The 56224-nt window shown below is 44.5% G+C and carries 64 protein-coding genes and 4 pseudogenes (2 of these 68 only partly in view); 56 read left to right on the top strand and 12 right to left on the bottom strand.

The annotated features are described in order from the left end of the window. Both G9U52_RS39330 and G9U52_RS23035 read right to left on the bottom strand, forming a co-directional pair. Window positions 1-51: the beginning of a hypothetical protein gene (locus G9U52_RS39330; protein ID WP_207953153.1), read on the bottom strand. 252 nt of this gene lie to the left of the window's left edge; 51 of the gene's 303 nt are visible here — the first part of the coding sequence; its start codon is at window positions 49-51; its stop codon lies beyond the left edge, outside the window. 176 nt (window positions 52-227) lie between these two features. Continuing rightward, window positions 228-371 carry a hypothetical protein gene (locus G9U52_RS23035; RefSeq protein ID WP_166152990.1) on the bottom strand — a complete coding sequence of 48 codons (144 nt, stop codon included), beginning with the start codon at window positions 369-371 and terminating at the stop codon, window positions 228-230. A 95-nt stretch (window positions 372-466) separates the two neighbouring features. Between G9U52_RS23035 and G9U52_RS23030 the strand changes: the two genes are divergently transcribed. Genes G9U52_RS23030 through G9U52_RS23020 form a run of 3 tightly spaced genes read left to right on the top strand, consistent with a single transcriptional unit; the run spans window position 467 to window position 1664 of the window. Beyond that, window positions 467-1156, top strand: coding sequence for an amidohydrolase family protein (locus tag G9U52_RS23030; protein ID WP_166152989.1), 690 nt, complete (start codon window positions 467-469; stop codon window positions 1154-1156). Beyond that, on the top strand, window positions 1110-1289 hold the full coding sequence (locus tag G9U52_RS40970) for an amidohydrolase family protein (RefSeq protein ID WP_166152988.1): 180 nt from the start codon (window positions 1110-1112) through the stop codon (window positions 1287-1289). Before G9U52_RS23030 ends, G9U52_RS40970 begins: the two co-directional genes overlap by 47 nt. A 24-nt stretch (window positions 1290-1313) precedes the next feature. Then, entirely contained in the window at window positions 1314-1664 is a 351-nt protein-coding gene (locus G9U52_RS23020) for a Rieske (2Fe-2S) protein (protein WP_243767507.1), read from the top strand. 208 nt (window positions 1665-1872) lie between these two features. On the opposite strand, the gene G9U52_RS41770 is transcribed toward G9U52_RS23020, so the two are convergent. Beyond that, complete coding sequence (locus G9U52_RS41770) at window positions 1873-2046, bottom strand: helix-turn-helix domain-containing protein (RefSeq protein WP_375790278.1); 174 nt, start codon at window positions 2044-2046, stop codon at window positions 1873-1875. Window positions 2047-2085: 39 nt separating this feature from the next. On the opposite strand from G9U52_RS41770, the gene G9U52_RS23010 reads away from it, so the two are divergent. Beyond that, window positions 2086-2583, top strand: coding sequence for an MDR/zinc-dependent alcohol dehydrogenase-like family protein (locus G9U52_RS23010; protein ID WP_207953173.1), 498 nt, complete (start codon window positions 2086-2088; stop codon window positions 2581-2583). 113 nt (window positions 2584-2696) lie between these two features. Continuing rightward, window positions 2697-4667 (top strand): FAD-dependent oxidoreductase, encoded by a 1971-nt coding sequence (locus tag G9U52_RS23005; protein WP_166152984.1) that lies wholly within the window; start codon window positions 2697-2699, stop codon window positions 4665-4667. A gap of 175 nt (window positions 4668-4842) precedes the next feature. On the opposite strand, the gene G9U52_RS23000 is transcribed toward G9U52_RS23005, so the two are convergent. The 3 genes and pseudogenes from G9U52_RS23000 to G9U52_RS41765 form a co-directional block, all read right to left on the bottom strand. Then, window positions 4843-5094, bottom strand: a complete 252-nt coding sequence (locus G9U52_RS23000) for a helix-turn-helix domain-containing protein (protein ID WP_166152983.1) — start codon at window positions 5092-5094, stop codon at window positions 4843-4845. Continuing rightward, window positions 5082-5504 carry a hypothetical protein gene (locus G9U52_RS22995; RefSeq protein ID WP_375790280.1) on the bottom strand — a complete coding sequence of 141 codons (423 nt, stop codon included), beginning with the start codon at window positions 5502-5504 and terminating at the stop codon, window positions 5082-5084. The genes G9U52_RS23000 and G9U52_RS22995 overlap by 13 nt, the downstream gene beginning before the upstream one ends. 25 nt (window positions 5505-5529) lie before the next feature. Beyond that, a pseudogene (locus G9U52_RS41765) lies at window positions 5530-5721 on the bottom strand (MerR family transcriptional regulator); the annotation flags it as partial. A 125-nt stretch (window positions 5722-5846) separates the two neighbouring features. Between G9U52_RS41765 and G9U52_RS22985 the strand changes: the two are divergent. After that, window positions 5847-6605, top strand: coding sequence for an SDR family NAD(P)-dependent oxidoreductase (locus G9U52_RS22985; protein WP_166153171.1), 759 nt, complete (start codon window positions 5847-5849; stop codon window positions 6603-6605). Between the two features lie 194 nt (window positions 6606-6799). Here the strand turns inward: G9U52_RS22985 and G9U52_RS22980 are convergent, their stop codons facing one another. Then, complete coding sequence (locus G9U52_RS22980; RefSeq protein WP_166152980.1) at window positions 6800-7882, bottom strand: stalk domain-containing protein; 1083 nt, start codon at window positions 7880-7882, stop codon at window positions 6800-6802. Between the two features lie 155 nt (window positions 7883-8037). Between G9U52_RS22980 and G9U52_RS39325 the strand changes: the two genes are divergently transcribed. Next, a complete protein-coding gene (locus G9U52_RS39325; RefSeq protein ID WP_207953152.1) occupies window positions 8038-8223 on the top strand; it encodes a hypothetical protein in 186 nt (61 codons plus the stop codon). A gap of 63 nt (window positions 8224-8286) precedes the next feature. On the opposite strand, the gene G9U52_RS22970 is transcribed toward G9U52_RS39325, so the two are convergent. Further along, window positions 8287-9180, bottom strand: coding sequence for a helix-turn-helix transcriptional regulator (locus tag G9U52_RS22970; RefSeq protein WP_166152979.1), 894 nt, complete (start codon window positions 9178-9180; stop codon window positions 8287-8289). A gap of 212 nt (window positions 9181-9392) precedes the next feature. Between G9U52_RS22970 and G9U52_RS22965 the strand changes: the two genes are divergently transcribed. From G9U52_RS22965 to G9U52_RS22835, 27 genes are all read left to right on the top strand, one after another. Beyond that, window positions 9393-11342 (top strand): glycoside hydrolase family 127 protein, encoded by a 1950-nt coding sequence (locus tag G9U52_RS22965; protein ID WP_243767506.1) that lies wholly within the window; start codon window positions 9393-9395, stop codon window positions 11340-11342. Between the two features lie 136 nt (window positions 11343-11478). Then, on the top strand, window positions 11479-13716 hold the full coding sequence (locus G9U52_RS22960) for a helix-turn-helix domain-containing protein (protein ID WP_166152978.1): 2238 nt from the start codon (window positions 11479-11481) through the stop codon (window positions 13714-13716). Between the two features lie 328 nt (window positions 13717-14044). Next, window positions 14045-15136 carry an amidohydrolase family protein gene (locus G9U52_RS22955; RefSeq protein ID WP_166152977.1) on the top strand — a complete coding sequence of 364 codons (1092 nt, stop codon included), beginning with the start codon at window positions 14045-14047 and terminating at the stop codon, window positions 15134-15136. A 25-nt stretch (window positions 15137-15161) separates the two neighbouring features. Next, window positions 15162-15566 (top strand): Rieske (2Fe-2S) protein, encoded by a 405-nt coding sequence (locus G9U52_RS22950; protein ID WP_166152976.1) that lies wholly within the window; start codon window positions 15162-15164, stop codon window positions 15564-15566. 16 nt (window positions 15567-15582) lie between these two features. Next, window positions 15583-16512 carry an ABC transporter permease gene (locus G9U52_RS22945; protein WP_166152975.1) on the top strand — a complete coding sequence of 310 codons (930 nt, stop codon included), beginning with the start codon at window positions 15583-15585 and terminating at the stop codon, window positions 16510-16512. 17 nt (window positions 16513-16529) lie between these two features. Further along, complete coding sequence (locus G9U52_RS22940) at window positions 16530-17390, top strand: carbohydrate ABC transporter permease (protein WP_166152974.1); 861 nt, start codon at window positions 16530-16532, stop codon at window positions 17388-17390. Between the two features lie 73 nt (window positions 17391-17463). Then, the gene (locus tag G9U52_RS22935) at window positions 17464-18981 is read left to right on the top strand and encodes an extracellular solute-binding protein (RefSeq protein ID WP_166152973.1); all 1518 of its coding nucleotides are present in this window, start codon (window positions 17464-17466) and stop codon (window positions 18979-18981) included. 55 nt (window positions 18982-19036) lie between these two features. Next, entirely contained in the window at window positions 19037-20446 is a 1410-nt protein-coding gene (locus G9U52_RS22930) for a hypothetical protein (RefSeq protein WP_166152972.1), read from the top strand. Between the two features lie 58 nt (window positions 20447-20504). Then, window positions 20505-21575, top strand: a complete 1071-nt coding sequence (locus G9U52_RS22925) for a M24 family metallopeptidase (RefSeq protein ID WP_166152971.1) — start codon at window positions 20505-20507, stop codon at window positions 21573-21575. Window positions 21576-21631: 56 nt separating this feature from the next. Beyond that, complete coding sequence (locus G9U52_RS22920) at window positions 21632-22834, top strand: NAD(P)/FAD-dependent oxidoreductase (RefSeq protein ID WP_166152970.1); 1203 nt, start codon at window positions 21632-21634, stop codon at window positions 22832-22834. Further along, the gene (locus G9U52_RS22915; RefSeq protein WP_166152969.1) at window positions 22831-23832 is read left to right on the top strand and encodes a proline racemase family protein; all 1002 of its coding nucleotides are present in this window, start codon (window positions 22831-22833) and stop codon (window positions 23830-23832) included. Before G9U52_RS22920 ends, G9U52_RS22915 begins: the two co-directional genes overlap by 4 nt. Before the next feature lie 22 nt (window positions 23833-23854). Beyond that, entirely contained in the window at window positions 23855-24850 is a 996-nt protein-coding gene (locus G9U52_RS22910; RefSeq protein ID WP_166152968.1) for a proline racemase family protein, read from the top strand. Between the two features lie 47 nt (window positions 24851-24897). Further along, window positions 24898-25770, top strand: coding sequence for a dihydrodipicolinate synthase family protein (locus G9U52_RS22905; RefSeq protein WP_166152967.1), 873 nt, complete (start codon window positions 24898-24900; stop codon window positions 25768-25770). After that, window positions 25770-26042: a (2Fe-2S)-binding protein gene (locus G9U52_RS22900; RefSeq protein WP_166152966.1), complete on the top strand. Its 273-nt coding sequence runs from the start codon at window positions 25770-25772 to the stop codon at window positions 26040-26042. Before G9U52_RS22905 ends, G9U52_RS22900 begins: the two co-directional genes overlap by 1 nt. Next, the gene (locus tag G9U52_RS22895; RefSeq protein ID WP_166152965.1) at window positions 26042-26377 is read left to right on the top strand and encodes a (2Fe-2S)-binding protein; all 336 of its coding nucleotides are present in this window, start codon (window positions 26042-26044) and stop codon (window positions 26375-26377) included. The genes G9U52_RS22900 and G9U52_RS22895 overlap by 1 nt, the downstream gene beginning before the upstream one ends. Further along, window positions 26374-27603, top strand: coding sequence for an NAD(P)/FAD-dependent oxidoreductase (locus G9U52_RS22890; protein WP_311764910.1), 1230 nt, complete (start codon window positions 26374-26376; stop codon window positions 27601-27603). Before G9U52_RS22895 ends, G9U52_RS22890 begins: the two co-directional genes overlap by 4 nt. Next, complete coding sequence (locus G9U52_RS22885) at window positions 27596-28684, top strand: M24 family metallopeptidase (RefSeq protein ID WP_166152964.1); 1089 nt, start codon at window positions 27596-27598, stop codon at window positions 28682-28684. Before G9U52_RS22890 ends, G9U52_RS22885 begins: the two co-directional genes overlap by 8 nt. A 192-nt stretch (window positions 28685-28876) precedes the next feature. Beyond that, window positions 28877-29872 carry a Gfo/Idh/MocA family protein gene (locus G9U52_RS22880; RefSeq protein ID WP_166152963.1) on the top strand — a complete coding sequence of 332 codons (996 nt, stop codon included), beginning with the start codon at window positions 28877-28879 and terminating at the stop codon, window positions 29870-29872. A 39-nt stretch (window positions 29873-29911) separates the two neighbouring features. Then, a complete protein-coding gene (locus G9U52_RS22875) occupies window positions 29912-31273 on the top strand; it encodes an ABC transporter substrate-binding protein (protein WP_166152962.1) in 1362 nt (453 codons plus the stop codon). 255 nt (window positions 31274-31528) lie between these two features. After that, window positions 31529-32323 (top strand): carbohydrate ABC transporter permease, encoded by a 795-nt coding sequence (locus G9U52_RS22870; RefSeq protein ID WP_243767520.1) that lies wholly within the window; start codon window positions 31529-31531, stop codon window positions 32321-32323. Beyond that, window positions 32310-33155 (top strand): carbohydrate ABC transporter permease, encoded by an 846-nt coding sequence (locus G9U52_RS22865; RefSeq protein WP_166152960.1) that lies wholly within the window; start codon window positions 32310-32312, stop codon window positions 33153-33155. Before G9U52_RS22870 ends, G9U52_RS22865 begins: the two co-directional genes overlap by 14 nt. A 16-nt stretch (window positions 33156-33171) precedes the next feature. Then, window positions 33172-33975, top strand: a complete 804-nt coding sequence (locus tag G9U52_RS22860) for a sugar phosphate isomerase/epimerase family protein (protein WP_243767505.1) — start codon at window positions 33172-33174, stop codon at window positions 33973-33975. Between the two features lie 1233 nt (window positions 33976-35208). Further along, a complete protein-coding gene (locus G9U52_RS22855) occupies window positions 35209-35763 on the top strand; it encodes a dihydrofolate reductase family protein (protein ID WP_166152959.1) in 555 nt (184 codons plus the stop codon). A gap of 305 nt (window positions 35764-36068) precedes the next feature. Next, window positions 36069-36533: a DinB family protein gene (locus G9U52_RS22850; RefSeq protein ID WP_166152958.1), complete on the top strand. Its 465-nt coding sequence runs from the start codon at window positions 36069-36071 to the stop codon at window positions 36531-36533. Between the two features lie 255 nt (window positions 36534-36788). Continuing rightward, on the top strand, window positions 36789-37337 hold the full coding sequence (locus tag G9U52_RS22845) for an RNA polymerase sigma factor (RefSeq protein WP_166152957.1): 549 nt from the start codon (window positions 36789-36791) through the stop codon (window positions 37335-37337). Next, on the top strand, window positions 37324-38283 hold the full coding sequence (locus G9U52_RS22840) for a DUF4179 domain-containing protein (protein WP_166152956.1): 960 nt from the start codon (window positions 37324-37326) through the stop codon (window positions 38281-38283). The genes G9U52_RS22845 and G9U52_RS22840 overlap by 14 nt, the downstream gene beginning before the upstream one ends. A gap of 245 nt (window positions 38284-38528) precedes the next feature. After that, on the top strand, window positions 38529-38744 hold the full coding sequence (locus tag G9U52_RS22835; protein ID WP_166152955.1) for a hypothetical protein: 216 nt from the start codon (window positions 38529-38531) through the stop codon (window positions 38742-38744). Here the strand turns inward: G9U52_RS22835 and G9U52_RS22830 are convergent. Continuing rightward, on the bottom strand, window positions 38725-39714 hold the full coding sequence (locus G9U52_RS22830) for a GntR family transcriptional regulator (protein ID WP_166152954.1): 990 nt from the start codon (window positions 39712-39714) through the stop codon (window positions 38725-38727). The genes G9U52_RS22835 and G9U52_RS22830 overlap by 20 nt on opposite strands. 196 nt (window positions 39715-39910) lie before the next feature. Between G9U52_RS22830 and G9U52_RS22825 the strand changes: the two genes are divergently transcribed. The 5 genes from G9U52_RS22825 to G9U52_RS22805 all read left to right on the top strand — a co-directional run bounded on the left by G9U52_RS22825 (window position 39911) and on the right by G9U52_RS22805 (window position 43526). Continuing rightward, entirely contained in the window at window positions 39911-40399 is a 489-nt protein-coding gene (locus G9U52_RS22825) for an HPP family protein (RefSeq protein WP_166153167.1), read from the top strand. Window positions 40400-40414: 15 nt separating this feature from the next. Then, window positions 40415-41320, top strand: a complete 906-nt coding sequence (locus G9U52_RS22820; protein WP_166152953.1) for a pyridoxamine 5'-phosphate oxidase family protein — start codon at window positions 40415-40417, stop codon at window positions 41318-41320. Between the two features lie 237 nt (window positions 41321-41557). Beyond that, window positions 41558-42298 carry an MBL fold metallo-hydrolase gene (locus G9U52_RS22815; RefSeq protein WP_166152952.1) on the top strand — a complete coding sequence of 247 codons (741 nt, stop codon included), beginning with the start codon at window positions 41558-41560 and terminating at the stop codon, window positions 42296-42298. Between the two features lie 49 nt (window positions 42299-42347). Next, window positions 42348-42473, top strand: coding sequence for a VOC family protein (locus G9U52_RS22810; protein WP_166152951.1), 126 nt, complete (start codon window positions 42348-42350; stop codon window positions 42471-42473). Window positions 42474-42530: 57 nt separating this feature from the next. Next, complete coding sequence (locus tag G9U52_RS22805; protein ID WP_166152950.1) at window positions 42531-43526, top strand: SDR family NAD(P)-dependent oxidoreductase; 996 nt, start codon at window positions 42531-42533, stop codon at window positions 43524-43526. Window positions 43527-43577: 51 nt separating this feature from the next. Here G9U52_RS22805 and G9U52_RS22800 read toward each other — a convergent pair whose 3' ends face one another. The 3 genes and pseudogenes from G9U52_RS22800 to G9U52_RS22790 all read right to left on the bottom strand — a co-directional run. Further along, on the bottom strand, window positions 43578-43829 hold the full coding sequence (locus G9U52_RS22800; protein WP_166152949.1) for a hypothetical protein: 252 nt from the start codon (window positions 43827-43829) through the stop codon (window positions 43578-43580). A 93-nt stretch (window positions 43830-43922) separates the two neighbouring features. Beyond that, window positions 43923-44138 (bottom strand): Ger(x)C family spore germination C-terminal domain-containing protein, encoded by a 216-nt coding sequence (locus tag G9U52_RS41760; RefSeq protein WP_375790277.1) that lies wholly within the window; start codon window positions 44136-44138, stop codon window positions 43923-43925. Between the two features lie 24 nt (window positions 44139-44162). Then, window positions 44163-44393 (bottom strand): annotated as a pseudogene (locus G9U52_RS22790) (ISL3 family transposase); the annotation flags it as partial. A gap of 51 nt (window positions 44394-44444) precedes the next feature. Here G9U52_RS22790 and G9U52_RS41755 point away from each other — a divergent pair. From G9U52_RS41755 to G9U52_RS22710, 17 genes and pseudogenes are all read left to right on the top strand, one after another. Beyond that, window positions 44445-44765, top strand: coding sequence for a copper amine oxidase N-terminal domain-containing protein (locus G9U52_RS41755; protein ID WP_375790276.1), 321 nt, complete (start codon window positions 44445-44447; stop codon window positions 44763-44765). 283 nt (window positions 44766-45048) lie between these two features. Further along, window positions 45049-45483, top strand: a complete 435-nt coding sequence (locus tag G9U52_RS22780) for a GNAT family N-acetyltransferase (RefSeq protein WP_166152947.1) — start codon at window positions 45049-45051, stop codon at window positions 45481-45483. A gap of 246 nt (window positions 45484-45729) precedes the next feature. After that, entirely contained in the window at window positions 45730-46098 is a 369-nt protein-coding gene (locus G9U52_RS22775) for a DUF4180 domain-containing protein (protein ID WP_166152946.1), read from the top strand. 94 nt (window positions 46099-46192) lie between these two features. Continuing rightward, window positions 46193-46366, top strand: coding sequence for a luciferase domain-containing protein (locus G9U52_RS22770; RefSeq protein ID WP_166153165.1), 174 nt, complete (start codon window positions 46193-46195; stop codon window positions 46364-46366). A gap of 134 nt (window positions 46367-46500) precedes the next feature. After that, the gene (locus G9U52_RS22765; RefSeq protein WP_243767503.1) at window positions 46501-46659 is read left to right on the top strand and encodes a helix-turn-helix domain-containing protein; all 159 of its coding nucleotides are present in this window, start codon (window positions 46501-46503) and stop codon (window positions 46657-46659) included. Window positions 46660-47054: 395 nt separating this feature from the next. Next, the gene (locus tag G9U52_RS22760; protein WP_166152945.1) at window positions 47055-48638 is read left to right on the top strand and encodes a glycoside hydrolase family 43 protein; all 1584 of its coding nucleotides are present in this window, start codon (window positions 47055-47057) and stop codon (window positions 48636-48638) included. A gap of 32 nt (window positions 48639-48670) precedes the next feature. Beyond that, a pseudogene (locus tag G9U52_RS40165) lies at window positions 48671-48944 on the top strand (hypothetical protein); the annotation flags it as partial. Between the two features lie 181 nt (window positions 48945-49125). Further along, complete coding sequence (locus G9U52_RS22750; RefSeq protein ID WP_166152944.1) at window positions 49126-49608, top strand: DUF2975 domain-containing protein; 483 nt, start codon at window positions 49126-49128, stop codon at window positions 49606-49608. A gap of 10 nt (window positions 49609-49618) precedes the next feature. Continuing rightward, entirely contained in the window at window positions 49619-49837 is a 219-nt protein-coding gene (locus tag G9U52_RS22745) for a helix-turn-helix domain-containing protein (protein WP_004434885.1), read from the top strand. A 543-nt stretch (window positions 49838-50380) separates the two neighbouring features. Next, window positions 50381-50677 (top strand): hypothetical protein, encoded by a 297-nt coding sequence (locus tag G9U52_RS39320; RefSeq protein ID WP_207953150.1) that lies wholly within the window; start codon window positions 50381-50383, stop codon window positions 50675-50677. 209 nt (window positions 50678-50886) lie between these two features. Continuing rightward, window positions 50887-51609, top strand: a complete 723-nt coding sequence (locus G9U52_RS22740; RefSeq protein WP_166152943.1) for a TetR/AcrR family transcriptional regulator — start codon at window positions 50887-50889, stop codon at window positions 51607-51609. A 27-nt stretch (window positions 51610-51636) separates the two neighbouring features. After that, entirely contained in the window at window positions 51637-52383 is a 747-nt protein-coding gene (map, locus tag G9U52_RS22735; RefSeq protein ID WP_166152942.1) for a type I methionyl aminopeptidase, read from the top strand. A gap of 263 nt (window positions 52384-52646) precedes the next feature. Beyond that, complete coding sequence (locus G9U52_RS22730; RefSeq protein WP_166152941.1) at window positions 52647-53183, top strand: cyclase family protein; 537 nt, start codon at window positions 52647-52649, stop codon at window positions 53181-53183. Window positions 53184-53569: 386 nt separating this feature from the next. Next, the gene (locus tag G9U52_RS22725; RefSeq protein WP_166152940.1) at window positions 53570-53830 is read left to right on the top strand and encodes a hypothetical protein; all 261 of its coding nucleotides are present in this window, start codon (window positions 53570-53572) and stop codon (window positions 53828-53830) included. 117 nt (window positions 53831-53947) lie between these two features. Further along, window positions 53948-54284, top strand: a pseudogene (locus G9U52_RS41750) (family 43 glycosylhydrolase); the annotation flags it as partial. A gap of 450 nt (window positions 54285-54734) precedes the next feature. Further along, window positions 54735-55694, top strand: coding sequence for an ABC transporter permease (locus G9U52_RS22715; protein WP_166153164.1), 960 nt, complete (start codon window positions 54735-54737; stop codon window positions 55692-55694). Window positions 55695-55707: 13 nt separating this feature from the next. After that, window positions 55708-56224, top strand: the 5' portion of a protein-coding gene (locus G9U52_RS22710; RefSeq protein WP_166152939.1) for a carbohydrate ABC transporter permease. The gene runs 344 nt beyond the window's last position; the window shows 517 of its 861 coding nt (coding positions 1-517); its start codon is at window positions 55708-55710; its stop codon lies beyond the right edge, outside the window.

The following is a 56224-nucleotide window of genomic DNA, read 5'->3' as shown; positions in this document are numbered from 1 at the left end:
ATCAATGATTCCAGTTGTGAATAAATCCCGACTTAAAGGGGTGCCCTCCATTTATGGATAGACGACATAAGGAGGAGGGTCATTTTTTAGGGATGAATCTATAAAATGAGGGATTGACAAATTCACTCTTTTTTGCAGCTCTGGCAAAACCCGCAGTTCCCTTTTCATATTACGGATATCTTCCTCCGTTCTTGGAAAACGAAACACCAGAGAATTTCCTGAGACAATTACCCGGTTTTGATGGTCGATTTCAATAACCCGAAAGGTTCGTCTTTGGTTTGCGGGTACTTGGAACGAAGCCAGGCAAACAATTCTTTATCGGTTTTCACTAGAATCCTGTCCTTGGGTTGGGTATCCAAGTTCAAGTTCATAAAATGCCGCATAAATTGCTTAGACTCTCCCTGTAAATGAAGTGACCGAAGCCTAACCCATTTATTTTTTAGCTTTCCGTAAGGAATTCCATTTATTGGAAATTCCGGCGGGCACGTTGCCTGATCCTAATTATGCGGCAGCCTTATGCTCGGCCTACAATGATTATACCAAGGAGCATTGGCTCGACAAGGATGATCGGCTGCGAGGATCCATCAACATCCCGAAGCAGCATCCGGGCTTGGCGGTCAAGGAAATTGACCGTTTGGCTTCCGTCCCTGGACATCGGTTCGTTCAGGTGCTGGTTCCAGGCGGAGCGGAGAAGCCTTACGGAAACCTGATGTATGAGCCGATCTTTGAAGCCTGCGCCCACCATGGGCTTGTGTTTACGATCCATATCGGCAACGAGGGCCAAGGTATTAACCCTCCACCGACTGGTGCAGGACACGTTACTTATTATATCGAATCGCGCGCCAGCCGCACTCAGGTGATGATGGCGCATATGGTGAGCCTGATTGTCAGCGGTGTATTTGAAAGGTATCCAAGTTTGAAGGTTGTTATGCAGGAATCCGGCGTGATGTGGGTAGCTCCTTATTTATGGAAGCTCGACCAGGACTGGAAGGGCTTGCGCTTTCAGACACTCTGGGTCAAGAAGCCGCCAAGCGAATATTTCCGCTCCAATATGTACGTGTCCTCCCAACCACTGGAGCTTCCCTCCGATCCGAACATGTGTTACACCCATGCTGGATATGATTTACGCCAAGGAATGCCTGTTGTTTGCCAGTGATTACCCGCATTGGGATTTCGACTCGCCCAAATTGGCATTTCCAAAGCTTGCCAAAGACTACCATGAACGGATCTTTTATAGCAATGCTGCTGAGCTTTACGGGCTCGTTACGCATGGAAAGGCAGATGAATAACGCATGGCTTTGCACTACATTGGAATGGTTCACGAATTCCCTGAAGGGCAACGAAAGCTTCTACAGGTAAATGGGCGCAGTATCGGCATTTTCCATCTGAACGGGAATCTCCATGCTGTGTTGAATTATTGTCCCCATCAGGGTGCACCGTTGTGCGAGGGACTGGTAATGCCATGGATAACTTCAACCCTGCCGGGGGAATTCCTATATGAAAAGGAAGGCGGTATTGTCCGTTGCCCTTGGCACCAGTGGGAATTTGATATCACAACCGGCTGCCTTGTTGTGGATGAAAAAGTACGCACTAAAACTTACGAGGTCACCATTGAAACCTTCGATGTATCCGTAGATGAAGGCAAGGTATACTTGAAGATCTAATGGAATTTGGATACGTGAATAAGTCATATCCTGTACACTGGTACCCATAGACTGGACACTTAGAAAAAAAGGTGTTAAGGCTATGGGTATCTTTTTTCTATACTAGAGTAAGCAAAATCCCGAGAGAGATATTTGAAGCTCACGGATTCATATGAATTATAGCATGGTCATTCTTGAGGCTTGTTAGCGTGGTGTAAACTTCCTAACCCTAGGAATCCAAGGACCGCATCAAGGCCGATGGGGGACACCCCATTATTTTTTTGAACATTTTGTTGAAATGGGACTGGTCATTGTAACCCAAATAATCGGAAATTTCCCCGATGGTCATCCTCGTACTGCTAAGTATCAAAGTGCGAGCCGTTTGCACGCGAAGATGGTGCATATAAGTGATAGGGGTAAGTCCAGTTATTTCCTTGAAAGTTTGAGTAATGTAGTTCGGCGCACGGTCCGCGGAGCATGCAGAAGCTGTAAGCTGGGATTTACTAATCAATGCTTAAGCAAACGCGGGGATATGGGCTTTACTAAAGATGGGGGCTATGGCCCTTATATGGTCGTTAACGAAACTATTTTTTTCCCTGTGGATCATGAGCTTCCACTTTCTGAAGCAACTATGCTGCTGGACATTATGGGTACAGGCGGACATGCGATCAAAAGGGGCTTGCTAGTCCATCCAGATATCCAATCCATTCTGGTGGCAGGTGCAGGCCCTATCGGACTTGGGGTATTGGCGATGGCCAAAATTTTGCTTGGTGAATCTATACCCGTTTATGTGATGGATATGATTCCTTACCGCTTGGAGTTAGTAAAGAAGCTTGGCGGAATTGCTATTGATTTGACTGAGAACAGTCTTGATGAGTTTTTGCAGGCAAATGGAGCACAGGGCATAGATTTGGCGAAACCCGGTTTCTGCCGGGTTTAGCTCTCTCTTCACTTGTTTCTCTGTAACCGTTAGTTTTAAGGTTGCCTGCGGTTCTTTTATGTGGTCAAATATAAGATAGTACATACAGCTTTTTAAATTAGGAGGCGAGTCAAATGAACTACAAAGCCGATGTTGTCGTTGTAGGCGGAACCCCCAGCGGGATTGCTTGCGCCATAAGATGTGCCAGAGAGGGATTGGATGTGATATTGGTCAACCTCAGCAATCACTTGGGAGGCATCATGAGTTCGGGACTTGGCGTAACGGACACGCTTTATGACGGCTTTCGTGCACCTGTTTATGAAACGTTTATTCAAAAAGTTCGGGACTATTACAAAGCAACCTACGGCGAACAATCGAAGCAATATGCGGCTTGTTATTCCAAGCGGAAGCTGCATTTCGAGCCGCATGTGGCCGAACACGTGTTGACGGGCCTGGTACAAGCCGAGAGCCGTATAAAGGTGCTACACCGTTATTATCCTGTGTCCGTCGAGCGGTCGGGTCGCAAGCTGCTGGCTGTGAATGTGCGCAGCTTTGATGACGAGCCATCCCTCAAGCTGGAAGCAGACTCTTTTGTTGATGCAAGCTACGAAGGGGACCTTGCCGCTGCCGCCGGAGTGGAATGTAAAGTCGGTAGAGAAAACCGCGACAAGTACAATGAACCGCATGCGGGCAAAATATTCACCGGTCAAAGCGGTTTATTTTCGCGGGATGCGACGGCAGGATTGTTGAATTTGGAACCTTTTTCAACGGTATCGCAGCACATTTTTGCGGGCAGCACCGGGGAAGGGGACAACGCCTTGCAGGCCTACAATTTCCGCGTTTGCTTGACGTGCGATCCCGAGAACCGGGTATATCCTTCGAAGCCGGATTCGTATGATAAAACCCTTTACCTGGGACTGGTGGAGAAGCCGGATGAAAACCGGGGAACAACGTTTGTGTTAAGAAGCCATTTAATGCTGAGCGACGGCAGTTGGGGACTGAGCAGCCATATTCCGAACGACAAGCTGACGTGGAACGATCCTCTACTGCTGGGTGCCCAGCTTGAATATCCGAATGCTGATTGGTCTCGCAGAAATGAAATCATTCGCGAGCACGCCGACTTTGCATTGGGTATGCTGTATTTCCTGCAGAACGATGAAGCGGTGCGGCCGGATGTCCGGAGGGAGGCACTGCACTGGGGCCTTCCCAAGGATGAATTTGCAGAAAACGGACATTTTCCGTATGAATTGCTGGTACGCGAAGGAAGGCGTATAGCAGGGCGTTATATCTTTACGGAGCATGACGGGACTCTTGCCCCAGGTCTGAACAGGACGCCGGTTCATTATGATTCCGTAGCTATCGCGGAATGGCCGATCAGTTCGCACGATTGTACGGCGGACAGACGTCCCGGAAGCTTTAATGACGGAGTGCTGATGTTGTCTGAGTCAACCCGTCCTTCGCAAATTCCGTACCGATCTTTGCTACCAAAAGATATTGATAACCTGCTGGTCACGGTGTGTTTGTCCTGCTCACATGTCGGATGGGGCACCCTGCGGCTTGAACCGGTGTTCATGCACGTGGGAGAATCTGCCGGATATGCGGTTGCTTTGGCTACCGAGCTGGGAACAATGCCAGGCAAGCTGGATGCGGACACGTTGGTTCGAAGATTGGCGGATAACCGAGTGATGGTCAGCTTTTTTAATGAATTTGATATGTTGACTGGGCAGGATTGGGTTCCGGCTGTACAATATTTTGGAACGAAAGGATTTTTCTGCGGTTACGATGCGATACCTGAGGAGCTTCTGGACCGTCATAGTGCGGGTATATGGGCGAAGGCGTTCGGCAGTTTGCTGGCCGGCAGCTTGAATCCTTTAGAGACAGCCCGGAAGCTATATCAAGAGCGGTTGCAGACGGAGGTTGCCGATCCTGTGAGCGGTCAGCAATTGCGGCAGTATTTGGAGCAAGAGCTGCTAGCCCTCAATCTGGAGGGGGTGTGGCTGGATTCTATAAAGGAAAACGCCGCTCCATTGCGCAGAGGCGAGGTTTGCTTGTTGTTATACAGGTTGCTATCTAATATTTCAAAACAACCTCAAACTCTGTTTTAGAGAGAGTGGACTGCAATTTTACATCCAATACAGAGTTAAGATAACCAGTCGATTTGGCTGGTTTTTTTGTTCTTAAATCCGTCTACAAATACCTACGGAGGCAAATAGCGAGAGGTGGAAGACAGGCTTAATAGAACCGGGAAGAGTGGTTTTATTAAGCCCTCTTTCTCTTGTGTTAGGATTTTCTGTGCTTCAGCAGAGCGGATGGCGGATCTCCCGTCACCTTCTTGAACACCCGGTTGAAATAGGTGGGTTCACAGAATCCAAGATAATCGGAGATTTCGGCGATCTTCATATCCGAACGCAGCAGCAAATCCCGGGCAACTGCGACACGATGCTGATGCAAGTACTCAATCGGGCTTTGTCCGGTCACTTCCTTGAAAATGCTGGAGATATAATTGGGAGTCAGATTAACTAGCTCGGCCAATTGACCGTTTTGATGTCTTCCTTGAAGTGGGACTGGATATAATCCTCGATCTCGGTAGCGATAAGCCGCTTGTGCGCAGGAATATCCTGCTGTCCAAGCTCAAGCAGCAGGGAGCCGTACAATTCTATAACCATGCCTTGGCATATAAATTCATGTAATGGCAATTTGGTGATCCAAGTCTGGTAAAGCTGGCTGAAGCGTTGACGGAAATATTCAAACTTGCGTGTTTTGAACAACCGGTATCCCTTCATAGGGTCTACGGCATGCATGGGATGGCCTTCAGGAAACTTCAGAGCAAAGTGGGCGGAATATTTCTGATGTGGTGGGTAGGGACCGTTGGAGCCGGATCGAACCGTTCCCGGATAAGTAATCAGTATATCTCCCTTGCCGAGCTTCCGCTGTATGCCCACCTTCTAAGACGTATTGCGCATACTTTTTGATTTGGACAATGGGCATTTGGGCTTCTTTAAGCTTGAGTACGAATTGTAGCCATTGGAGATGTAAATCGCTGTAAACTCGATTTCCTTGGGAATTGCGATCCGGCTTAACGATTTGCTCTCGCTCGTAATAGCGCAGGGTGTATGTGCTGAGGTCCAACAAGTTGGCAAGCTGACTAACAGAATACATGCGGTGTCTGGTCTCCTTTGCGGAATCAACGATCCGCTCGAACGTAGTTTGAAAATAGTTTGACTTAGAGTTAACTGTAATGAGTATAATTCTTAATTGAGAGGAAAAAAAAAGGAGGAATCATGATGAGATACACCGTCATTACAGGTGCCAGCTCTGGGATCGGATATGAAACAGCACTCGCATTCGCAGCGCGCGGCAAGAACTTGATTATCGTTGCCCGCAGGTTGGAGAATTTGGAAGAGCTGCAGTCTCGAATTCAGCAGATGTATGCTGACGTTCAAGTGGTCATTCGAACAACGGATCTATCCATTTCCGGTAATGCGCTCAAACTTTACGAAGATCTAAAGGCGTATCAGATTGAAACGTGGATCAACAATGCGGGTTTCGGCAACTTCGCTTCGGTCGGCGAGCAAAATCTGGACAAGATCCAAGCTCTGCTGCATCTGAACATCGAGACGCTCACTCTACTCAGCTCACTCTACGTTCACGACTACGCCTCAGCGGAAGGAACGCAGCTCATTAATATTTCATCGGGCGGCGGATATACAATAGTGGGCAATGCGATCACCTATTGCGCGAGTAAATTCTATGTCAGTGCATTTACGGAAGGCCTTGCCCATGAACTGAAAGCGAGTGGCGCAAAAATGAAGGCGAAGGTGCTGGCTCCGGCTGCGACCGAAACGGAATTCGCCAAACGCTCGATGGATCTGGAGCAGTTTGAATATACAGGTATCGTTCCGAAGTTCCACACGGCAGAGCAAATGGCCGGATTCTTGCTGGAACTGTATGACAGCGACAAAGTGGTTGGCATCGTCGATGGTTATAAATATAACTTCGAATTGAAAGACCCAATTTTTCCGTATGTGGCAATGATTAGATAAGCGCGAAACGCAAACGGGGGCTGGCGAGCGTCTACTGTAGCCAAGAGCAAGACCTTGACACGGAACATATGCTCGGTCTTGTGGTTAGGAATATTCTGTATTGTGTTCACGGGAAATATTATGACGTTTTATGAAAAATAAAAAAAGCCATGAAATTCAATGGTGGTTGATTTTCATGGCTGCTGAGCAATCGTTTATCTTCTAGCGTTGAAGCCGATAAAAGCTTTCGTGTTGAAATCGAACACAGCTGTCAACGGTCCAAGCAACTCGTCTTGGTCCGTGTTGTAAGTAACCGTCACAAAATTGCCGTTCGCTGCTTGAACGTCTGTGAGCAATTTCTTCTGCTCGTCTGTGGAAGCCAAGACGCCAACTTCTTTAGAGGAAACAATTTGGACGGCTGCTTCGTCTTGCTTCGTCGTAATATGGGCCACTTGTTCCTTCACTTGCGACCATGCCAAGTTGCGGTATTCCTGCGCTGAATCTGGCGACATTTTCGGAGTGCCCGTTATAGGCGCTTGAGCCTGAACAACGAGGAGGAACACAGGGCTTTGCGGAGGTAGGCTTTTCGTTTCAAATGGACCGTAGTAGGCTTTTACTTTCGTGTCGGCTTTCAGGTCCTCCCATTTCACGGATTCGCCTTGAGACGTCATGACGCGAGTTTCTTTACCGCCGTTAAGTACCAAACTGTCGCCTAATTGAACTTGCCAGCCATCATCCGTATGTTTCACTTCTTTGATTATATCTTCTTTGACCGAGCGATCTGCGTGAACGTTAATGCTTATAGCTTGCGCTTGGCCCGGATAGCTCATCGCCATTGCTGGCCCGAACTCGGCGTCTATTTGAGTACCAGCTTTAAGATCGGCTGCAGTTAGCATCTTACCGTCTAGGCTTTTGATGGCAGTCGATTTGTCTACGGTTAAAATGACCCATGTGCTGCCGAGCAGCTCGATGCGGGTATTACCATCTTCCTTAGCCTGTACGCTTACGATCACACCGGAAGCACGCATCAAGTCAGCCGCTTCGTCCAGTTCGATCTCTTTGTTCGCTTCATCGTAATTTACCGTATATCCAAGCTTAGCCGCAGCATCGCGTACTGGGATATATGCTTTTCCATCGATATAGACAGGCGTAAGTGTGCTGTCTTGTCCGTTAACAAGAACCTTTACATCTTTTTGTAAGTAGCCTGTAACCCTTTCTACCAAATCTTCTGCTCCAACTACAGCCGTCGTGCCGAGTATCCCAGCCAAAGTTAATAATACAGTTAGTTTCTTCTTCATATTATTATGCTCCTTCTGATGTTAAAATTTTAGCCAATCATGTTGACAATCCATCAGACGGTAGTCGGTTCGAATAGGTTGCAGTTGTCCAAAATTATGTTGCAAGATTTACGCACTCTGGAGCTGTAAGGCTGCACCTCTCCTTTTTCCATCCCATGATCTCGCTTGGTCCCTTATTTCAAATTAAAGGCAATCATCCCGATTTTATTTCCCAGCTGATTCTCGCCGGCTCCCTTGGCATCGGTAGAATTAATGGAGTAGACGAGACAGCGCTGCAGGTGGCGAGTGGCGAACATGCCGTAGCCATAACCGGGTCTTGCACCGGTTTTTTCCAAGAATAGGCATAAGTCTAGTGTAACTACTGGACTTTAGTCTGACCAATATCACATTTATTTTCCATTTCCTCACTTGTTGTTCAAATGAGTTAAGTAATAAGCATTACGGAATTTCGTGGGAGTCATTTTCTCATAATTTTTAAACAGCCTCATGAAATATTTCTCGTCATGTATGCCAACTGCCTTGGCAATTTCTTTAACACTCATAGTAGTACGCGAGAGCAGTTCTTTGGCTTTTGATATTTTCTGAACATGTATCCATTCATTTAATCGAACCCCCATCTTCTGCTTGAAGATATGGGACAGGTATTCCGTATTGTAATTGAAAGCGCTGGCAATCGAGGAAGCAGAAATACTACTCGTCGAATGAAGACGAATCCACTCCAAAATTTCAGCCAAATTTCTATCGCCAAGTGACTTCATCTTAGCGGCATGTTCGTTTACGATCAGTTGCTCGGTCATTTCAATTAGCAGCGCAGTCAGCAAATAATGGACCCCGCGAAAGGTATAATAATTAGAATTCACCAAATGTTGGATCTGATGAAATAAAATATGGATTCTTTCAATATAGGGAGGTGAGGAATAAAGAGGAATTAAGACAAATGGATGTAAGTTGAGCGATTCAGGCTGCGTTGTAATAATGTTGACGTCAGCGCCCAAGCTGCTATCCTCGAGAATTTCAAATAATCCGCGACATTTGAAGTGGATCCAGCTGAAGGAAATGTTCTTGGAACACATAGCATAGCCTTGATGAGTTCGAAAGGGAAGCAGGAATAGCACGTCTCCCGGCTTGACCTCGTATTGAATGTCATCCTGTTGAATGTATAGGGTTTCCTTGATACCGATAATGATCTCAAAGCTGTCTATATTCCGTTTCGAATGGATCCAGGATACATCAGAAATAAATTGTCCCCCTGATAAATACTCGATCGGCTGATCTATACTGGCCTTAAGATACAACATGGCACCAGTTCTCCTTTGTATTGAATAGTTTGATTTTATCATGCTTCCTACAAATTGAATACCTAGGTTTTATCCACCTATTCTGACGTTTGGGTTACTGACTAGAAGGAAATTACAATGATATAATGGTTTTGGCAATGAAAGCGCTTTATTAATGCCGATAATTACTTTATAAGGTTTTGTTTACTTTGACAAGGAGGGGATTTGAAGAAATGAAAAAGACACACGCGATTTCGATGAAGCAAGTAACGATTAATGATTTATTTTGGGGCAAGCAGCAAAAGCTTATCCTCGAAAACGTTATTCCGTTTCAGTGGGGGGCATTGAATGATGCCATTCCCGATATTGAACCAAGCCATGCGATTGAAAATTTTCGCATTGCAGCGGGAGAGAAGCAGGGGGATTATTACGGACGCGTGTTTCAGGACAGCGATTTGGCTAAATGGCTTGAAACCGTAGGTTATGCTTTAACTTTGCAAAAGGATGAAGCATTGGAACAACTAGCCGATAAAGCGATCGAATTAATAGGTCGGGCGCAGCAGCCTGACGGATATCTTAACACCTACTTTACGGTATCCAAGCCAGGGCAGCGCTGGACGAATCTGCGGGACGATCATGAGCTTTACTGCGCTGGCCACATGATTGAAGCAGCTGTTTCCTATTATGAAGCAACAGGGAAGTCTAGGCTTCTTGATATCGTAATCCGTTTTGTCGAGCATATTTCTTCGGTATTGGGTGCTGAGCCTGGCAAAAAAAGAGGGTATCCGGGCCACCCGGAAATCGAGCTAGCCTTAATGAAGCTGTATCGGGTAACAGGCGATAAGCGGCATCTGGAATTGTGCAGCTATTTCGTCGATGAACGTGGGCAGCATCCACATTTCTTCGATCTGGAGGCGGACGAGCGCGGGGATGCCGTCAAGCTGCATAGGGGAAGGTATCCCTATAGCTATTCCCAATCCCATTTGCCAGTAAGAGAACAGCTTGCAACGGATGGACATTCGGTCCGGGCGATGTATCTTTACAGCGGTATGGCGGATCTGGCTGCAGAATTGGGAGATGCCAGCTTGTTTAATGCCTGCAGGGAGCTTTGGAGCAATCTTATTGGAGCGCGGATGTACATTACCGGGGGGATTGGCTCAAGCGAGTATGGTGAAGCCTTCACCTTTGATTACGATTTGCCTAATGATATTGCCTATGCTGAAACCTGCGCATCCATCGGCTTGGTGTTCTGGGCCCATCGCATGCTTCAATGTGACACAAGGAACGAATATGCGGATGTCATGGAGCGCGCTTTGTACAATGGTGTCATGAGCGGAATGTCTTTGGATGGCAAGAAATATTTCTATGTCAATCCGCTTGAAATCTGGCCTGAATCCTGTGAATTGAGGGAGGACAGGAAGCGGAGCAGGCTGAAAACAACCCGTCAGCATTGGTGGGGCTGCGCTTGCTGTCCGCCTAATATTGCCCGCTTGGTCGCTTCACTAGGCGATTATATTTATTCCTACAACCCCACGAATCGGGAATGGTTTGTGCATCTTTATATGGGCAGCAAGGTAGTCCAGCTCTTGGATGGCCAGCACGTGGAGCTGTCACAAACAACGAATTACCCGTGGGATGGCAACGTGGATTTCAGTATATCGATGGAAGGCCAGAGTGAATTTACATTAGCACTCCGGTTGCCTGGCTGGTGCCGCAGCGCACAACTATGGGTGAACGGAGAAGCAATGGAGATATCCGAATCTAGTGTAAATGGTTATGTTAAGCTTCACAGAAGCTGGACAAATGGGGACTGTGTCAAGCTTGCGCTTGACATGCCAATTGAAATCATTCGCGCCATTCCCAAGCTCAGAGCAGCAGCCGGAAAAGCTGCGCTCCAACGGGGACCGATTGTATTTTGCCTCGAGGAAACGGACAACGGAGCCAATCTTCCGGATATATGCCTTTCGTCCGAGCCGAAGCTAACCGCTCATTATGAGGAGCAGACCTTGAACGGAGTATCTGTTATTACAGGAGCTGCGTTTCGTTCTGATCCCACGTCGGCTGACGGTCAACTATACAGCACAGCTCCAACAAAGAAAGTACCTGTTCAAATTAAGGCCGTCCCCTATTTTGCGTGGTGCAATCGTGAGCCGGGCGAGATGCAGGTATGGATCCGGGAATAAGGGCTGGCTTCAACAACGCAGTTAGGTTGTACCATTCACAATGTCTTAAAGAGGATTGCTAGCTGTGAGTCGTTATTGATATCGAATCGTCCAATCATCATCACGATCCGTTACTTGAACGAGGGGAGTGTAGCATATGCCTAAATACTTCAAAAAACTGCTTTTATTTAGCACGGTTCTTGTTTTATTGCCTATTATTATTTGGGGTATCTATTCTTATTTCCAATTGTCCGAATCGATTATTAAAAAATTTTCATTGCAAAACAAACAAAGCTTATATCAATCCCACTTAAAAGTAGAACAGGTATTGGAAACCATTGACTATTTAGTAACGCAGTATATGCTGTCTCCCTCGTTTCGGTTTGTTGATCGCTCTCTAGGTGTTCCTGAATTTGTAGAGATAAGGGAGCTATTAGATGGAATGCTGAAGCTCCCGGTAAAGCGTCTCGGGGTTGAAAGCTTTGTTTTATTAAACAAAGAGAAAAAATGGATCATTTCAAACGAAGGTTTTGAGCTCTTTAGCCAATCCGATAAGCCCGATGTATTTGAACAATATAACAATTTACCCTATACATCTATGTGGACCCATAATACTGCCGACAATAAGACAATTGATTTGGTGAAAAAAATCCCCATATTAACCAATTCAAATGACCCCAAAGGCCAAATTGTGATGAAACTCAACAAGTCCAAAATTAATGATCTGCTGTTGCAGGAAGTCACCTTCGGCGATTTTTATATTTTTGATCAAAGCCTCCAGCTCATAGTCAGCAATAACACTAATACAGGAAAAGCTAAAGAAATCATGGCTCTATTTGGCCAGAAGGAAATTCAAATGCATGGGGATATGACCATACATATCGGGAACAGCGACAATATGATTAATTATCGCAAATCCGCTTATAACAATTGGCTTTATGTGTCAACCTTTTCAATGAGTGATGCAACGAGTGATCTCAATAAAATGGCAAGGATAACCATTCTATTTTGCCTTTTAATAGTAATGGTGATGAGTATTATTATTATTGTGGGAACTCGGAAAATGTACAATCCCATTCGCAAAATTTTTGAATTATCTAAAAGAGAAACAAACACCAACACCGGGATAGGCAAGGATGAATTTCTATATATTGAGAAACGTATGGATACATTAATGAAAGCGCAATTAAAGCTAAGCACCCAATTAGAAAGCCAAACCAAATATTTATCAAGCTCTTTTTTATTGAAATTGCTCTTAGGACTTGTACAATCCAATGAACTGGAGAAGCAGGAATATATGTCTCAGCATTCTTGGAAGAGGCTTGCTGTTATAAGCCTGCAGATCGATTCTGCGGAAGTCAGAGGTTATAGCGAACGGGACCGCCATTTAATTTTATTCGCTATGGATAACATCACTTTGGAACTGGTACCGCCATGTCAATGTATAGGAACTATGGTTATAGACCAGACTCAGGTGACTATTCTTGTTGGCCAGCAGGAGACGGAACAGGAATTTAAAATGCATATCAACCGTTTAGCGAATATGATCAGAAACTCGATATATAGTTATTTGAAAATAGAAGTAAGTATTGGAATAGGTGGCATATATGCTGAAAAAAATTCGATTTCAAAATCGTATAAGGAATCTTTGGAAGCATTGAATTACCGAATCAGGCTAGGTTCTAACGTAATTTTGCATCTGGATGAAATTATTAATCCAGCCACACATGAGTTTGTATACCCGCAAAATCTGGAGGAACAATTAACATATTCCATAAAGATGCTGGATTACACAGAATCGAAAATCATTTTGAATCAATTTCTTAAAGAAGTAACCGAGAAAAATATGACTTATGGCGAATTTCAGTTTGTGATGCTTCAATTAATTTCTTCCTTAACACGTATTATTCATGAGCAAGGCCAATCTATTCAAGAAGTCACTGGAAAGAATGTAACAGTTGAGCATCTTTTCTTACTTCACTCGAAGGATGAAATTTGTGATTGGTTGTATCATTCTATGATTAGGCCTACGATTCATTTTTTTGAGAATTCCCGGGGAACTCAGTCTGACAATCTCACGGAAGCCATAACACAAATTATTCACAATGATTTCGAGTCGGGAATTACGTTGGAGTATTGTGCTGCACAAGTTAATTTTCATCCGAGTTATGTGAGCAGAGTGTTTAAAAAGGAAATGGGCATAAGCTTCAGCGAATATGTGGATAATCACCGTCTCAAGATGTCAGAGGAATGGTTGATTCAGACGGATATGAATATTTCCGAAATATCCGAGCGATTTAAATACAACAGCTCTGCTGCGTTCATTCGATATTTCAGAAAAATGAAAGGGATGACACCAGGAGAGTTTCGAAAAAGGCATCAGCTAGCTAAATAAACAATGGCATCAGGAACTGTTAATCTATTTGGCAGTTTCTTTGTTGTAGGATGGATACCCAAATGGACGGATAGTCTGTAAAAAGGATATGTTGAAGTCATACGAAGGATGTTTTTCATGGGAAACCCTTATGGGACGGGGAATATTTAATAAATGTGGGTGTAAATATTGGGATATATACAACGGTATTTCCCGTTGCTATGATTTGGGTAATTCATACCCCGATGTTGAGAGGGATGCAGCATGGAGGATTCATGGAACCCTTGTCCCATCTCCCCCAGCGGATGGGATGCCGAGAGGCTATTGAAATAAAAGGAGGAATGATTCAATGGACAAACAGCTTGAAAAGGAGAAAGTAAGGTCAAAAGTCAAGACAGGGATCGTGGATTGTGATGTTCACATAAGCCCGAGGAATAAGGACGAAATACGCTCGTACATGAAGCCGCCTTGGAGCTATAGGTACAGCGGTGGAGGCCGTGGAGGGTTATTCGGTACGCCAGCGCCTTCACATCCGATGCGGCTTGATGCTATACCCCCTAATGGAGGCCCAACGGGCAGTGATCCAGATTTTCTTCGTGAGCAGCTGATTGATTTATATGGCATCGATTATGCGATTCTATTACCCCGTTCATTTTGCAACCTGCAGCCGGATCCCGATTTTGCAACCGCTATAGCAGCAGCCTACAATGATTGGATTGCTGATACATGGCTAAGTAAATACAATCATGATGGTGTGTTCAAAGGCTCGATTACGATTGCCCATAATGACCCTTTCGCGGCAGCTAAGGAAATTGAACGTTGGGCTGGACATCCCCATTTTGTTCAAGTGATGACGGATTCTGGTGCCAGGGCTCCATTTGGACAACGTCAGTATTATCCGATATACGAAGCTTGTGAAAAGCATGGACTCCCCTTCGCGCTTCATCCTGGTACGGATGGTATGGGGATCAATATTCAATCAAGTCCCGGTTATCCGACACACTATATTGAGTGGCATACCTCCCATTCTTTAACCTTCCAGGCCCACTTAATCAGTTATCTCACAGAAGGGGTTTTTGAAAGGTTTCCGAACTTGAAGATCGTACTGGTAGAAGGAGGTGTGGCGTGGCTGCCCACGATGCTGTGGCGTCTTGATCAGGAGTTTAAGGCACTACGCTACGAAGTACCTTGGTTAACGAAAAAACCAAGTGAATATTTGCGAGACCATGTCCGCATTACTTCTCAACCCTTGGAGCGTCCCGATAATGATGAGCATTTAATGCAGGTGCTCGAAATGATGGATGCCGAGCATATTTTGATGTTTTCAAGCGATTATCCGCACTGGGATTTTGATTCCCCTACTCGGGCTTTTCCTAAATTGCCAGATGCCATGCGTCAACGTATTTTTTCACAAAATGCTCTTGATCTCTATAAACTTTGATCGCTAACGGAGGGAAGAATGTGATATGGCAGACCATACCATTGGAACGGTGGCAGATATACCGCAAGGAACACGCAAAATCGTAGTGTTAGAAGGGATCAAGATTGGCGTCTTTAATATCACGGGGAAATTTTATGCAGTAAAAAATACGTGCCCCCATCAAGGCGCTCCGCTATGCGAGGGCTCTATAACTGGAACCATTCTACCATCCCCTCCCGGTGAATATGTGTGGGGGAGAGATAATGAAATCCTTCGTTGCCCTTGGCACGGATGGGAATTTGATATTACGAATGGGAAGTCTCACTATAACCCGCATCAATGCTTTGTAAAAACTTATGAGGTAAGTATAGAGGAAGAGGAGATTGACACCGTTACCGTTGATACTTATCCAGTTAATGTGGAGCATGGAAAAGTTATAGTAACTGTTTAGCGAGGTGGAAATGACGATGGCCAATCCATATCCAGTAAAAAGAAAACCGTTTTTTTTTCATCTTTTGAAAGATCGCTGGCTTTATGTATTCCTTGCGCCAGGCATCGTTTATTTCTTACTGTTTAAGTATGTTCCTATGTGGGGAGTATTGATGGCATTTAAGAACTATCAGCCTCATGCAGGATTAATGGCAAGCAATTGGGTCGGGCTCAAGCATTTCATCCGTTTCTTTTCTGAGCCCACCTTTTTTAAGCTATTTGGCAATACAATGTGGATCTCTGTACTGGACCTCATTATTTTTTTTCCGGTCACCATTATTCTTGCCCTTTTACTTAATGAAATCCGGCATCAGTTTTTTAAGCGTACGATGCAGACTTTAATTTATTTGCCCCACTTTCTTTCATGGGTTGTGGTAGTGGGCATTTTTTATATTTTTTTTACTACAGAGGGCGGGCTTATCAATGAGTTGATTGCTGCTTCTGGTGGACAAAAGGTTAACTTTTTGATGAGCGATGAATGGTTCAGGCCGCTAATCATTACCCAATTAATTTGGAAAGATGCAGGTTGGGGGACGATTATCTTCCTGGCCGCTTTGGCGGGGATCGATCCCTCACTGTATGAAGCTGCACGGATGGACGGCGCTAACCGAATCAAGCAATTGTGGCATATTACCTTGCCGTCGATACGAAGCGTCATTATTATTTTGTTAATTCTTCGGATGGGGAATTTTATTGATTTGGGCTTCGAGCAAATATATTTGATGCTCAACGCATTGAATCGAAATGTTGGAGATGTGTTTGATACTTATGTATTTGTTGTGGGGCTTCAGCAGGGCCAGTTCAGCTATGCGGCGGCCGTCGGATTATTCAAATCCGTTGTCGGCCTGATACTAGTATTTGGATCCAATTTCTTGGCCAGAAAAATGGGGGAAGAAGGCATTTTTTAGTAAAGGTGGGACTCCGAATGGTCGAGGATCGAAGTTTACTTAGCCGAGTATTTGATATATTCAATTATTGCTTCTTAGTTATATTTTCGCTTGCTACATTCTTGCCATTTGTTTATGTGTTCATTCATTCCTTTTCTGCTAAATCAGGGATGCTGTGGCCGGCAAGCTTTTCGCTGGATGCTTACCGGTTTATTTTTTCCACCAATACGTTTATTAGAAGCTTGGGTGTTTCCGTCTATATAACGATTTTCGGGACAGCGATTAGTCTTATACTAACGTCTTTAATGGCGTACGCTTTATCCTATAAGCACCTAAAGGGACGTAGCCTTGTGCTTATAATGATCATATTCACCATGTTATTCCATGGGGGTATTGTTCCTATTTATTTTACGGTAAAAACGCTGGGAATGATCAATACCCTGTGGGCGTTAATGCTTCCTAATGCAATCAGCGCTTTTTATTTAATTATATTGAAAAGCTTCTTCCAAAACATACCCGATGAGCTGAAAGACTCTGCTAAAGTGGATGGAGCCCACGAGCTAACCTTATTGTTTAGAATTGTTATTCCCTTGTCATTACCAGCGATAGCGGCTTTTGGCCTCTTCTATTCCGTAGGTATTTGGAATCAATATTTCAATGCGGTGATGTTTATCCAAGACAATACGAAATGGCCGGTTCAGGTTTTGTTAAGGCAAATCGTTATTTTATCAAGTGGCGGGCTTGGTAATGATAAAGACTATTCAGATGAGCTAGCAATGTCTGCGCAAGGCATAAAGATGGCGGTTATTATTATTTCAACCTTGCCCATTATCATCGTCTATCCATTCTTGCAAAAGCATTTTGCCAAAGGGGTATTGTTAGGTTCGGTAAAAGGCTAAGCAACGTTGATTTAACCGATGGCTTTATCTGTTGGGTCATTTTTTAAACAAATAAAAATTAGGAGGGTTTGCATTGAAGAAAAAAACCATGTTAACAGCCTTGTTTTTGCCGGTTCTCTTGTGCTTGAGTACTGCATGCTCCAGTGAAAATGAGAGCGCTGACAGCCCTAAAGCACCGCCTACTCCTACCTTAGATAAGGGTGAAAAGGTTAAAGAAGATCCGCTTAAATTATCGATTATGATTGAGCCGCGCCCGGACACCGACCTTACTGGAATTGTGCCCATTATCGAAAAATACACGAATACAAAGCTAGATTTCCGTATCACTGCCAACTTGAATGACGTTTTGCCGGTAGCTATGGCTTCTGGCGATTTGCCAGATGTGCTGACGTTCGGAAATGCAGCAATGAGAGCACCCTATATGATCAATGCTATGAGGGGAGGCGTGATTTGGGATATTACTACCTTCATTGCTGACTACCCCAACTTAAAAGCTATTCATCCAAAGATCTACGAAAATATTTCTCTTGACGGAAAAATTTATGGGCTGCCAAGAGTAAGGCCAATATCTCGGGTCACGTTTGCTTATCGCCAGGATTGGCTGGAAAAGCTGGGATTGCCCGAGCCGAAAACAATCGATGATTATTACAATATGCTGCGCGCTTTCACTTTTAATGACCCTGACGGGAATGGTAAACACGATACCATTGGATTGACAGAATTGGGGACCGCAAACGTCGAACGCATTATGTCTATTCTATTCGGAGCCCCTAACAGATGGGGTGTAAAGCCCGATGGCTCCTTTGTTGGAACATGGGAAACGGAAGAATATTTAAATTCATTAAAATTTATGAGGAAATTGTATGCCGAAAAATTAATAAATCAAGATTTTCCTGTGCTTAAAGATCAACAGTGGAAAGATTTAATGCTGAATGGCGTAGCAGGTGTATATCCGCGACATATAGACGAAGCCTACTATTTCCAACAAAAAATGCCCGATGCCAAAATTGGAGTCATCAGCCAATTAAAAGGTCCGAATGGCGTTCGTACGACTGGTGAAAATGGAGCGAACGGAATCATTGCTTTTACAAAGAGTGGATTCAAGACAGAAAAGGATGTAAGAAAAGCACTTAAATTTTTTGATGACCTTGCCAGTAAAGAGATGTCCAACCTGTTTGCCTGGGGAGTAGAAGGACGGCACTACAAGATTGAAAACGGCAAGGCTGTTATGACTGATTTAGGCAAATATGGAAGCGAGCTTGAGCATTTAAGAAATCAACTGCTAGCCGTGCATGCAAATGTGAATGCCATACCAGGAAAATTAATCGAACTCGTTGAGAAAGGAGAGGCTCTCAAAGAAGATAATATTCAATATGCGGTATTCGATCCAACGCTGGCATTGATTTCCGCTACGCAAGCAGAAATCGGGACACAATTAAATACCATCATCGACGATGCGCTTGTAAAATTCATTATCGGCCAAATTGATGAGGCTGGCTGGAAAGCAGAAGTAGAGAAATGGCGTAAAGCGGGGGGCAGCAAAGTTGCCAAAGAATATGCAGACGAACAAGCAAAATTGAAGAAAAAGTAGTGTATGCGTCTATTCGGGGATAGCAACTTAAACCATCATTTCAGGAGGTTATTAAATGAGTAAGAAGATTATTGGTATACAGCTATCGAATCTAAGTATGCTGCATGAAGGACCTGAAAGCTGTCTGAGGTTTTTAAAGGATACCGCTAATATTAATGCGGCATTTATTTATGCGACAACCTATCAGATTTATCGATGGGATCGACACACAGACGGCTCGCAGGGATTGGCACCGGATCATCCTATCCCTTCTCCAGATTTTGATTATGGTGATATTGGCAATACCTTCTTCAAACCGAATCCCAAATACTTTACAGGAACCCCCATTTTCATGGAGGAAAGCGCAACCAAGCGATACGGGGATCGCGATTTATTGGCAGAGGCTATTGAGGCCGGGGACAAATTGGGCATTGATATTTATGGAAGATGCCTTGAGCCTGCACCGGCAGGCTTGGTACCCGGATGGCATGCGGTGATGTCGGAGGACTGCTTTGGCAGACCCGATCCGCATCCTTGCTGGAACAATCCGTATTATCAGCAGTGGTGGATGTCCATTACTGAGAATTTGATGAAGGATTATGCCGGTCTCGCCGGGTTCAAATACGGGGCGGAGCGGAGCGGTCCGTTGTCGACCACAATACTTAGAGGCCAGCTCCCGCTTTGCTTTTGCAGGTTTTGTCGGGAAAAAGGCGAGGAGTTGCGTATCGATTCGAATAAGGCCAGGGAAGGATATATCAAGCTGTACGAATACGTACATGGAATCAAGGAAGGTACTTCCAACATCAGGGATGGTGCCATGATCGGCGTCATCCGGTTGTTCCTCGAATACCCAGAGATACTCGCTTGGGAAAGGATGCAGATCCAAGCAGAGGAGCATATCAACGAGCTTATTTATGGAAATATACACAGTATCAAGCCTTCAGCCAAGTTCGGCATCCATGTGTACCATTGGCAATCATGGGATCCGTTCTATAGGGCGAATATTAATTATGAAAAAATGGCTAATTACACAGACTTCATCAAACCGGTGGTATACCATGATGTTTCTGGCATGAGGCTGAAGAAAGATATACAGTTCTGGAATGAAACCTGGATGAGGGAATTGGGTCCTCAGCAAACGCTGGATATGGTGTACGCCATGATGCAATATAACGATGCAGAGCTGCCCGAGTGGAATACGCTTGCAGAAGTGGGCTTTAACGAAAAATATGTGTATAACGAAGTGAAACGGTGTGTGGATGCTGTCAAGGGCAAATCTCTAGTGCTTGCGGGCATCGGCTTTGATGTTCCTTCGACGCATGCCGTAACCAGTAAAAGCCCAGAGGAAATAAGCGAAGGTGTATACCAATCCGTGTGTGCATCCTTTGATGCTGGGGCGGATGGCATTCTGATATCCAGGGAATCGGATGAAATGAGAAAAGTAAATCTCCAAGCAGCGGGCAAGGCCATAGAGAAGTATTTGTAAGGCTAGAGCAACCTAATTGGTGCGAGGCTGCATTTTAATAAAAGGGAGAATAAACGATATGGAATCGAAGCGTATCGAAAAAATTCGGGAGCAACTGAAGCTGCATGAGCTGGATGCTTTACTGATAACCAAGCGTTGCAATCGCAAATATGTATCGGGATTTACCAGTTCCGCTGGATGCGTGCTGATCACGAAAAGTGAAGCCATATTATTTACGGATTTTCGCTATCGGATTCAGGCGACTAAGCAAGCGGTCTTATACAAGGTGATTGAATATACCGGGCAACCAGAGACAATGCTCAGCAAGTGGTTGAATTCATTGCAGATCCATAGACTGGGGTTCGAACAAAGCGATGTTTCCTATGGTGCCTACTTGGCACTTCAAGGAGCATTTAACGGGGTTGAACTGGTTCCGACCCATCATTTAGTCGAACAACTGCGCTCCTACAAGGATGACTATGAACTGAAAATGATCCGTAAAGCCGTAGAGATTGCTGATATGGCATTCGAGCATATCCTTGGGATCCTGAAGCCTGGTATGTCGGAAAGAGCTGTAGCGGCTGAACTCGAATACTTTATCCGAAGGAATGGAGCACCTTCATCTGCCTTTCCCATGATTATCGCATCAGGAGTAAACTCCGCTTTGCCTCATGGCTATGCAAGTGAAAAGGTGATTGTAACCAACGAATTCATTACCATGGATTTCGGTGCTGAATACGAGGGATATCTCTCGGATTTGACTAGAACCGTGATTGTTGGACAGCCGACGGCCAAACACAAAGAAATTTATGGTATTGTTTTGGAAGCGAATCTTGCCGCAATACAGAATCTAAAACCAGGCATGTCAGGCGTGGAAGCGGATTCATTAGCCAGAGATATTATTTCCTATTATAATTACGGCGACTGCTTCGGACATGGATTGGGCCATGGAATCGGCTTGGAGATCCATGAGAAAGAACGTTTCTCCCAAGACAGCAGCATGGTGCTTGAGGCGGGTATGGTGATGACGATAGAGCCGGGCATCTATATTCCCGGCTGGGGCGGAGTGCGAATTGAAGACGATATTCTCATCACTCCAACAGGAATTGAAGTACTGACTCAAGCCAGGAAAGAGTTCATACTTATATAAATTCGACAGTGGGAAAAAAGCTGGACTAAGCTTGATGAAGCTCGAAAGAGGTGACAATGGGTGTGAAGTCCTTAACTGCAGATGTGGTAATTATCGGTGGGGGTATTATAGGTATGGCCATTGCTTACTATACAGCTAGTCAGGGAATGGACGTTACGGTAGTGGAACAGGGGGAAATAGCTGGTGGAACCTCTTCACGCTGTGACGGAAACATACTTGCGATCGATAAGGATCCGGGCTTTGACAGTCAAATGTCATTGAAATCGCAAGAACTGATTGCCGAACTGGTCTACAAGCTTGATGACGAGTTTGAGTATCGGGCGCCGGGAAGCATCCTTGTTTGCGAAAATGATCAAGAGATGGAAGCCGCTCAAAGCTGGGTCACTCGCCAGCAGGAGGCAGGTTTGCCGTTTCGTATGCTCGACCGTCAGGATTTACGCAGTGAGTGGCCTTATATGGCAGATGATTTGCTGGGAGGACTGGAGTGCGCAACGGATTCCACGGTTAATCCCGTTCTGTTAACTTATGCACTTGCTTCCAAAGCCAAAAAGCTTAGAGCAACTATTTTTACACATACTGCTGTAACGGGGATTGAATTGACGGTAAACAAAAGTGTTCAAGGTGTCCATACCAGTCAAGGATTTCTGAAAACAAAGCTGGTCATTAATGCGGCAGGTGTAGGATCCAAACACATCGGGCAAATGGTCGGAATCGATATTCCAGTAGAACCTAGAAAGGGACATATTCTGGTTTCAGCGAGGACACCGAATATCGGGAAACGAAAGGTGATGGAGTTTGGCTATCTGATCAGTAAGTTTGGTGGCAAGCGGCAGATCGATGAGAGCATGGAGAAATATGGAGTTGCTTTTGTATTTGAACCTACGGCATCGCAAAATTTTTTGATTGGCAGCAGCCGCCAATTTGTCGGATTCGATTCCAAAGTGGATTTAAAGGTGATCCGTGCTGTAGCACAAAGAGCTATCCGGTTTTTTCCGGCCATACGGGATATTCCAATGCTTCGCTCCTATGCGGGACTGCGGCCGTGGACGCCTGACCATCTTCCAATTGTCTCCCCTATTGCCGAGGTACCGGGCATGTATATTGCCTCTGGGCATGAGGGAGATGGGATCAGCCTGGCAGCGGTCACAGGCAAGCTTATAAGTGAAATGTTGCTTGGCTTGCCTTTGTGTATAGACGCGCAGCCATTGCGGTATGAACGATTTCAACAACAATCCTTGCGGCATGAGGTGCGGATATGAAGTTTTCGCAATTAATTACAACGATCGATACACATACCGGCGGCAATCCGACCCGTACGGTGACGAGTGGTGCCCCCAAGCTGAAAGGTCGAACGATGACCGAGAAAATGGTCTACATGTCGAAGTATCATGACGATTTTCGCAAAGCGCTGATGCTTGAACCACGCGGTCATGAAGTGATGTCGGGATGCATTGTAACCGAGCCCTGCGACCCCAGCGCGGATATAGGTGTCGTGTTTATCGAAACAGGCGGCTATCTGCCCATGTGTGGCCATGACACGATTGGATTATGCACGGCTTTAATCGAAGGGGGCCTATTTCCAGCAGATACAACCGTCATTCGGCTGGATACACCTGCAGGGCTGGTTGAAGCGAGGTTGAATAATGTCGGTGGTAAAGTAAAGCAGGTTACGTTTCGGAATGTCCCATCTTTTCTGTACGCCCGGGATGTGGAGGTAGTCGTGGATGGAATCGGTCCCGTATGTCTAGATATTGCGTATGGGGGCAATTTTTATGGAATTATCGATGCCCGGATGCTACAACTGCAGCTGAACCAGAGTAATGCTCATGCAATCATACGTTCAGCGGTAGACATCCGAAAAAAGGTGAACGAACAGATGACAATCGTTCATCCGGAAATTCCGGTTATCCGTGGTTTAACCCACATCGAGTTTTTTACAGATCCGCTGTCTCCCCTTGCGCATTGTCGCAATACGGTGGTAGTACCTCCGGGGGGGATTGATCGATCGCCCTGTGGGACTGGAACGGCAGCAAAGGTTGCAGTCTTATATGCCAAGGGAAAGTTGGCATTAGGCGAGGAGTTTGTTCACGAAAGCATCGTGGGTTCCTTATTTTATGCCAAAGCTTTGTATGAAGCTCAAGCAGGACATCTTCCTGCAATCGTTCCAGAAATAACCGGATCGGCATGGGTAACCGGATTCCACCAATTTGTGATCGATCAAGATGATGAGCTGAAGACGGGATTTTTTCTGCTTTAAAGTAGTGCAAGGAGGGCGGTTCATGGAGTTCATCAAGCTGTATAATGCCATAGACGTTCACGCAGGCGGCCAGCCTATCCGGATCTTTACAGGAGGTATTCCTCATCTAACAGGCAATACCCAAATGAAGAAGCAAAGTGAGTTTATAAGGCATCATGACCACATTCGGAGGCTGCTGCTATCGGAACCCCGTGGGCACAATGCTATGACAGGGTGCCTCCTCACTCCGCCCGTTACTGAAGACGGAGCCTTCGGTGTATGGTTTATGAGCAATAATGGATATGAGGCGTTAAATGCCCACGGCATTATTGGCGTAGTAACTGCACAGCTGGAAACAGGGCAATACCCGTTTACCGAGATGCTCATAGAAACATCGATCGGGATGATTAACGCCTCCGCCCAATACATCGACGGGAAGGTAAAGGAAGTGAGTTTTGACAATGTACCTTCATACGTCGTAGAAGAGGCAGTGCTCATCTCCCACCATGACCGGGAGGTGAAGCTCGATATCGCTTATGGTGGGGCATTTTTTGCTATCGTGGATATAAGCAGCCTTGGCGAATTGACAATTTGTGAAGAGCATATGCCTGAGCTGTTGTCTTGCGGCCGTTCCATTATGAATAGCTTGGCAGCAATGAGAGCCATTAACCATCCATTGTATCCCGATATGGCTGGCGTGCATGGAGTTGTTTTTACAGATTGGTCACAACAAGAGGATGGTATTATCCGAAATTTCACTGTTTATGCAAATGGGTTGTTTGACCGTTCGCCTTGTGGAGCCGGAGTGTGCGCGCTAATGGCGTTCATGTTTCAACGCGGTGAGCTGCACGTTAACCAACAGAAAACTTATATAGGCATCATCGGTTCTTCATTGCTTGGGAGGGTATCCGCTGAAACAACGGTAGCTTCTTACCCAGCTATCGTTCCGCAAATCAGTGGCAATGCGCATATTATGGGATTTATGAGCTTCGTGGTTGATCCTGCTGACCCGTTAAAGGAAGGTTTTTTGCTTCGATAGTTCGATAGCTTGATCATAGGCATTTATGGAGAGGGGATTATATATTCATGATTCGTTTTGAAGGTGTATATGTAGCTATTGTTACTCCGTTTACCTCATCGCTGGAGGTTGATTATGCGCGTTTGAAGCAACATGCTGACTGGCTTGTTAATCAAGGCGTTCACGGTATTATTCCTACCGGCTCGGTTGGAGAATATGCAGCGCTGCTGGACGATGAACGGGAAAAGGTCGTGGAAGCTGTTATGGATACAGTAGCTGGTCGTATTCCAGTCGTCGTCGGTTCGGCTGCTCCTTCTACACAGAAAGCTGTTCGTTGGGTTACCCATGCTAAGCAAGCAGGAGCAGCCGGAGTGATGGCTCTGCCGCCAATTAATTACCGTCCAACGAAGAAAGAAGCTTATGCACATTATGAAGCCCTGTCTGGTGTCGGTCTACCGATCATTGCTTATAATAATCCGTTTGATACGGCTATTGATATGACTCCTGATTTTCTGGCGGAGCTGTCAGCGATTGACAACGTAGTAGCCGTTAAGGAATTTTCCGCGGATGTACGGCGAATTTATGAGATCCTCGAAAGGTCAGATCTAGAGGTGATGGCGGGCGTGGACGATTTATCTGTGGAAGGGATCATTGCTGGCGCAACTGGCTGGATCGGCGGGCTCTCCAACGTAATGCCGAAGGAAAGCGTTCGCTTGTTTGAGCTATCGCGTGAAGGGAAAATAAACGAAGCGATGGAGCTTTATCGCCGGGTGCTTCCACTGTTCCGCTACGATTCAACACCACGTCTTGTGCAGGCGATTAAATATGCGATGGGGTTGGCTGGTATGCCTGTAGGCGAGACTCGACCGCCAAGGTTGCCGCTGGAGAATGACGAGAAGCTGGCCGTTGAGCGCACCTTTATCCAAGCGCAAGGCAGCTAATGGGTCAGCTAACGATGATTATTTGCCGATGCGAGGAAGTTAGCGTGGACCAATTGGAGCAGGCTTATCATTCCGGCTGCATAACGACTCGCCAATTAAAGATGAAAACAAGAGTGGCCATGGGTGCTTGCCAGGGAAGAATATGCCGCCATCTGGTGGATTCATGGATGCAGCTTCACAATCCTACCGCCGGACGCGATGAAACTCTGCTGTCTTACCGGATGCCGATTCGGCAGGTTACCTTTGGACAGCTGGCTAAGGATGATGACTAATGACGAGTCTGCGTATTCACAACCATCCCATTCTGGGCAATAAGCCGGAGAATGTAACGGTATCCTTTTCTTTTAATGGAAGAAGTCTGGGTGGCTTGCAGGGTGAATGCATTGCCGCCGCATTATTGGCTAATGGGATACGCATACTTCGAAGGCATGAAGAAAGCGGCAATCCTCGCGGCCTTTACTGTGCAATTGGACATTGCATGGAATGCAGGGTTCAAGTCGAGGGTAAAGGAGTGCTTCGCTCATGCTTAACTCCGCTGGAGAATGGCATGAGCATTACCGAAGGGGCACAGCTGTCGAATGAGATTACGGGGAGGAGGTTGCTGTGAGTACGGATCGCTTGTATAAGGATCTGATTATTATAGGTGCCGGCCCTGCGGGGCTGTCTGCAGCTGCAGTTGCAGCCGCACAAGGTTTACAAGTGGCCATCATCGATGAATTTCCTGAACCTGGAGGACGGATGCTGGGGCAATTTCATCAGGAACCTGGGAAGGGGATGTGGGTAGGCAAGCAAATCGCAGAGCAGCTGATCGGAACGGTGCGAAGCTTGGGGGGGACTATATGCTGCGGCATATCCGTATACGGATTGTTGAAGCTGGACGATAAGTGGGAAGTATCCACTTCCAAGGGCTGCATGATCTCGCGATTTGTGCTTTTGGCAACTGGAGCTGCGGAAGCACCTGTCCTCATACCGGGTTGGACGTTGCCGGGAGTGCTGTCCATTGGAGCTGTCCAAGTTTTAACGAATGTCCATTACGTCAAGCCTGGTCACCGCGGCATGATTATTGGAATGAACATGCTGGCAATGGCCATCACAAGCGAGTTGGCAGCTAGCGGTGTTTCCTTATCCTGCATGGTTCTGCCTGCAAGCCCGTTGGCAGGTAAGGCGGGGAATCCTGTCGCTAATTTAACTGCATTAATGACATTGTCCCATCTGGCTCCAACAAGCTGGATGCGATGGGGTGGGCAGCTTGCAGGACGGCTGCGGCTTAGCGGCCATGCTGTGGCCTTGCTTCCTCGCAGGGGGATTAAGGCTTGGGGAATTCCCCTGCTGCTCCGTACAGCGGCTGTTTCGATTAATGGCAGGAATGAAGTCGAATCCGTCACGCTTGTTGATCTAGACCGACATGGCAAACCAATTGCAGGCAGCCAACGGGAGGAGAAGGTCGATTTTGTCGCATTGGCTGGAGGCTTGTATCCATTGGCTGAGTTAGCTTCGGTTGCTGGTTGCCCATTTGTTGATATCGAGGAATTAGGCGGGCATGTGCCACTGCATAATGAACGATTACAAACACCGGTGGATGGGCTCTATGTAGCTGGAAATATAACAGGTGTCGAAAGCGCCCAGGTGGCAATGGCACAGGGTCAACTGGCTGCAATCTCCATCTGCAGTGCTTGTGGACTTGTAGGATCAGAAGCTGATGATCAGCTCACAGCAGCTATACATCATGTGAATCACGTACGTTCAACATCGCTGATTCAATTTCATCCTGGAATCCAACAGGCACGCAACAAATTGTATCGAATGATGGAAGGAGGTGAACAGCTTGAATGAACGTGTGCTAGCCTTACATCGGGTAATGGATCAGAGAAGCTTGGATGTTATCATCATAACTCAGCCCAAGCATGTAGCCTATTTGTCGGGATATGCTTCCGAGCCGCATGAGCGATTCCTGGGGTTGGTTCTGCCAAGAGCACAGGAGCCTTTTCTGCTTGTGCCTGCGTTGGACGAAGAGGCAGCCCGTGCGGTATCAAGCATAACAGCTATTATGACGCACAAGGACACGGAGAACCCATACCATGTACTTAAGCGGGCAATCCGCTCGACTGCAAAGCGGATAGGAATCGAAAAGGGCCATTTGACCGTTGCACGGTATGAGCAATTGTCCGCAGCTTTGGACAGTAAGCAGTGGGTTGATATAAATGACAGCTTGCAAGCAATGCGAGCTATTAAGACAACAGAAGAAATAGGCCGGTTAAAGGAAGCTGCCAGAATAGTGGAAGACGTGCTGAAGGATGGACTGAAGCTGGTAAAAGTCGGTATTACGGAGCTGGATATCGTTGCTGAGCTAGAATATCGGATGAAAAAACAATGGGGAGCTTCTCCATCCTTCGCCACAACTGTATTATCCGGGCCTAATTCCGCTTTGCCTCATGGGGTGCCAGGTTTACGCAAAATTGCAGGTGGCGATCTGCTTTTGTTTGATATGGGAGTTTGGGTTGACGGCTATGCATCTGATCTTACAAGAACATTTGCTGTTGGAGATGTCGGTAAGCAGTTCCAGCAAGTATATGATATCGTTCTGGAGGCGAACCGGCTGGGCATTGCGGCAGTCTGTCCAGGCACGGCTATGAAGCAGGTTGATGAGGCCGCACGAGGCTATATTGAAGAGCAGGGCTATGGGTGCTATTTCACACATCGTCTTGGCCATGGGCTCGGGATGGATGTGCATGAGTATCCATCTATTAACGGTGTGAATGAAGACCTGCTCTGTGAAGGTATGGTCATTACCATTGAACCGGGCATCTATTTGAAAGATAGGGGTGGCATCCGCATCGAGGATGATGTGCTGGTAACACAAGCAGGGGCTGAAACATTAACAGCTTTTACAAGAGAATTGACCGTGATTGGATAACCTTATAAGGTGCAGAGAGCTATTTACTGGTTGAGATGGGATACGAGGCAACCTTTTTGTAAACGCTTTAACATTTGCACGGTTACCCAAGTGCTACAATTCTGGCCGTTTTGTTGAATGGGGAGGTGGGCTTCCAATTCAAGGGCAAGAAGGTGTAAATACAAACCATATTACGCGATAGGGGTGTTGGTCTTGGTTGAATATCAAACGAAAAAAAGATACAAAATTGGTCTTGTGGGGGCAGGAAATGTTTCGGGCATGCATTTGGAGGGCATGATCCGCCATCCAGAGCTTGTAGAAATCCACGCAGTTTGTGATCCCGTTGAACAGAATCGGTTGGAGAAAAGCACCAAATATCAAATTCCCAATAGCTATGAGACGGTAGAGGCCATGCTCCAGGGAACCATTATTGACGCAGCAGTTGTATGTACACCCACATTTTTGCGTGAAGAGGTACTTCTTCAATTGATGAAAGCGGGAATCCCTGTATTTTGTGAGAAGCCGATTGCAGAAAACTATGAGAGTGCAGTCAAGATTGCGAACTGGTCACGAGAATTCAATGTACCGATTGCTGTTGACCAAAATTTCAGGAGATTTTTCACCTTTCATATGGGTCGGGAGCTACTGCAAAAAGGGACTTTAGGAGTTCCGCTGCATATCACCCAGGTTGTCAACGGTTGGAGACGGGATAAAGGCTGGAGGATGGGGCTGGAGCGATATGTGATGGCGGTCATGTCTAACCATTGGTTTGATGGCTATCGGTACTTGCTGCAGGATGAAGCTGAAACGATTTACTGCAGAGGCGTCAAGAATGAGACGGGCCAGGACGTCTCCGTCTCCGTAATCCTTCAATTCAAAAAAGGGACGGTTGTTTCCTTGACCGAAAGCTTTAATAGCAGGGCTAGGCTAAATGGGGCGATTGTTGAATGCGAGAAAGGCAGCCTGGTTATGGATTATAAACAAGCTACAGAAATTAACGTGGCGGGCGATAAGCAGGAATACGTGAATACCTTCGATAAATCCGAAGCCACCTTTTATCTTCTTTATGATTTGCTTCGCTCTGTAGAAGAAAACCGCCAGCCGGAGACAGGAATTTTCGATAACCTGCATTCACTTAAGCTGATGGAGGCTGCCTATCAATCGCTGGCTAGCGGCCAAGTGATCAGATTGGACGAATTTTATAGCTAATCCATGATTGCCATTCAAAAAATAGTGGAGGTTGATCAAATGAGAGCAATAAAGAAGCTAAATAGTGTGTTCGCAGTAACGATGTGCTTGGGTCTGGTTGTCGGATGCAGTGCCACTCCAGTGGCACAAACTGCGTCCTCAGAAAAAGTGGAATTCACTTTTTCGTTCTGGGGCAATACCGATGAGAAAGAATCCTACAATAAGCTCATTGAGGAGTATAATAAGGCGCATCCCAATGTTACGGTGAAACCGATGTATATCCCGGATGATTACAGTACTAAGCTTAACGCACTAGCCTCCTCAAATACGCTTCCTGATATCGCCAAAATTCAGGCGGGTCAAGTCTTTCCTTGGTCCAAGTCGGGCAAATTCGTAGATGTAGAGCCTATGCACAAGACGGGGGACATCGCAAAAAAGCTCGAGTATACCGGATTTAAAAATTCAAGCGGCAAAGTAATCGGGTACAGCTCAAACAATGAAATTATTATTATGTATTATAATAAAGAGATTTTCGATGACGCCAAGCTTCCTTATCCACCTGCAAGCGCCGATAAGGCATGGACATGGGATCAATTTGTAGAGGTAGCAAAGAAACTTACCAAGGATAAGAACGGCAAAAGCCCCGGCGAATCCGGATTTGATGGGGAAAATATTACAACCTACGGAACCAACATGATATTAAATGGAAACAGTATTCAACCATTACTTTATAGTAATAATGGCGGAATTGTATCCCCTGATGGCAAAATCATTCTGGATTCCCCAGAGAGCATAGCAGCGCTTCAGCAAATTGCAGATCTTGCGAACAAGCATAGTGTCATGCCGAAGCCTTCACAAAGTGCTGCGATTCCAAGCGCTGATGCGGCATTGCTGACCAAACGGGTAGCGATGGTCATTGATGGGCAGTGGAGCTTGCAGGTGCTTGGTAAAGCGATGGCTGAGAAAGGCTTGAAGCTGGGTGTAGCGGTATTGCCTAAATTTCAAATTGCGGTTACGACTAATACCGGATCGGCGATCGAAATTATTACAACAGAAAACTCCAAAAAGCATATGAAGGAAGCACAAGAGTTCTACAAGTTTGTTATGGATCCGTCTAATATTTTTCCTTTGATCGAGAATGGCCTGGCAATGCCTAATGAGGAGAAATGGTTTACTGACCCTGCTTTAGTTAAGAAGTGGGTAGACAATAAGTACCATCCAGCCGAATATAAAACAGCCGTTGTCGATTATGGCTTGAACAACGTGAAGCAGCCCTCGGGGTTTTTCTGGGAAAACGATGTGAAAGCAAGCTCAATCATTTATCCTGCGCTCGACCAGCTTTGGCTAGGAAAGAAAACCGCAGAGGAAGTTGTGAAAAAGGATATTATGCCGAAGCTGAAGCAAGAGCTAGAAATCAAATAGCCTAATTCATTGAGTGTAAGCCCTTACAAGAACCTTACAAGAACTAGGAGAGGAATGTCATCGTTGCCTAACGCGCTTGTAGGGGCTGCAAGGAATCGGATAGGAGGTTTGTTCGTGCTGGAATATAGCGCTACTAACAGTGAGGTTGTCCAGAAGGTGTCCAAACGTTCACGAAGAGCAAGAAGCGAGGCAATTGCTGGCTATTTATTTGCATTGCCAGTCATTCTTGGAGTTTTGCTACTGACGATAGGTCCCATGATTGCTTCATTATTTATCAGCTTTTCGAACTGGCAGGTTTTTGATGAGTTGAAGTGGAGTGGGTTCAAAAACTACGAAAAAATATTCACCAGGGATTTATTTTTTTATAAATCCATAGTTGTTACTCTTTATTATGCATTCGCCAGTGTGATCACAACGACTATCGCCTCCATTATTCTGGGGCTGATGATGAATCTGGACATCAAGAGGATAGGGATAATCCGCACCATCTTATATATGCCGACTATCGTCCCGGCCGTTGCCAGCAGCTTTCTGTGGATCTGGTTATTCAACCCCGATTTCGGGCTGCTTAACTCGATTTTATCGGTGGTTGGTATCCCGAAGCTGCAGTGGATTTTCGAGGAATCGACAGCCGTCCCTTCCCTAGTGTTCATGCATTTATGGGCAAGCGGCTCCGGTGCTCTCATCATTCTGGCCGGGCTCAAGGATGTGCCCAAGCATTTGTACGAAGCCGTTGAGATCGACGGTGGCGGCTGGTGGCATAAGCTTGTATATATCTCGATACCGATCATAACTCCGGTTATTTTTTTCAATTTAATTATGGGCTTTATCGGCTCGCTGCAGGCTTTTACACAAGCCTATGTAATGACTGCAGGTGGACCGAATAACGCTACGTTATTTTTCGTCTACTACATTTACAAGGAAGCGTTTGTCAACAATAATTTCGGTTATGCAAGTGCCTTGGCATGGGTCTTGTTCTGCATCATCGCTCTTTTAACGGCGCTCATATTCAGATCCTCGAAGGGTTGGGTTTTTTATGGCGGCAAATAAACAGCAGCAGGTGTTTGTGCTTAATGCACTAAGAAATGCCTTCTTATTCGTTATTTGTGTGGCATCGCTGTTTCCTTTTTACTGGCTGGTGAAAAGCTCCTTAATGGACGATTTGGAGTTGTTCCGGTTTCCTCCCAAGTACTACATGGATTCCTTCCGCTGGGAGAATTTCGCTGAGGTGTTCAGGGCGGTGCCCTTCCATCTTTATTTCCAGAATACGATGATGATTATTATTCCCGTGCTGATCGGCACCTTGGTTACATGCAGCTTGGGTGGCTACGCCTTTGCCCGGTTGAATTTTCCGTTAAAAAATATGTGGTTTATTCTGGTGATGTCCTCTTTGATGCTTCCACCGGCTGTGACGCTCATTCCCAAATATATTGTATGGAGCCATCTCGGAGCCATTAATACGTTTTATCCGTTGATCATCCCTGCTTGGTTGGGGGGCGGTGCCTTTAATATATTTTTGATCAGGCAATTTTTCATGGGCATTTCCAAAGAGCTTGACGAGTCTGCAACAATCGATGGAGCCGGGTATTTTCGCGTATTCTACGACATCATGCTTCCGTTAATTACACCTGTACTCGTTGTCATTGCCTTTTTCACATTTATTCATGAGTGGAACGATTTCTTTCAGCCTTTGCTTTACCTTAATAATGACTCTAAATTTACGTTGGCGCTTGGACTAATCACCTTGAGGGGAGAATTCAGCACGAAGTGGAATTTATTAATGGCTGGCTCCGCCATTATGACCTTACCGGCCGTGATCATTTTCTTTTTTGGGCAAAAATATTTCGTGGAAGGCATCAGCTTTACAGGAATAAAAGGATAATTGGGGAGGAATAAGGATGATGGATATAAATGGATCACCGCTGGCAGCGGAGGGAAACATCAGGCTGGCTTTTTCAAAGCCTACTCGTACCGTGGAGGAGCAAAGCTTGCTTTTTAATAGTTACGGTTCATGCGGTTATGAAGGATTGCAGTTGAAAAACAATCAATATGCCCCTTACCTGGATGAGCCTGAACGGTTTAAGGAGCAATGGGGACATCTGAAGGGAGTCGGTTCTGCATTGATCGCGTTTGGGTCTCTGCAGGAAAAGGACCAGGTCAATCTGCGGCGTATGATCCAATTCGGCAAAGTCTTAGGTACGGAAATCATTGTATTCTGCCCTGCGGATCCCAGACAAGAAAAAAATCGGAAAGAAGATATCGCTAAGGTTGCGAGTGTTTTATCCGGTTTGGGCATGGAAGCGCGTGAGGAAGGCATCCAAATATCACTGCATCACCACTACAATTCGCCCGTTATGCACAGGGAGGACTTTGACATCTTCTTCGATCATATCGAGGATCAATCGATTGGTTTGACGGTGGATACCGCCCATTTGGTCAAATCCGGCATTATGGATATTGCCGAACTGGTGAGGAGCTTCCGACAGGTGATCAATAATTTTCACCTGAAGGATTACTCGAACGGAGAGTGGAGAGTGCTCGGACAGGGCGACATTTCGTTCGATCCGGTGTTTCAAGCGATTCACGAGATCGGGTTCAAAGGATGGGTATCTGCAGATGAAGAGAGCGGTGGTGGTATTACCGAGGGGCTCGGGGAATGTTTTTCATACATCAATAGCCGAATGATTAAACTCCATCCTTGATGGAAAGAAGAATGGCGAGATAGCTGTGATGCGATAAATGTACCTGGATGGTTCCCAGTAGTTTAAGGGTACTATCCATTTTGATCCTCTGTGGTGCAGCACAGAGGATCATTAAATTTCCGCTTTGCAAAACAAACGAACACCTCGGTACGATGGGAGTACCTTACTTTAGATCGTCAAGCACTAGTTTTGATTTTGATCCAAAAAAAGATTCAAATCTTTCAGTACTGCTGAAAAAACAATTGACGGAATCGAAGTAATGCATAAAGGGCAGGTCGAATGCAATCATTCGTCTGTCCTTTATGAAGTTAAATTAATCAATATTTGTTTGGTTTAACAGCATAATTAAATGGTGGATATCTTTGATTTATTTTAATCGTTGCACCAAAATAACATTTATATTGTCGGTCTTGGTTGGAATTGCTATATTGTTGTTAGTACAATTCCCAGAGAAGAAAAACAAGAGCGACTGTAATTTGGCACAGCACCTGTAAGCATAATTGAACCTAACTTATTTAAGGATTATTGTCCCAACAGTCCCATACGTAACATCGGATTACAAAGTGCTTGGTGGAGGACATTAATTTGAGAGACTAAATACAGCTATGAAAGTTAAGCTAATATATGTAAAAGGAGGAGGAGGGTCTATGTGGAACAAAATGAACAATCTTTGGAGTCCACTGTAAGTTTCACATGGAATTATAACCAAAGTATGTGGTTACCGCTGGTGATGTAGTACAAATTGCAGATCGAAACGGAAAAGTCCAGAACTCACATATCTATATGATGAGTGGAGGAATATACAAAGTCAGAAGGAGATAGTAAAAAACTGCTTAATAAAAAACCATCACTCATATGCGATGGTTTTTTATTGTTTTTTTTAGAGGGGGTAATGAGATGAAGTTATTGTAATTTATGGGATAAAGTTCTTGTTCATTCACTCAACAGGAAACAAGGGGTGTCCGGCGACACAAACATGAGTGCTTTTAGGTCCCCGCCAATCGGGGATTTTTTATTTCAAAGCACCTATGTTTGTGTCGCGAGATCATGACACAAACATAGGCGCATAATCGCGGTGATATTAAAGGTTCGATTTGTAATGGATTATTCACATGACCATTAAGCTAATGGGCAGCATAGTTGAAAAGATATCCTTTCTGTTATTAATATGACACAAGCTGACATATATAAGGTCTATAATGGGTGGTAGATCAACGAAAGGAGTAACAAATCATGAAACGGAGAATAATTTTAGATTTAGCAGTTACATTAGATGGTTTTATTGAAGGGAAAAATGGGGAAGTTGATTGGTGCATTATGGACTCTGAGATGGGGTTTATTAATTTCTTAAATCAAATTGATACTATTTTCTATGGAAGAAAAAGCTATGATTTATGGGGACAATTTACTCCAGAAATTGAACAAACTGATACTGAAGAAGAAATTTGGGGATTAGTTCATAGTAAAGAAAAATATGTGTTTTCCAGGACACAAAAAGGGACTGATAATAAAGCAATATTCATAAATGATAATATTCTTGAAGAAGTAAATAAATTTAAGAATAAGCCTGGTAAAGACATTTGGCTATATGGTGGAGCAAGTCTTATTACAACTTTTATCAATTTAGGGCTTGTTGATGAATTTAGATTATCTGTTCACCCTGTTATTTTGGGAGTAGGGAAACCAATGTTTATTGATATAAACCAGAGGTTGAATTTAAAAATGGTTAATACAAAAACGTTCTCCTCTGGCGTTGTGCAACTAATCTATCATTTGAATGGGAAATAATCATGCACACTCATGATAAAATACAATAAATATCAACAGGAAATACTGGATAGTAATTGTCACTTCTTAAACGAACGTAGGTACGATAGTTAAACATAAGGGTTCCACATATTAGTCATGACTAATATGTGGAACCCTTTATTTCATCTGAGTTTTATAAATTTATGTCTTGATAAACTGAAATAATAAAGTAGTAGACTGACGGCATCTCTCAGCTAACGGGCAGTTTAGTGAAGAAGGGATAGAACTCCTTCCTATAGAATTCATTGAAGACAGATTATTGATAATGTAGGAGGCGATACTCATTGAAAACAATTCAAAAGATGTATGAGCATTTAAATTGGGCGAATCAACGCATTCTAGAAACGTTGCAAAATGTTGGGGCTGACAGTCAACAGGTGATAAATTTATTTTGTCATATCCTTTATGCAGAACAAGTATGGGTAACTAGATTAAGAGGAGTTGACAGTTCACAATTGCCCATCTGGTCGGAGGGTGATATAGCAATCTGTGCAAAACTTATTAAACAAAATGAAGAAAACTTCAAAACATTTCTCACTGATATAGAAAAAACTGACCTAGATAACTTAATATCTTACACAAATAGTACAGGTAAAGAGTTTGAGTGTTCTATGCGAGATATATTAACTCATGTTGCACTTCATGGTCAGTATCATCGAGGACAGATTAACTCGCGACTTCGAGCAGATGGGATTGAACCAGTTAACGTAGATTTTATTACATTTGTAAGGATGTATCAGCGTGAATAGCTAAAGAACCGTTCAGCTAACGGAAATAGAAGCTTAATAATCATCAGGACTACTATGGATCGACCGCCTTCTCCGCTACTATGAAAATTCATTTTCATCCTCTGTGGGGGCTATGAGGAGCTGGACGGATGTCAGGCCGATGGACATGGCAAAAAAAATCAAGTAAGGTAAACCGCGATGCTCGCGGTTTTTATTATTTTGCGATGGAATGAACCTTTTGAGCTGCTCGAGACTCTTAGTAATAGAGGTGAAGACATGGATGTAGTTAATGCAGTTAAGAAAGCCAAAAAGAGGGACAAGGAAGCCTTACTTCAATTAATATTAGCAGAAAAAGAAGCTTATTATCGGCTAGCTTATTCCTACATGAGGAATGAAGCGGATGCCATGGATGTCTTGCAGGAAATGATCGTGAGGCTTTATGAGCGGATCGGCCAATTGAAGAAAGAAGAGTCCTTTTACACCTGGAGTAAGACCATTCTGGTCAATCAATGCAAAAACTCGTTGAAAAGAAACAATAAGGTAATCCCACTAGGAGACCAGTCAGATGTGAATAAGGGGCACATCAGCTCTACCGGAATATCCGATTACCGCCAAGTGGAAGAGCAGATGGATCTGCAAGCGCTACTGACTCATCTGAACGCTGACCAACGCGAAGCCATTCAACTCAAATATTATCATGATCTGGATTATGGTTCGATTGCTGCGATGACCCGCGTTTCGATGGGAACGGTCAAATCAAGAATTTACCAAGGGCTTCAGAAACTGAGAGCGTTATACGGGAGGAATACAGATGAACAACATTGAAGATCGGTTGTTGGAAGAGAAAGTGCGGTTAAGTGAACTTTCCGCCCCTGAAGAGTTGGAAGCAAGATTAAGAATGGCGTTAAACACCGCTGTCCCCAGAAGAAAAGCGAAATGGCATGTAAAAAGAAGTTGGACAATTGCGGCAGCTGTCCTTGCGGTTATGCTGTTCGCGGGCAACCAATACCATGCGTTAGCCTATTACGGCAAGATGCTGCTCGGCTTTGACGAAGCCGTATATGACACTCTTAGCGAACTAGACAAGCAGGGGAAGGGACAAGATCTTAACGAGCGGTTCCAACTTGAGGACGGTACTATGCTTACCATCAACGGCCTTATGTCGGATGAAAATCAGTTTATCTTGTACTATACCTTGAGCAACCCGAATGGGCTTCGGAGTTACGACGGTTTTGATCCTAGTGGGATTAGGGGTTTTCAAACGGATTCCCATCATATATTACGTGGAGCAACATCTGGGCCAACCGGAGGGGTTACCGAGACTAAAGGATACGTGGCTTTCGATCCTGTCAGCCCGCTTGCCAAGAAATTAACGCTATCGTATTGGTATAAGCTGTCGGAAAGCGATCAACGACAGGAGGGACAAATTACGTTCACTTACCGGCCGGATGAAGCGATGCCTACCAAGATCAAACAATCCGTAAATGTTACCGTTAATGGCCAAACGATAACCATCGGCACGATTACCGCAACTCCGACGATGACTTTGATTGAAGGCACACTTCAAGCGGAAAATGAACAACTGAATCAAGCCGTTCTGAACGGAATGGATCTGATCGCCAATGGAGAGTCGGTATCTTTATTCGGCAGCTCATGGCAGTCCCAGACCGGAGCTTTTTCACTGGAGTATGATGCCCTCCCGGAAAATCTTCAATCTTTGCATCTTATCCTAAAGAAAACGGGTGATACGGTGCAGATACCGGTTAAATAAAAATTTCTTCAACTTAGTAGTTAGCGTGGAATTAAGATAAATTCAGGGAAAGCAGCTACACTTTTTTTTAGGTGAGGTAAGCGATATGAATCCAGTGATTGGCTTGGCCGAGAGGGTCGAAAGACTAAAGAAGCTTGAAACATATTTTTTAACAAATTGCTTTTTATAAACTTCAAAATGAGAATCTTGCCATTGAAGCTACGAGGACGGCGCTGATCGAGCTCAGTATGGATGATGAGTTTTTTATGAATAAATCAATAGCGGCAAAATCAAAAATGTTTACTTGGGCATTTATGGCAGCAGGAAGTAAGCGAAGTACAGTTACCGCAGGACGCCGATACCGAGCGTATATCCGCGGCGCAAGTGAGCTACACATCATACAACGGTGCATTCTGCCCGTGTGGCATTTAATTGTACTCATCTGCGATATTGGTGAGGGAGTCATGACCCACGACCTTTAACTGTAGTTTGTGATACGATTTCCTGCAACAAATTTTTGCTGCTTTCTTCCAATTTCATAGGGAACAGCTCGGTTATTTCGGGAAGCAGTTTCTTCATCTCCGGAAATACGGCGGCAGAGGCATAAATTTTGTCCAAGTGCCGAACCGCCTCATTCAGATGCTCGCTATCATTCATTCCCATTGCCTCCAAATGAAAATGATTAATCCCGGCTTCCCGAATCCGGTTGGCCATCCATTCTCCCCCTATTTTTCCCAGACAGACAAAGGCGACATGGGTACCTTGCTTCAGCTTGGCGATCTCAAGCAGCAGAGAAGCTTCAATTGTTGCCCCGATGACAATAACCTTACTGTCGAAGCGGGCAAAAAGAGCTTTGGCCTCATCCGCATGATTCAAGGTGGTTACGATAACATCGGAACGCTGGGCAGCATCTCTAGCGGCATCATCATTTGCGGAAATATCATCAAGAAAGTAAGTTTCAATTTCCCCATCGGTTGCTCGTTCTATTTGCTGGCGATAAAAAGGATGATCATGCCCTCTGCATTCCACCAGTAGAATTCGCAGCTTGCTAGCAGGGTAGGGGGGCTGCAGCAAGGAGTAGGCAAGTCCGGCTACAAAAAATGACTGCAAATCAAATCCCATGGCCGTGGCTTCGCGAATGGTATTATTCAAAAGCTGCTGCATGGGTTTCCGTTCTGCAGCGAGTTGTTTGGTCTCGCTCCCGCTGGTGATCTGAGTACCGCGTCCCTTCTGCATGGTAACAAGCCCTTCGTCACTTAGTTGGGTATATACCCAGTTGATTGTATTTCGATTGAGCTTGAGCTCATCAGCCAGCTGACTTGTTGAGGGGAGCATATCGCCGGCTTCCATTTGTCCAATTCCTATTAGCCATTTAAGCTGTTCTTTGATTTGTGTATTTACGTTAAAGGTCAATTGGGGATCAACTTGGAGGAAATATTGTTTTTCTTCCATAACAAACACCTCATTTAATGGTTAACTAGTTATATTATAACGCTATTTTAAACATAATCCAACTTTGAATTGTGAATGATACATAAAAAGTAGTTGACATTTAAGATTATAAATTATATAACTAGTTAACTAGTTATATAATATTTAGGTGGTGTGAGAATTGAATAAAGTTGACGAAGATAGCATTTGGTTGAAGATGAGAGGCCAAGCAAGAAGTCCTTTAAAAGTGGTTCCAAGGAATGCGTTGATCGGTGCGATTGGCGGATTTACTGCTATAGCTTTGTTAGCTTTTCTTTCCGATCTGACAACAAGTGTTTGGCTGATGGCTCCATTTGGAGCAACCTGCGTTTTGGCTTTTGGTTTATGGGATGCACCATTGTCCCAGCCGCGCAATATTATCGGCGGCCATTTTATTTCGACATTAGTAGGGCTGTTGTGTTCTCATTTCTTTGGTTCAAGCAATTGGGTTATGGCAGCGGCTGTTGGTTTGGCGATTGGCCTGATGATGCTGACCAAGACAACGCATCCACCCGCAGGAGCCGACCCCTTAGTTGTTATTCTAAGCGGCAGCGGCTGGTCGTTTCTGTTTTCTCCGGTATTGATCGGGTCTGTATTGATCGTATTGGTAGCTTTGATCATTAACAATCTGGATAAGACACGCAAGTATCCGACATTCTGGGTTTGATTGGAGGGAAGCAGCATGGAGAGTGTCTATCATGAAGGCGAGCTGACCGTCCAAAAACTGACGGGAGAAGAGGCAATCGCAGCACAGAACGCGAAGATGGTCAGTTCCCAGTTTTCGAATGGGATTATTCATTTTCTTAAATCCCAACAGTTTGCTGTATTATCATCCTCAGATCGTGAAGGAAACGTGTGGGTAACATTTTTGACTGGAGAACCAGGGTTTGCCGAGGTGCTTGACGAGCAATGTATTGTGATCCGGGCTGGATTAGTTGAAGGAGATCCTCTTGCTTTAGAACCGTTAGAACGGGAACAAATAGGGCTGTTGATTATCGATACAAACCGGAGAATCAGGCTGCGGATTAACGGAACGGCCAGCATGCAGAATGAGCAATTGATTGTGACCGCGCATCAGATTTACGGGAATTGTCCCAAGTATATTCAGAGAAGATCGCTTCGTACGGAAAAAGACGCCTTTAGGGTGTTAAAATCGGAGCACCGCAGCAAAGAATTGAGACTGCAGCAACAGGAGTGGATTTCAAATGCCGACACCTTCTATATCGGAAGCGTTAGTAAGACAGGAGAAATGGATGTCTCGCATCGGGGAGGGAATCCCGGTTTTCTTCAAGTATTCAATGCAAAGACGCTATTGTTTCCTGATTATTTCGGCAATTCGATGTTTAACACATTAGGGAATATTTATGCGAACCCTTCATCGGGGCTGTTGTTTATCGACTATGATCATGGTCATTCACTTCATCTGACTGGTTTTGCCGAAATCATTTGGGGTGAGGAGGAGGCTTCCGCCTTTCCCGGAGCAGAACGATTAGTACGATTTAAGATTGAGGAAGTTGTCCAATTGGATAATGCTACCGAAATGCAGTGGGGGGATACCGAATTGTCACCATTTAATCCGGAAGGCTGAGTGGCGTTCTGAAAGGAGGTGAAGGAAGCGGGAAGCGCTTGGAAACGATGTGCCAAGGATTTGAATAACAATTATTCACGGAAGGAATTAATAGGAGTACCAATAAATATTTGATTATCATTCAAGCCAATCAGCAGGATATGGGGAAAGCGATGCATGGACTGTTGTACGGTCAAGAGCTCACCTGAGTGGATGGAGATTTCCACTTAAACATACAATTAGAAAGGGATTGTATCCATGAATATTCAAAAGCTTCCTTGGGCAGGCATACGAGTTGAAGTAGAAAACACCGCTATTATCATTGATCCGCTTTATCATTTTCCTGCCAAGTTAGGCGAACCTCAAGAATCTTTCTTTCCATTAGAGTCGTATGGGTCTGCAGCTGCCGTCCTAATCACTCATCAACATGCTGACCATTTTGACCCACAAGCGATTATCTCGGCTTATGGATCTGACGTTCCGGTATTCGTTCCTGTGGAAATCGTGAATCTAGCGACTACCAACGGATTGAAACGCGTAACTGGCGCTACCATCGGTGAAACCTTTACCCTTGGGCCATTCACGATTATTGAGGCTAATTCGGTGGACGGCTCAGGTGACCCGCAAGTATCCTGGATTGTTCGCGGCGGTGGCAAGCAGATGATTCATGCTGGCGATACTTTATGGCATGGGTACTGGTGGAAGATGGTTAAAACCTTCGGCGCTTTTGATGCCGCTTGCCTGCCCATAAATGGAGCCGTAACCCAATTTCCGGGAGTTACACCATTCAGCGACCAGCCAATCTGTCTTACGCCGGAACAAGCGGTTACGGCTGCCGAGATCCTAAGAGCCCATACACTTATACCTATCCACTTTAAGGCAGCGCATCATCCACCGATCTATACTCAGACACCAAATATGATGAACCGATTAACCCAAAGCGCCATGGGTCGTATAAACTTAAGTATTTTACAAACAAAAGAAGTATTCACGATTTAGAGATTTACTCCCAAAAGGTAACGAAATCAAGGAATTACAAGGAGAAATAATGACGAAAAGAAAGATCGACCATGTGGGAATTATGGTGAACGATATGGAAACATCAATAAGGTTCTATACAGAGGTGGCTGGACTCGAAGTGAAGAATCGAAAAAAGAGTATAATATCGGAGTAAGAACAAACTTCATTATTGCTCTTTGTGTTTATTCTTGACAATTTGGAGGTAATACTAATGACTAATGAAAACCATTCATCTATACAAATGCCCATTCATTCCGGGTTCGGTCCTAGAACTACAGCTATGGAAGCATTGGGGGGACAAGATCTAACTGGAAAGGTTGTAATTATCACCGGTGGTTATTCTGGTCTAGGTTTAGAAGCTACTAAAGTGCTTGCAAAAGCAGGAGCAACGGTTATCGTGCCAGCTCGTTCACTGGAAAAAGCTCAAGCGACTGTTGGAGTAGTTCCTGGTGTGGAAGTGGAGGCTTTGGATCTTATGAGCCCTGAGTCCATTGATGCTTTCGCAGAGCGATTCCTTGATTCTAATCGTCCCCTACACATCCTTATTAATGCTGCCGGCATTATGGCAGTCCCCCTACTACGTGATTCTCACGGAAATGAGTCTCAGTTCTCAACTAATCACCTAGGACATTTCCGGCTAACTGCACGGCTGTGGCCATCTTTAAAGAAAGCAGATGGTGCGAGAATTGTCTCCGTTTCTTCACGGGCGGCTAAGCTAAGTGGTATAGATCTGGAAGATCCGAATTTTGAACAACAAGAATATGACAAGTGGATCGCCTATGCAAGATCAAAGATAGCCAACGCATTATTTGCCGTCGAGATGGATAAGAAGGGCAAAGGTTATGGAGTTCGTACCTTCTCCGTACATCCAGGTACGATTGTAACTGATTTGGCGCGGAACCTGTCTGACGAAGAGATGCGCGCTATGGGAGCCTTGAATGAAAAAGGGGAACGTGCTTTACCTGAGCTCAACGACGAGTTTAAGACAATTGAAGAGGGAGCAGCCACTATAGTCTGGTGTGCCGGTAACCGTCAATTAGATGGTATGGGCGGTGTTTACTGTGAGAATTCTGATATTGCAGAGCTAGTCCCGGATGATACCAATCCATTTGAAGCAGGTTTGTACCAACGGGCTGTTGATCCCGATTTAGCCGCTAAACTTTGGGATCTAAGCGAGAATTTAATCGGTTTCAAATTCAATCTATAAACATTTCAGATATAAAAGCGAATTTCAGACTGATTGGATGGCTACATTGCTTCAAACGGAACGGTTCTTCTCGACCTGACCATGACCATAAAAGCTACCACAATGAGCAGCTCGGAGTCTAAGATGAGCTGCTCGCCCCAATTTATATTTATTTGAAAAAAACGGAAGTGGTCCATGTTGTCTGCGAAGGTAGGGGTCAATTGCACTTCTCTTATCAAAGACAGTAAACTGATTGAACGAGGTGGTCAATACTAAGTTGACAAGCAGCATGGATATTTGCAAATGTGTTAATTTCTCGCGCATCCTTAACCTCCTTCTCGACGCAGGTCTGTCCTTATTCCTTCTCCCCTGTACTGTCCATAATTAGTCCCGTTTGCTCAATGACAAAATTCACTTCTATATTCGTCTTAAATTATTATATACACGTGCATAATTACCGAACCCAAAAGTATCAATCTGGTTTTTCAGGTTCTTTTTCAAAATGTCTTCGATATTTCCTGTGATTTGGTTTTCTATTTGATGTTCCAATTTATGCATATTTCTTGCATCCTTCGATTTCAAAAATTTTCCCCCTTCTCGCAGGGCACCTTTGGCTTTTATTTTTATGGGTATTCGGATTTTATAGTGGAAAAGGGCTTATAATTCGCCCTTCTCCATCTTCCCAATCAAGGTGGAAATGTCGATACCAAGAAGCTGTTCGCTACGTTCACGAATCACACCGACAGGAGGCTTTTTATCGAACATCGGAAAGTAATAATCCCGAAGCTCGTAGTCATCCAGACGCTTTTGATACTTAGGCTTACGTTCCTTGGCAAGCCCTTCTGTAAAGAGTATTTTGGCTCGTAGAGCTTCAAAGGAGTAGCCTCTCCTATCTTGGATGAAGGGACAACGTTGGTTCAATTCCGACCACTATTTGAGATGTTGGGCTTTGGGGTTCGATGGGATCAAGATAGTAGGACTGTTTTTGCTGAAAAAGCAGGGGTCCAAATCACCCTTCAAGTTGACAACACGGAAGCTATATTAAATGGTGACTCGACAACTTTGTCAGTTGCTCCAAGAAATATCGAGGGTAGCGTATTTGTGCCTATTCGGTTTGTAGGAGAAGCATCCAGTTTTGAAGTGTCCTGGGACAGTGCAACAAAGACGATATTCCTTATGCCACCTAGACCTGTTGTTAGCGTGGATGGAAAATCAAAAATCACTATAAGTGGTAAGTGGGGTCACATAACAAAAGTATAAATGTCGTAAGAAGAATTCTTTATTTCAATAAATAAGTCTAAGCCTCTGTATTACTAAACTAGCAGTGATGTCAGCCTTTTTGTTACGCTAACGGTGAACAAGAATTCAATAATGAGGCTGCCGACGGATGATCTTAGGGTAGCCTTTACTCAGCTAACGGGCAGGATTCAATAAGAAAGAATGTATAGACTAATGTATTATTATTCATTATAATGAAAAATAATACAGTTTCTTATACATACCAATCGATGATAGTCAATTGATGAAAGGATGGTACACTCATTTGGAAGAGGACTACAAAGGTTTTATTATTAGTGATGACAAGAGTTTATTAAACATTGAAATTGTTTGCGATTTTTTACTTAATAGTTATTGGGCAAAGAATAGGTCTGTAGAGCAAATTATTAAATCTATCGAAAATTCAGATTGTTATGGTGTATATGATGGAAAAACACAAATTGGATTTGCCCGTTTAATAACTGACAAAGCAACAATGTATTACTTATGTGACGTATACATTGATGAAAATTACAGAAGCAATGGGTTAGGCAAAAAATTCGTTGATACCATAGTGAATTTGGAGAAATACCAAGGTTTAACTGGGTTATTAGGTACAAAAGATGCTCATAAACTTTATGAAAAATATGGTTTTGTTAGAAATTCAGAAACTTATATGGTAAAAAGAGCTCAACAAAGGCTTACTTCAAACCTGCTGTAATTCTTGTCGTTCACTTATAAATACTTGACTCACTACAGTATGATTTGCATATACATGGTTTATGCAGAATTCAAATTTGCAAGTTGTTACGCAAACGGATTACGACAGCAAAGGAGCTTGATATGCTGCAGTTCCTCTTTTCTATTGGACAGGTTAGTTTAATAGTGATACGCTGAACCGAAAATGTGAATAGAGTGTTAGAATTGTTAGATTAAAGGCAACTTATCAACGAAAGGTGGAATAAAAATGAATATATGTATCGACCAAAAGGGTAATTCTAGGGTCGCAATTGTAGATAGCTCTGACATCATAATACGCGATGTTCAAGATGCATTGGATTTAATGGCTTCTATTAATTACAACAATGAATGCTATAAAATAATGATCAACAAATCGAACGTAACGAAGGATTTCTTCGAGCTAAAAACCAGACTTGCAGGTGAAGTACTGCAGAAATATGCGAACTACAATGTTAAGCTCGCTATTGTTGGAGATTTCGATGAGTATAACAGCAAGAGTTTGAAAGATTTTATTTATGAGTGTAACAACGGCAAGCAGGTATTCTTTTTAAAAGATAAACAGGATGCACTTCACGCTCTTCACAGTATCAATTAATTACCCTTATTAAGGGTGAACCGTTTATGAATGAGGGCTATATTGCGAAGTCTAATTTTAGCAGTAATTTTCGGAGTTATCATGTTCTTAATCGATTCAACCTCACCGATACGGCGGATTTGAATTTTTATTCGAAGGGAAGGAAATCGGACATCTGCATGGGGACCACCTTGTCGACCTGCTCTTGCCGAAATCCAAACGTGATGAATGGGTCACTTCCAGAAGAGCCGAACAACGCTTGCCTCCAAGAAATCAAATAACCTGGTAAGCAATTTCACCTTAAAGATGAAGGCTCAGCTGTTCTCAACTAATTTCACTTGATTGTATGGGTTTTAAAGATTATTATGGATTAGGAGTAATACTATGCCTATTATTCAAGCGCTGGATAGAGCATGAAACATTTTGGATTTATTAGACGAGCAAGCGAGAGAGCAGGAAATTACAGAAATCAGCGCGAGAATGAAGCTTTACAAGAGTCCGGTACACTCCTTGTTGAAAACGCTTCAGTTACACGTTACGTCCATCATGACATGGAAACAGAATAGTATAATTGAGGACTAAGCTTCTGGAAAAGGAACAGCTTATGCTGCAAAGCTTAGGCATTCGTACAGTTGCCCGAAAGCTCTTGACCGTTTTGTCGGCATGATGGGAACAAATGTGTGTACTTGGATAAAGTGGAGGAAAGGCGGTGATCCATTATTCCCGAATAGGACGCAGAATTGCACTTCAAAGTCGCACGGTAGCAACAATTATGCATGTCGAGTCCAAGCCAATTTTTTTATGTCGAAATTTGATAACTGTGTTTTATAATATAAAACACATATAGAGAGGTGAGCAATTTATGAAACTTATCCGTTTTGCAAATAAGGGTGGACAAATTTTCCAATTGCTGAAAAGCGATTTTTTAGCCTTGCTCCAAGAAGCAGACCATAAGATAGTTAGGAGGGAATTGTAAGATGACTATTACGAACCCGATTTTACCCGGATTTAATCCAGATCCTTCTATTCTCAGGGTGGATGAGGATTACTATATTGCCACTTCCACTTTTGAATGGTTTCCGGGTGTTCAAATCCATCATTCAAGAGATCTTGTTCATTGGGGGCTGCTTCCTCATCCGCTAACCAGAAAGTCTCAATTAAATATGGAAGGCGATCTGGATTCCTGTGGAGTCTGGGCGCCGTGTTTAAGCTACCATAACGGTGTTTATTATTTGATCTACACGGATGTAAAAAGCAGAATAGGCGCATTCAAGGATACCCATAATTATTTGGTAACTGCTGCGGATATTAGGGGACCTTGGTCAGAACCGATTTATTTGAACAGCAGCGGCTTTGACCCTTCCTTGTTCCATGATGACGACGGACGGAAGTGGCTTGTAAATATGATTTGGGATCACCGTAAAGACCATAACCGTTTTGCGGGAATCGTTCTGCAAGAATACTCGGCGGAAGAGCGGATGCTGATCGGGCCGGTCAAAAATATTTTTAAAGGAACAGAGTTAAAGCTTACGGAAGGTCCGCATTTGTATAAATGGCATGATTATTATTATTTACTGACCGCTGAAGGGGGAACCCAGTATAATCATGCGGTGACCATGTCACGCTCTAAAACCATTGAGGGGCCTTATGAGGTCGATCCTCAAAACCCGATTCTTACTTCAGCAGGAAGACCGGATTTGGTCTTGCAAAAGGCAGGACATGGAAGTATCGTTCAAACGCACACCGACGAATGGTACATGGTTCACTTGGTTGGGCGTCCCGTTCATGATAAATATTGTAACCTGGGCAGAGAGACGGCCATCCAGCGCATGTCTTGGACTGATGACTTATGGCTTAGGGTCGACGGAGGCGGCAATGCCCCTTCCGTACTCGTCGCAGCTCCGAGGATTCCCCTGCATCCGTTAGAACCCCCTGCAGAAAAAGATGACTTCGATCAGCCTGTACTTGGGGTGGATTGGAGCACGCTGCGAATTCCAGCTGATGAATCCTGGATTTCGCTTACGGAACGTCCGGGATATTTGAGGTTGAAGGGTATGGAATCGATGAGCTCGGTGCATAGACAAAGCATGGTTGCGCGCCGCCAGCAGTCATTTTACTGTGAAGCCGAAACAAGCCTTGAATTTGAGCCTGGGCATTTCCAGCAAATGGCCGGTCTGATTTTGTATTACGATACGATGGATTATATTTATTTGCGCATCACTCACCATGAAGATACCGGTAAAAGCTTGGGAATTGTCCGCAGTAGAAAGGGGCAATACGATGAGCTATTAGAACAGGATGTTTGTATCAATGGGGTTCAGCGTTGTGCTTTGAAAGCAGTGATTGATCGTGAACACGTCCAATTTTGGTTTTCCCCGGACGGTGAGGACTGGAGAAGGATAGGCGAGGCACTAAGTATTATTCATCTTTCGGATGACTTTGCTGATTATATCCGATTTACAGGTACATTTATCGGGATTTGTGCGCAGGATTTGAGCGGTAGTAGAAAGCATGCTGATTTCGATTATTTTGTTTATAAAGAGGCGAAGGCTCAAGTCTAGAGTAGGTTAAGTGCGAAGCAGCAAGTATTGACGAAGCATATCGTGTCTTGCGTTCCGGTGGGCGTCTTGCCATTTCGGATATTGTCACGACTGCTGAACTTCCAATAGAAATTAAGAACGATATGGACGTACTTTATTCCGGGTGTATCTCTGGTGCATCGTTGTTGAGGCAAGATGCCTGGAGCGAATATAGAGCAGTACATCGTGTCAGCGGTTATAGCAGGAATTAAGTTAAATGTTGGATCTCAGCTTCTTAATAGACTAAATAATAATGTTTATACAACGAATAATAAACTAATAGACTGACTGCGTCGCTCAACTAACGGGCAGTTTTGTTGAATAAGTTGTAAATTAACAATTTAAAGTAAGAGCATTTCTTTGTAATAAGAAATGCTTTTTATTTTATCAAAAACGATATTTATTTATTGTAAAACGATAAATTATGTTGTGAAGTAAAAACTGACATTAAATAAGTGAGGTGTAGTTTATGAAACGAGGAAAAACACTCTTTTTGAAGATAGCTGTTATTCTTATTGGAATCCCAATTCTCGCATTGTGCATATTTTTAGTGCCTAAGATTGGGAATTTTGCTGGAGAATTGTATCCAGAAACGGCTTATATGAAATCTCTCGTTTTAATCGATATGTACGCAGCAGCGATTCCTTTTTACTTTGCTCTGTATCAAGCTTTTAAACTTTTAAGCTATATTGATAAGAACCAAGCGTTCTCGGAATTATCGGTAAAAGCTTTAAAGAATATAAAATACTGTGCCATCACAATCAGTACCTTGTACCTGTTAGGTATGCCACTCTACTATCTCATGGGGAAGAGAGTTGACCCTCCAAGTTTCATACCAATGGGATTGGTCTTTATTTTCGCCTCTATGGTGATCGCCGTTTTTGCTGCTGTTCTCCAAAGACTTTTACAAGAAGCTATTAATATAAAATCAGAAAATGATTTAACGGTCTGAGGTGGAGCATATGGCAATTATTATTAATATTGATGTGATGTTAGCAAAACGAAAAATGAGCGTAACGGAGCTTTCGGAGAGGGTTGGAATTACTATGGCGAATCTTTCCATTCTGAAAAATGGGAAAGCAAAAGCGGTTCGTTTTTCAACATTAGAAGCGATATGTAAGACTTTGGATTGTCAGCCAGGTGATATTTTGGAGTACAAAAGCGACGAAGACACTCAATAAAAACAGACAACAAATTTATCCAAATGCCAATGTGGGGTGGCAATGCGCCAGAAGGCCACCTACATATAAAACACCTGCGTTTATGTTTCAAACAGACGATATTTATGCTTCATATCAATTTATGAAAAATAATGAAGTTGAACTTGTAACTGAGATACAGAGAGATCCAGATGGTAATCTCCTGATGGTAAGTAATTAATGCTTTTAAAATGTCTGGTTATTTCTATAGCCATGCATAATGGTGTTGATCAACTGAGAAAATGGAGAACGCAGCTACAAACGACAACACTGGAGTTTCACAAGTAATAGAACGAATTGAAAAGTAAATTTATTGGGTTACGGACCAAAATCTTAATTGATGAAAAATAAAGGAAAGGAAGAAATTACATGAATAATACTGCTTTATTTCAAGGAATCGACGGAGTTTTCATTCCAGTAAAAGATTTGGAAATATCATTAAATTGGTACAATTAGTCTTTACGAAGCATTCGTGCTTAATAGCGAAGAAATTAAATTCAGAAGAGTGGGTTATACAAGACCAGCATGGAACGAATGAGGCAGACCGCCACTGCGGTCTATTTTGCCTTTGAAGTAACGGGCAGGTTAATGGAATTAATACAGAAATACCCTGAAATAACAAGCCCGGGGATTAACGGGAATTCCGGCTCAAAACCGAAATCGGTGCTTGACCAGAGGAGTCGATGCGAGTACGTAAAAGCGTGCGAAAAATCTAATGGTTGTGAGCCACGCTATTTGGGTAAAAATGGGGGTTTACAAAATGTAACGGTTGCCAGCGGGCCTATTTCCCGTTTTTTCGAAGGCAGAGGAGACAACCGTTAGAAAAGAAACCTCCGTTTTTTGGACCGACTAATCGCTATGACAACTGTTAGCGTAGCAATGTACCAAACAGGTCGCTCGTTCGAGGCGTTGGTTAAGCACCGATTTCTAGGTTGAGCCGGAAATTCTCCAGCTAATCTCTTGTTATTCGCAAGCCGATGTTTTATATTGACATAGTAGTAGGTCGAAAATAAAAGAGGTGAACGGACGAGATGACTCCACGCACGAAGGAACAAAACGAAGATATCCGGCTGCGGCGTCTAGCGCAAATCCGTAAAGCCGCTGCCGATGTGTTTTTGAATAAAGGGCCTTTACTGGAAATCCGCGATGTGGCCGCGCAGGCGGGACTCGGCTATGGCACGGTATACCATTATTACAGCAATAAGGGCGATTTGCTCCACGATCTGCTATGGGACGCTTTGGTGCGGGCCGGGGGATGGTTGGAGGCCCCGCGCGCTTCGGCTTCGAGGGAGGCTCCGGCGGGCGGGCAATTCAGCTTGGCTGCTGCGGCGGACACTGGGAACTCGGCTGCCGCGGATTCCCGAAGCGGAAGCGACAAAACAGCCGCTGCCGCAGAGCTTGGCCCCGTCGCCGCCGCCGGCGTCCGGCTGCTGCAGCTTTGGGCGGAGGACCACGGCCTGTACCTGCTGCATAAGCTGGCCGGTGAGGGCTTTACCTCGCTGCCTGAAGCGCGGTCGACCCCGCTCTCGGCCGCCTTTCGCCGGGAGGTGCTCACGCCGCTAGCCGTGCTGCTGGAAACCAGGCGTGCCGCGGACGGGGCTGCTGCTTCCGGTGGAAACGCGGCGGAGCCGCATTATCTGCTACAGCGCGCGGAAATGCTGCTGGCCGCCTTGGTCGGCTGCGCCTCGATTTCGCTTCGCCGCGGAAAGCTGCACGAGGAGGCCAGGGATATCGCCCTGTTTTTAAAATTATAGAATTGATAAGGAGCGAATAAACAAAAGATGATCATTTTAAAATCACCTAGGGAAATCGAAGAGATGAAACCGGCGAGCCAAATCGTTGCGGACTGCTACCGCGAGGTGGCCAATCTGATCAAGCCTGGGATCACTACCCGGGAAATCAATGACTTTGTTGCCAGACACATCACCAAGCTGGGCGGCAAGCAGTTTACGAAAGGGTACAACGGTTTCCCCGCCGAAACCTGCATCTCGGTCAACGATGTGGTGGCCCATGGCATTCCTTCGAACCGGGCGCTTATGGACGGCGACTTGCTGAAGCTCGACATTGTCGTGGAATACGGCGGATGGTTTGGTGATTCGTGCTGGTGCTATGCAGTGGGCAATATCCGACCGGAGGCGCAAAAATTAATGAAGGTGGCAAAGGAATGCTTGGATCTGGGGATCGCCCGGGCGCTCCCCGGGGGCCGGCTCGGCGACATAACGTCGGCGATTCAACAGCATGCGGAAGCGAACAGGTTTTCGGTCGTACGCGATCTGCTGGCGCACGGGATCGGGCGGAGCCTGCACGAGGAGCCGAACTACGAGCATATCGGCGTAGCCGGCAAAGGCATTCGGTTAAAGGAAGGCATGGTGTTTACGATTGAACCGATGGTCAACGAAGGTACGTTCCGTATCACAACCGACGACGATCAGTGGACGGCGAGAACGGCCGACGGCAAGTTGTCGGCGCAATATGAGCATACGATCGCAGTCACGCTGGACGGACCGCTGATTTTAACTGCCCAGTAAGAATAGAGGCGTACGGAAGGGAATGCGTCATTTTAGGAAATGAGTTTCCAAGCCTGCCTGCTTGCCCTGACGAAAGTTCGTAATCCGACATTTTAAGATGTAAGACGTGTAAGTCAATATTCGCCCGAGCAGATGAAAAATGAGTGTTTTTTGAAGAGTGGAAATGGTAATTTTTAATTGCTCATTGAGCAAACGGAGAACGATAGTTCAAGTCAAACTGAAGTGAAATTTGGATAATAGCTTGCAGGAATAGGGGAGTCTGAATGAGAGTAATCGATTTGTCGTTGCCGATTGCGGACGGCATGCACGTTTATCCTGGCGATCCGGTGGTAAAAGTCAAGGTAGCGCACACATACGAGTGTCACAGCTGGGAGCTGCGGCAGCTTTCTTTGGGTAGTCATACCGGAACCCACGTGGACGCGCCTTCACACATGCATCCCGGTGCCGCGACATTGGATGAGCTGCCATTGGAGCGCTTTTTCGGAGCATCGCGTGTAGTACGGATCGAAGACCCGAATTGGCCGGAAGGCCGTGGGCTGTTTTTCTCCGAATCCGTCGGGCTAGAGTGCTTTGTCAGACTCGCTGAGCTGCGACCACCGTTCATTGGTGGAGAACTGTCTGAAGAACTAGAGCGGGCGTTGTTGGGAATCGGAATTGTGACGTATACGGGGTTGCAGGGTTTGGAGCGTCTTCCCCGCGGAACCGACTTTATTTTTTACGGATTTCCTCTGCGCATCGTCTGTGGCGACGGATCCCCGGTTCGGGCTGTTGCGGTGGTGGCGGCTGAAAATGAACAATAAAATGTCCTAGCGGAGAATGATAAAGTGGAGCTCCCCCAAGGACAGTTCCACTTTGATGTTTCATTGAAGTAACGGGCAGTTATAATGAGAAATCGAAATTATGATAACATGTTGTAAGATTGCTTTGGAGTGATTTTAATTGAAACGTCCACACTATCGCATGTGATACGGGATTCATGTCCCAACCAGCCTAACCATGGTTGAACAAGTAGGGGGATGAACGGAATAGCTCTCGCTACCGTTATCTTACGACCTTACAAAAAAGAGGTCGACCAGAAAGATCTGGTAACCTCATAATACGATTTGGCAGGATAACACAACAAACAAATGACATGTGGAAAATACAGGGATTTTAATAATAAGTGTAGCAAGTTCGAGGGGATCTGATGAAAGCACTAATCAATCAAGCCAACGTACATGAAATTCATATCGTTTACGATGTAATGAGAAAAGCATTTGAGGAGTATCGTGGGATGTTAACTCCTCCTTCTCGGGCACTTTCGGAAACAATTGATGATATTGTGAAGAAAGTCTCTAACAAAGGGGGGGAGCAATTTCGGTTTTCTATACCGATTAATGCTGTATTTTACCAGAAAATAATTTTGTATACTAGTATACAAGAAGGGTTTACATCGATTAAAAACTAGGCTACAATCAAATCATGAAAGCGTTAACAACATCGTAGACATTGCTACTATTTAGTTTATTCATTGAATTAACCAAGAGAAAACGAGAGGGGGCTTAATTCCGATCCGAACTTTTGCATGGTGAAGACGATTATTACTTAGCCGTTTCGACTTTCGAATGGTTTCCCGGGGTGCAAATTCACCGTTCCAGGGATTTGGTTAACTGGCATCTTGTGGACCGGCCTTTAAATCGTGTTTCCAAATTGCCGGCATCGTGCTGCAGGAATACTCTCATGAAGAACAATGTTTAATTGGTAAACCAAAGTGATTTTTCAGGGAACGGACATCAGAATAACGGAGTCCCTTCCTTACGTCATGGTACGACCCGAGAAATCCGCTGCAAAAGTGCAGGCATGCTTCGATTGTGCAATCGCTTACAGGCAAATGGTATTTGGCTCATCTTACAGACAGACCGTAGGTGGAATCGACAGATATGGAGGAAGTCAAGTGGTCTCCCGATTTTTCAGAAATCGACCATTTTGATCAAGCGGAGTTAAATCATCATTTTCAATTGTTGCGGATCCCGTTGACTGGCGACATCATGTCCTTGGCGAAAAATGCTCGTGTGTCAAGGGGTAAATACTGGGATCGGGAGGTGCATCTGCAGGAGTTCCGAACCATTAGGGCACTCAGTTTGCAGAGAAATATAACGTTCCGCTTTGGTAGGGGGATTTGGTTCCGTTTACAACGACCCCGCCAGCGAAGTGCCGAATCGCTTGCACGCAATGGACGATCAAATTGGTATCTTCGAACAGTATGGGGGCCCATTGGACCACATGGACCTACAAAGACGTCGGTTGAACATAACTTTATTTACGAAGTATAGCGAAGAGCCGTAAAATGGAGGTTGTAGTTTATGAACGCAATGAATAGTAGTGTTGCTCTGGATAAAAAGAATAGCGTTGGAAAGCCGCTGAAAAAAAAGAAAGGATTCCTTTACTATATAAAGTTTGATTTTATACTTTACCTTATGTTGATTATCCCTGTTGCATATTTATTGACATTTAAATATGCTCCCATGTATGGCATACAGATTGCTTTTAAGGAGTACAACATTTTTCAGGGCGTCAACATGAGTCCTTGGAATAATTTTGAAACATTCAGGCAAATTTTTGCATCACCACAATTTTTTCAGGTTGTTAGAAACACTTTGATGCTTAACGGTTTGGATTTGATTGTGGGATTTCCAGCGCCGATCATTTTGGCTATTTTAATAAATGAACTGGTATGGAATAAGTATAAAAAGATAAGCCAGACCATACTGTATCTGCCACATTTCCTTTCCTGGGTTATTATCGGTGGAATTGTTGCTCAGTTGCTTTCTCCCACAGGTATGTTAAATTCATTAATTAGCGATATGGGTGGACAACCGTTACCGTTCCTCACGAACAAATATGTATGGGTTGCAACTTATTCTTTAGTTGGAGTATGGCAGAACGCAGGATGGGGTACAATTTTGTATCTTGCTGCTATGACGGGAATTGACAAGCAGTTGTATGAAGCTGCTGACGCAGATGGTGCAGGAAGATTCAGGAAGATTTGGCATGTCACGCTGCCTGGTATCAGACCGACCATTGCAATCCTTCTGATACTGCAGCTCGGTAATATTATGGCTATTAACTTCGACCGTCCATTCACCATTCAAAATAACCTTGTTATGGACTTTGGTGACGTTATCAGCACCTATGTTTATCGTGTAGGTATTCAATCTGCGAACTTTTCAGTTGGTGCAGCTGTGGGCCTGTTCCAGTCTGTTATTTGCTTAATATTCCTGGTAACATCCAATTTTATTACTCGCAAATTAGGAGAAAATGGAATATGGTAAGGAGGTACCGACAATGTCACAAAATTTAAAAAATGGAATTATTGACTATACAGCAGCATTTATTGTTTTAATTGCGGTTTTTGTATGCCTGGTTCCTTTTCTCTATATTTTTTCGCAATCACTTAGCTCTAATAAGGCGATTATATCCCATGCAGTTACCATCTACCCTATAGACTTTAATATAGAAGCCTATAAAGTTGTATTCGGTGATGCCGGTATGTTGTACTCATTGTTTTATACGGTGATCCTGACGGTTGTATTTGTGCTCCTTGCATTGACGGTTACAATATTGGCGGCGTACCCGCTGACTAAAAAAAGACTCAAGGGCAGAAATGCTTTATTGCTAATGATGCTTTTTACCATGTATTTTAGCGGTGGTTTGATTCCGGATTATCTGAATGTAAAGAATCTGGGTCTTTTGAACACTCCATTTGCACTGATTCTTCCGGGTATGATGAGCGTATACTATATGATCATTTTGAAATCGTTCTTCCAGAGCTTGCCTGAAAGCCTGGAGGAAGCTGCACACC

The sequence above is a fragment of the Paenibacillus agricola genome (assembly GCF_011440305.1).
Lineage (GTDB): Bacteria > Bacillota > Bacilli > Paenibacillales > NBRC-103111 > Paenibacillus_S > Paenibacillus_S agricola.
The sequence above is the reverse complement of the archived record's forward strand: the minus strand, read 5'-3'. Positions and strand labels throughout refer to the sequence as shown.

Excerpts from the sequence above, each read along its gene's own strand:
- G9U52_RS23035 (WP_166152990.1), bottom strand. The coding sequence starts at position 371 with ATGAACTTGAACTTGGATACCCAACCCAAGGACAGGATTCTAGTGAAA.
- G9U52_RS40970 (WP_166152988.1), top strand. The coding sequence starts at position 1,110 with ATGCTGGATATGATTTACGCCAAGGAATGCCTGTTGTTTGCCAGTGAT.
- G9U52_RS23020 (WP_243767507.1), top strand. The coding sequence starts at position 1,314 with ATGGTTCACGAATTCCCTGAAGGGCAACGAAAGCTTCTACAGGTAAAT.
- G9U52_RS41770 (WP_375790278.1), bottom strand. The coding sequence starts at position 2,046 with ATGCACCATCTTCGCGTGCAAACGGCTCGCACTTTGATACTTAGCAGT.
- G9U52_RS23005 (WP_166152984.1), top strand. The coding sequence starts at position 2,697 with ATGAACTACAAAGCCGATGTTGTCGTTGTAGGCGGAACCCCCAGCGGG.
- G9U52_RS22985 (WP_166153171.1), top strand. The coding sequence starts at position 5,847 with ATGAGATACACCGTCATTACAGGTGCCAGCTCTGGGATCGGATATGAA.
- G9U52_RS22980 (WP_166152980.1), bottom strand. The coding sequence starts at position 7,882 with ATGAAGAAGAAACTAACTGTATTATTAACTTTGGCTGGGATACTCGGC.
- G9U52_RS39325 (WP_207953152.1), top strand. The coding sequence starts at position 8,038 with ATGATCTCGCTTGGTCCCTTATTTCAAATTAAAGGCAATCATCCCGAT.
- G9U52_RS22970 (WP_166152979.1), bottom strand. The coding sequence starts at position 9,180 with ATGTTGTATCTTAAGGCCAGTATAGATCAGCCGATCGAGTATTTATCA.
- G9U52_RS22965 (WP_243767506.1), top strand. The coding sequence starts at position 9,393 with ATGAAAAAGACACACGCGATTTCGATGAAGCAAGTAACGATTAATGAT.
- G9U52_RS22960 (WP_166152978.1), top strand. The coding sequence starts at position 11,479 with ATGCCTAAATACTTCAAAAAACTGCTTTTATTTAGCACGGTTCTTGTT.
- G9U52_RS22955 (WP_166152977.1), top strand. The coding sequence starts at position 14,045 with ATGGACAAACAGCTTGAAAAGGAGAAAGTAAGGTCAAAAGTCAAGACA.
- G9U52_RS22950 (WP_166152976.1), top strand. The coding sequence starts at position 15,162 with ATGGCAGACCATACCATTGGAACGGTGGCAGATATACCGCAAGGAACA.
- G9U52_RS22945 (WP_166152975.1), top strand. The coding sequence starts at position 15,583 with ATGGCCAATCCATATCCAGTAAAAAGAAAACCGTTTTTTTTTCATCTT.
- G9U52_RS22940 (WP_166152974.1), top strand. The coding sequence starts at position 16,530 with ATGGTCGAGGATCGAAGTTTACTTAGCCGAGTATTTGATATATTCAAT.
- G9U52_RS22930 (WP_166152972.1), top strand. The coding sequence starts at position 19,037 with ATGAGTAAGAAGATTATTGGTATACAGCTATCGAATCTAAGTATGCTG.
- G9U52_RS22925 (WP_166152971.1), top strand. The coding sequence starts at position 20,505 with ATGGAATCGAAGCGTATCGAAAAAATTCGGGAGCAACTGAAGCTGCAT.
- G9U52_RS22920 (WP_166152970.1), top strand. The coding sequence starts at position 21,632 with ATGGGTGTGAAGTCCTTAACTGCAGATGTGGTAATTATCGGTGGGGGT.
- G9U52_RS22915 (WP_166152969.1), top strand. The coding sequence starts at position 22,831 with ATGAAGTTTTCGCAATTAATTACAACGATCGATACACATACCGGCGGC.
- G9U52_RS22910 (WP_166152968.1), top strand. The coding sequence starts at position 23,855 with ATGGAGTTCATCAAGCTGTATAATGCCATAGACGTTCACGCAGGCGGC.
- G9U52_RS22905 (WP_166152967.1), top strand. The coding sequence starts at position 24,898 with ATGATTCGTTTTGAAGGTGTATATGTAGCTATTGTTACTCCGTTTACC.
- G9U52_RS22900 (WP_166152966.1), top strand. The coding sequence starts at position 25,770 with ATGGGTCAGCTAACGATGATTATTTGCCGATGCGAGGAAGTTAGCGTG.
- G9U52_RS22895 (WP_166152965.1), top strand. The coding sequence starts at position 26,042 with ATGACGAGTCTGCGTATTCACAACCATCCCATTCTGGGCAATAAGCCG.
- G9U52_RS22875 (WP_166152962.1), top strand. The coding sequence starts at position 29,912 with ATGAGAGCAATAAAGAAGCTAAATAGTGTGTTCGCAGTAACGATGTGC.
- G9U52_RS22870 (WP_243767520.1), top strand. The coding sequence starts at position 31,529 with ATGATTGCTTCATTATTTATCAGCTTTTCGAACTGGCAGGTTTTTGAT.
- G9U52_RS22865 (WP_166152960.1), top strand. The coding sequence starts at position 32,310 with ATGGCGGCAAATAAACAGCAGCAGGTGTTTGTGCTTAATGCACTAAGA.
- G9U52_RS22860 (WP_243767505.1), top strand. The coding sequence starts at position 33,172 with ATGATGGATATAAATGGATCACCGCTGGCAGCGGAGGGAAACATCAGG.
- G9U52_RS22855 (WP_166152959.1), top strand. The coding sequence starts at position 35,209 with ATGAAACGGAGAATAATTTTAGATTTAGCAGTTACATTAGATGGTTTT.
- G9U52_RS22845 (WP_166152957.1), top strand. The coding sequence starts at position 36,789 with ATGGATGTAGTTAATGCAGTTAAGAAAGCCAAAAAGAGGGACAAGGAA.
- G9U52_RS22840 (WP_166152956.1), top strand. The coding sequence starts at position 37,324 with ATGAACAACATTGAAGATCGGTTGTTGGAAGAGAAAGTGCGGTTAAGT.
- G9U52_RS22835 (WP_166152955.1), top strand. The coding sequence starts at position 38,529 with ATGAATAAATCAATAGCGGCAAAATCAAAAATGTTTACTTGGGCATTT.
- G9U52_RS22830 (WP_166152954.1), bottom strand. The coding sequence starts at position 39,714 with ATGGAAGAAAAACAATATTTCCTCCAAGTTGATCCCCAATTGACCTTT.
- G9U52_RS22825 (WP_166153167.1), top strand. The coding sequence starts at position 39,911 with ATGAGAGGCCAAGCAAGAAGTCCTTTAAAAGTGGTTCCAAGGAATGCG.
- G9U52_RS22820 (WP_166152953.1), top strand. The coding sequence starts at position 40,415 with ATGGAGAGTGTCTATCATGAAGGCGAGCTGACCGTCCAAAAACTGACG.
- G9U52_RS22815 (WP_166152952.1), top strand. The coding sequence starts at position 41,558 with ATGAATATTCAAAAGCTTCCTTGGGCAGGCATACGAGTTGAAGTAGAA.
- G9U52_RS22810 (WP_166152951.1), top strand. The coding sequence starts at position 42,348 with ATGACGAAAAGAAAGATCGACCATGTGGGAATTATGGTGAACGATATG.
- G9U52_RS22805 (WP_166152950.1), top strand. The coding sequence starts at position 42,531 with ATGACTAATGAAAACCATTCATCTATACAAATGCCCATTCATTCCGGG.
- G9U52_RS22800 (WP_166152949.1), bottom strand. The coding sequence starts at position 43,829 with ATGCGCGAGAAATTAACACATTTGCAAATATCCATGCTGCTTGTCAAC.
- G9U52_RS41755 (WP_375790276.1), top strand. The coding sequence starts at position 44,445 with ATGTTGGGCTTTGGGGTTCGATGGGATCAAGATAGTAGGACTGTTTTT.
- G9U52_RS22775 (WP_166152946.1), top strand. The coding sequence starts at position 45,730 with ATGAATATATGTATCGACCAAAAGGGTAATTCTAGGGTCGCAATTGTA.
- G9U52_RS22760 (WP_166152945.1), top strand. The coding sequence starts at position 47,055 with ATGACTATTACGAACCCGATTTTACCCGGATTTAATCCAGATCCTTCT.
- G9U52_RS22750 (WP_166152944.1), top strand. The coding sequence starts at position 49,126 with ATGAAACGAGGAAAAACACTCTTTTTGAAGATAGCTGTTATTCTTATT.
- G9U52_RS22745 (WP_004434885.1), top strand. The coding sequence starts at position 49,619 with ATGGCAATTATTATTAATATTGATGTGATGTTAGCAAAACGAAAAATG.
- G9U52_RS39320 (WP_207953150.1), top strand. The coding sequence starts at position 50,381 with ATGGAACGAATGAGGCAGACCGCCACTGCGGTCTATTTTGCCTTTGAA.
- G9U52_RS22740 (WP_166152943.1), top strand. The coding sequence starts at position 50,887 with ATGACTCCACGCACGAAGGAACAAAACGAAGATATCCGGCTGCGGCGT.
- map (WP_166152942.1), top strand. The coding sequence starts at position 51,637 with ATGATCATTTTAAAATCACCTAGGGAAATCGAAGAGATGAAACCGGCG.
- G9U52_RS22730 (WP_166152941.1), top strand. The coding sequence starts at position 52,647 with ATGAGAGTAATCGATTTGTCGTTGCCGATTGCGGACGGCATGCACGTT.
- G9U52_RS22725 (WP_166152940.1), top strand. The coding sequence starts at position 53,570 with ATGAAAGCACTAATCAATCAAGCCAACGTACATGAAATTCATATCGTT.
- G9U52_RS22715 (WP_166153164.1), top strand. The coding sequence starts at position 54,735 with ATGAATAGTAGTGTTGCTCTGGATAAAAAGAATAGCGTTGGAAAGCCG.